Origin of the sequence: Psychrobacter sp. AOP7-A1-24, assembly GCF_052376235.1 — a bacterium.
Classification (GTDB): Bacteria; Pseudomonadota; Gammaproteobacteria; order Pseudomonadales; family Moraxellaceae; genus Psychrobacter.
This window is the reverse complement of record NZ_JBQSVM010000019.1, coordinates 1-57,671: the sequence shown is the minus strand read 5'-3', so window position 1 is coordinate 57,671 and position 57,671 is coordinate 1. Positions and strand designations below refer to the sequence as shown.

General features: G+C 41.3%; 47 protein-coding genes, 1 tRNA gene and 1 other RNA gene (1 of these 49 running past the window's edge). 34 read left to right on the top strand and 15 right to left on the bottom strand.

Going from position 1 to position 57,671, the window contains the following annotated elements; translation table 11 throughout:
* Nucleotides 1-332: the 3' portion of a hypothetical protein gene (locus ACT3QQ_RS08370; protein WP_444527637.1), read on the top strand. Its footprint begins 301 nt before the window's first position; 332 of the gene's 633 nt are visible here — the last part of the coding sequence; the start codon falls outside the window, past its left edge; its stop codon occupies nucleotides 330-332.
* An 82-nt stretch (nucleotides 333-414) separates the two neighbouring features.
* Here the strand turns inward: ACT3QQ_RS08370 and ACT3QQ_RS08365 are convergent, their stop codons facing one another.
* Both ACT3QQ_RS08365 and ACT3QQ_RS08360 read right to left on the bottom strand, forming a co-directional pair.
* Complete coding sequence (locus ACT3QQ_RS08365) at nucleotides 415-1,164, bottom strand: hypothetical protein (RefSeq protein WP_444527636.1); 750 nt, start codon at nucleotides 1,162-1,164, stop codon at nucleotides 415-417.
* 161 nt (nucleotides 1,165-1,325) lie between these two features.
* On the bottom strand, nucleotides 1,326-1,793 hold the full coding sequence (locus ACT3QQ_RS08360; protein ID WP_444521050.1) for an Lrp/AsnC family transcriptional regulator: 468 nt from the start codon (nucleotides 1,791-1,793) through the stop codon (nucleotides 1,326-1,328).
* 245 nt (nucleotides 1,794-2,038) lie between these two features.
* Here ACT3QQ_RS08360 and rarD point away from each other — a divergent pair, with 245 nt between their 5' ends.
* Nucleotides 2,039-3,061: an EamA family transporter RarD gene (gene rarD, locus ACT3QQ_RS08355; RefSeq protein ID WP_444527635.1), complete on the top strand. Its 1,023-nt coding sequence runs from the start codon at nucleotides 2,039-2,041 to the stop codon at nucleotides 3,059-3,061.
* A gap of 163 nt (nucleotides 3,062-3,224) precedes the next feature.
* On the opposite strand, the gene smpB is transcribed toward rarD, so the two are convergent.
* Nucleotides 3,225-3,701 (bottom strand): SsrA-binding protein SmpB, encoded by a 477-nt coding sequence (gene smpB, locus ACT3QQ_RS08350; RefSeq protein ID WP_444521052.1) that lies wholly within the window; start codon nucleotides 3,699-3,701, stop codon nucleotides 3,225-3,227.
* A gap of 250 nt (nucleotides 3,702-3,951) precedes the next feature.
* Here smpB and coaD point away from each other — a divergent pair, with 250 nt between their 5' ends.
* The 19 genes from coaD to ACT3QQ_RS08255 all read left to right on the top strand — a co-directional run bounded on the left by coaD (nucleotide 3,952) and on the right by ACT3QQ_RS08255 (nucleotide 23,685).
* On the top strand, nucleotides 3,952-4,470 hold the full coding sequence (gene coaD / locus ACT3QQ_RS08345; RefSeq protein WP_444521053.1) for a pantetheine-phosphate adenylyltransferase: 519 nt from the start codon (nucleotides 3,952-3,954) through the stop codon (nucleotides 4,468-4,470).
* A gap of 111 nt (nucleotides 4,471-4,581) precedes the next feature.
* Nucleotides 4,582-4,830: a YfhL family 4Fe-4S dicluster ferredoxin gene (locus ACT3QQ_RS08340; RefSeq protein ID WP_021814308.1), complete on the top strand. Its 249-nt coding sequence runs from the start codon at nucleotides 4,582-4,584 to the stop codon at nucleotides 4,828-4,830.
* A gap of 55 nt (nucleotides 4,831-4,885) precedes the next feature.
* Nucleotides 4,886-6,211 (top strand): adenosylmethionine--8-amino-7-oxononanoate transaminase, encoded by a 1,326-nt coding sequence (gene bioA, locus ACT3QQ_RS08335; RefSeq protein ID WP_444527634.1) that lies wholly within the window; start codon nucleotides 4,886-4,888, stop codon nucleotides 6,209-6,211.
* On the top strand, nucleotides 6,208-6,924 hold the full coding sequence (gene bioD, locus ACT3QQ_RS08330; protein ID WP_444527633.1) for a dethiobiotin synthase: 717 nt from the start codon (nucleotides 6,208-6,210) through the stop codon (nucleotides 6,922-6,924). The genes bioA and bioD overlap by 4 nt, the downstream gene beginning before the upstream one ends.
* 75 nt (nucleotides 6,925-6,999) lie before the next feature.
* Nucleotides 7,000-7,366, top strand: an RNA gene (gene rnpB / locus ACT3QQ_RS08325) — RNase P RNA component class A.
* 121 nt (nucleotides 7,367-7,487) lie between these two features.
* A tRNA-Met gene (locus tag ACT3QQ_RS08320) sits at nucleotides 7,488-7,564 on the top strand.
* A gap of 204 nt (nucleotides 7,565-7,768) precedes the next feature.
* Nucleotides 7,769-8,581 carry an ABC transporter permease gene (locus ACT3QQ_RS08315; protein ID WP_444527632.1) on the top strand — a complete coding sequence of 271 codons (813 nt, stop codon included), beginning with the start codon at nucleotides 7,769-7,771 and terminating at the stop codon, nucleotides 8,579-8,581.
* 78 nt (nucleotides 8,582-8,659) lie between these two features.
* Entirely contained in the window at nucleotides 8,660-9,298 is a 639-nt protein-coding gene (locus ACT3QQ_RS08310) for an ABC transporter ATP-binding protein (RefSeq protein ID WP_444527631.1), read from the top strand.
* A complete protein-coding gene (locus tag ACT3QQ_RS08305) occupies nucleotides 9,267-10,382 on the top strand; it encodes a capsule biosynthesis protein (protein WP_444521059.1) in 1,116 nt (371 codons plus the stop codon). Before ACT3QQ_RS08310 ends, ACT3QQ_RS08305 begins: the two co-directional genes overlap by 32 nt.
* Before the next feature lie 54 nt (nucleotides 10,383-10,436).
* On the top strand, nucleotides 10,437-12,182 hold the full coding sequence (locus ACT3QQ_RS08300; RefSeq protein WP_444527630.1) for a polysaccharide biosynthesis/export family protein: 1,746 nt from the start codon (nucleotides 10,437-10,439) through the stop codon (nucleotides 12,180-12,182).
* A 75-nt stretch (nucleotides 12,183-12,257) separates the two neighbouring features.
* Nucleotides 12,258-14,729, top strand: a complete 2,472-nt coding sequence (locus ACT3QQ_RS08295) for a capsular polysaccharide biosynthesis protein (protein ID WP_444527629.1) — start codon at nucleotides 12,258-12,260, stop codon at nucleotides 14,727-14,729.
* Between the two features lie 145 nt (nucleotides 14,730-14,874).
* A complete protein-coding gene (locus ACT3QQ_RS08290) occupies nucleotides 14,875-16,101 on the top strand; it encodes a capsule biosynthesis protein (RefSeq protein WP_444523643.1) in 1,227 nt (408 codons plus the stop codon).
* 391 nt (nucleotides 16,102-16,492) lie between these two features.
* Entirely contained in the window at nucleotides 16,493-18,292 is a 1,800-nt protein-coding gene (gene lepA, locus ACT3QQ_RS08285; RefSeq protein WP_444521063.1) for a translation elongation factor 4, read from the top strand.
* Between the two features lie 98 nt (nucleotides 18,293-18,390).
* The gene (lepB, locus tag ACT3QQ_RS08280; RefSeq protein ID WP_444527628.1) at nucleotides 18,391-19,293 is read left to right on the top strand and encodes a signal peptidase I; all 903 of its coding nucleotides are present in this window, start codon (nucleotides 18,391-18,393) and stop codon (nucleotides 19,291-19,293) included.
* A 123-nt stretch (nucleotides 19,294-19,416) separates the two neighbouring features.
* The gene (locus tag ACT3QQ_RS08275) at nucleotides 19,417-19,809 is read left to right on the top strand and encodes a DUF4845 domain-containing protein (protein ID WP_444521065.1); all 393 of its coding nucleotides are present in this window, start codon (nucleotides 19,417-19,419) and stop codon (nucleotides 19,807-19,809) included.
* A 102-nt stretch (nucleotides 19,810-19,911) separates the two neighbouring features.
* Nucleotides 19,912-20,709, top strand: a complete 798-nt coding sequence (gene rnc / locus ACT3QQ_RS08270) for a ribonuclease III (protein ID WP_444527627.1) — start codon at nucleotides 19,912-19,914, stop codon at nucleotides 20,707-20,709.
* 329 nt (nucleotides 20,710-21,038) lie between these two features.
* Nucleotides 21,039-22,004: a GTPase Era gene (gene era, locus ACT3QQ_RS08265; RefSeq protein WP_444527641.1), complete on the top strand. Its 966-nt coding sequence runs from the start codon at nucleotides 21,039-21,041 to the stop codon at nucleotides 22,002-22,004.
* A gap of 63 nt (nucleotides 22,005-22,067) precedes the next feature.
* Nucleotides 22,068-22,844, top strand: coding sequence for a DNA repair protein RecO (gene recO, locus ACT3QQ_RS08260; protein ID WP_444527626.1), 777 nt, complete (start codon nucleotides 22,068-22,070; stop codon nucleotides 22,842-22,844).
* A 67-nt stretch (nucleotides 22,845-22,911) separates the two neighbouring features.
* On the top strand, nucleotides 22,912-23,685 hold the full coding sequence (locus ACT3QQ_RS08255; RefSeq protein WP_444527625.1) for a pyridoxine 5'-phosphate synthase: 774 nt from the start codon (nucleotides 22,912-22,914) through the stop codon (nucleotides 23,683-23,685).
* A gap of 20 nt (nucleotides 23,686-23,705) precedes the next feature.
* Here the strand turns inward: ACT3QQ_RS08255 and ACT3QQ_RS08250 are convergent, their stop codons facing one another.
* Nucleotides 23,706-24,434, bottom strand: coding sequence for a GspH/FimT family pseudopilin (locus ACT3QQ_RS08250; RefSeq protein WP_444527624.1), 729 nt, complete (start codon nucleotides 24,432-24,434; stop codon nucleotides 23,706-23,708).
* A 583-nt stretch (nucleotides 24,435-25,017) separates the two neighbouring features.
* Here ACT3QQ_RS08250 and ACT3QQ_RS08245 point away from each other — a divergent pair.
* The gene (locus ACT3QQ_RS08245) at nucleotides 25,018-26,292 is read left to right on the top strand and encodes an OmpA family protein (RefSeq protein WP_444527623.1); all 1,275 of its coding nucleotides are present in this window, start codon (nucleotides 25,018-25,020) and stop codon (nucleotides 26,290-26,292) included.
* A 348-nt stretch (nucleotides 26,293-26,640) separates the two neighbouring features.
* A complete protein-coding gene (gene typA / locus ACT3QQ_RS08240) occupies nucleotides 26,641-28,491 on the top strand; it encodes a translational GTPase TypA (RefSeq protein WP_444527622.1) in 1,851 nt (616 codons plus the stop codon).
* Between the two features lie 118 nt (nucleotides 28,492-28,609).
* Here the strand turns inward: typA and ACT3QQ_RS08235 are convergent, their stop codons facing one another.
* From ACT3QQ_RS08235 to cysM, 6 genes are all read right to left on the bottom strand, one after another.
* A complete protein-coding gene (locus ACT3QQ_RS08235) occupies nucleotides 28,610-29,050 on the bottom strand; it encodes a hypothetical protein (protein WP_444527621.1) in 441 nt (146 codons plus the stop codon).
* Between the two features lie 287 nt (nucleotides 29,051-29,337).
* Nucleotides 29,338-30,279: a bifunctional DNA-formamidopyrimidine glycosylase/DNA-(apurinic or apyrimidinic site) lyase gene (gene mutM / locus ACT3QQ_RS08230; RefSeq protein ID WP_444527620.1), complete on the bottom strand. Its 942-nt coding sequence runs from the start codon at nucleotides 30,277-30,279 to the stop codon at nucleotides 29,338-29,340.
* 55 nt (nucleotides 30,280-30,334) lie between these two features.
* A complete protein-coding gene (locus ACT3QQ_RS08225) occupies nucleotides 30,335-32,872 on the bottom strand; it encodes a RelA/SpoT family protein (protein WP_444527619.1) in 2,538 nt (845 codons plus the stop codon).
* Between the two features lie 403 nt (nucleotides 32,873-33,275).
* Nucleotides 33,276-34,847 (bottom strand): 23S rRNA (uracil(1939)-C(5))-methyltransferase RlmD, encoded by a 1,572-nt coding sequence (rlmD, locus tag ACT3QQ_RS08220; RefSeq protein ID WP_444527618.1) that lies wholly within the window; start codon nucleotides 34,845-34,847, stop codon nucleotides 33,276-33,278.
* A gap of 61 nt (nucleotides 34,848-34,908) precedes the next feature.
* Nucleotides 34,909-35,733: a 3'-5' exonuclease gene (locus tag ACT3QQ_RS08215; protein ID WP_444527617.1), complete on the bottom strand. Its 825-nt coding sequence runs from the start codon at nucleotides 35,731-35,733 to the stop codon at nucleotides 34,909-34,911.
* A gap of 146 nt (nucleotides 35,734-35,879) precedes the next feature.
* Entirely contained in the window at nucleotides 35,880-36,833 is a 954-nt protein-coding gene (gene cysM, locus ACT3QQ_RS08210; RefSeq protein WP_444527640.1) for a cysteine synthase CysM, read from the bottom strand.
* A gap of 607 nt (nucleotides 36,834-37,440) precedes the next feature.
* Here cysM and ACT3QQ_RS08205 point away from each other — a divergent pair.
* From ACT3QQ_RS08205 to tsf, 10 genes are all read left to right on the top strand, one after another.
* A complete protein-coding gene (locus tag ACT3QQ_RS08205; protein ID WP_444527616.1) occupies nucleotides 37,441-41,061 on the top strand; it encodes an ATP-binding protein in 3,621 nt (1,206 codons plus the stop codon).
* A 223-nt stretch (nucleotides 41,062-41,284) separates the two neighbouring features.
* Nucleotides 41,285-42,097, top strand: a complete 813-nt coding sequence (locus ACT3QQ_RS08200) for a crotonase/enoyl-CoA hydratase family protein (protein WP_444527615.1) — start codon at nucleotides 41,285-41,287, stop codon at nucleotides 42,095-42,097.
* 346 nt (nucleotides 42,098-42,443) lie between these two features.
* Nucleotides 42,444-43,703, top strand: a complete 1,260-nt coding sequence (locus ACT3QQ_RS08195; RefSeq protein WP_444527614.1) for a multidrug effflux MFS transporter — start codon at nucleotides 42,444-42,446, stop codon at nucleotides 43,701-43,703.
* Between the two features lie 353 nt (nucleotides 43,704-44,056).
* Nucleotides 44,057-44,926: a transporter substrate-binding domain-containing protein gene (locus ACT3QQ_RS08190; protein WP_444527613.1), complete on the top strand. Its 870-nt coding sequence runs from the start codon at nucleotides 44,057-44,059 to the stop codon at nucleotides 44,924-44,926.
* A gap of 12 nt (nucleotides 44,927-44,938) precedes the next feature.
* Nucleotides 44,939-47,119 (top strand): ATP-binding protein, encoded by a 2,181-nt coding sequence (locus ACT3QQ_RS08185; RefSeq protein ID WP_444527612.1) that lies wholly within the window; start codon nucleotides 44,939-44,941, stop codon nucleotides 47,117-47,119.
* 61 nt (nucleotides 47,120-47,180) lie between these two features.
* The gene (locus ACT3QQ_RS08180; protein WP_444527611.1) at nucleotides 47,181-47,543 is read left to right on the top strand and encodes a response regulator; all 363 of its coding nucleotides are present in this window, start codon (nucleotides 47,181-47,183) and stop codon (nucleotides 47,541-47,543) included.
* Between the two features lie 30 nt (nucleotides 47,544-47,573).
* Nucleotides 47,574-48,023, top strand: coding sequence for a chemotaxis protein CheX (locus ACT3QQ_RS08175; protein ID WP_201607363.1), 450 nt, complete (start codon nucleotides 47,574-47,576; stop codon nucleotides 48,021-48,023).
* 35 nt (nucleotides 48,024-48,058) lie between these two features.
* A complete protein-coding gene (locus tag ACT3QQ_RS08170) occupies nucleotides 48,059-48,508 on the top strand; it encodes a chemotaxis protein CheX (RefSeq protein ID WP_444527610.1) in 450 nt (149 codons plus the stop codon).
* 410 nt (nucleotides 48,509-48,918) lie between these two features.
* Entirely contained in the window at nucleotides 48,919-49,707 is a 789-nt protein-coding gene (rpsB, locus tag ACT3QQ_RS08165) for a 30S ribosomal protein S2 (protein WP_444527609.1), read from the top strand.
* Nucleotides 49,708-50,067: 360 nt separating this feature from the next.
* Nucleotides 50,068-50,949 carry a translation elongation factor Ts gene (gene tsf, locus ACT3QQ_RS08160; RefSeq protein ID WP_444521087.1) on the top strand — a complete coding sequence of 294 codons (882 nt, stop codon included), beginning with the start codon at nucleotides 50,068-50,070 and terminating at the stop codon, nucleotides 50,947-50,949.
* Between the two features lie 156 nt (nucleotides 50,950-51,105).
* On the opposite strand, the gene ACT3QQ_RS08155 is transcribed toward tsf, so the two are convergent.
* The 4 genes from ACT3QQ_RS08155 to hflX all read right to left on the bottom strand — a co-directional run bounded on the left by ACT3QQ_RS08155 (nucleotide 51,106) and on the right by hflX (nucleotide 55,334).
* Nucleotides 51,106-51,816 (bottom strand): lytic transglycosylase domain-containing protein, encoded by a 711-nt coding sequence (locus ACT3QQ_RS08155; protein ID WP_444527608.1) that lies wholly within the window; start codon nucleotides 51,814-51,816, stop codon nucleotides 51,106-51,108.
* Between the two features lie 574 nt (nucleotides 51,817-52,390).
* Entirely contained in the window at nucleotides 52,391-53,080 is a 690-nt protein-coding gene (locus ACT3QQ_RS08150; RefSeq protein ID WP_444527607.1) for an LrgB family protein, read from the bottom strand.
* A 16-nt stretch (nucleotides 53,081-53,096) separates the two neighbouring features.
* Nucleotides 53,097-53,531 carry a CidA/LrgA family protein gene (locus ACT3QQ_RS08145; RefSeq protein WP_444527606.1) on the bottom strand — a complete coding sequence of 145 codons (435 nt, stop codon included), beginning with the start codon at nucleotides 53,529-53,531 and terminating at the stop codon, nucleotides 53,097-53,099.
* Between the two features lie 375 nt (nucleotides 53,532-53,906).
* Nucleotides 53,907-55,334: a ribosome rescue GTPase HflX gene (hflX, locus tag ACT3QQ_RS08140; RefSeq protein ID WP_444527605.1), complete on the bottom strand. Its 1,428-nt coding sequence runs from the start codon at nucleotides 55,332-55,334 to the stop codon at nucleotides 53,907-53,909.
* Between the two features lie 306 nt (nucleotides 55,335-55,640).
* Between hflX and ACT3QQ_RS08135 the strand changes: the two genes are divergently transcribed.
* Entirely contained in the window at nucleotides 55,641-56,441 is an 801-nt protein-coding gene (locus ACT3QQ_RS08135; RefSeq protein WP_444527604.1) for a lysophospholipid acyltransferase family protein, read from the top strand.
* A gap of 158 nt (nucleotides 56,442-56,599) precedes the next feature.
* On the opposite strand, the gene ACT3QQ_RS08130 is transcribed toward ACT3QQ_RS08135, so the two are convergent.
* Complete coding sequence (locus ACT3QQ_RS08130; protein WP_444527639.1) at nucleotides 56,600-57,640, bottom strand: aldo/keto reductase; 1,041 nt, start codon at nucleotides 57,638-57,640, stop codon at nucleotides 56,600-56,602.
* Nucleotides 57,641-57,671 lie beyond the last annotated feature (31 nt).

Sequence of the window (57,671 nt, the reverse complement as noted above, 5' to 3'; positions counted from 1 at the left end):
TTTCTGAGCTGGTTTTGACATTCTATACCGTTATAGAAGCGCTGCGCAGTCAGTTATCAGAAATAGAAAGTCGCAACCTATTTCTGACGATGCACCAAACTGTTTCGCAGGAACGCACCTTCAAAGGGCATCACCTCAATATCAGGCAGTTTTTGGAAGGCAATCGCCCATTTGTACCAGACAACGAGCATCTATTAAATAACTTGATGCAACTAGCCTATGTTTGTTTGTGCGATGTTGCCGGCCCTGTCGAAGCAGATGAGATGATGTTTCAAGCGGCAGAAACAGCGAAACAAAGCTACCCGAAAAAACTGGTCGAAAAGTTATTTTAAGATATTAAATGGGCACGTTACGGTTGAGTACGGAAGACTTTTCGGTAACGTGTCCTTTATAAAGTGCCTCAAAGCATACTATCTAGTCTAATAGTTGAAGCGGGAAAGTAACGACGTCAAAAGCAAGTGCAAAGGGTAGCAGTACTAGCTTTTGCGCGCCATTTGGACCGCTGCGAGTGACGACATCTTGCTGAGTTTCTGTGTAGAAGCTCACCGTATATGGTTTGGTCAAAGCGCGATAGCTTGACTGTATTAAACCTAAATTACTAACTTGCGGATAGATAGCGCCTCTGACAGGAACGCTAAAACAAAAGCGCTGAGCATTGATACGTTGGTCGCTTTCTGAGGTGCATTCTTTACCGTTGTTTTGTAAAAAGAACTGATAGTCTGAGCGCTTAAATTCGTCTTTTAATTTGGCATAAGACAATTTCATCTTACCTTGAAAATACCCATTGTTACTGGGTACATGAAAGCTCATGTCATTATCCACTTGTATATTTTTTTGAGACAGATTACTTAGTAAGTTCACCATCTCTGTCCCACCTTGAGTGAGGACATAACTATTCTTTTCACCCACGATAACCATCGACGCGTTTGGCATTTTTGGTAACACCTGTGCAGGACGACCAAAGGCAACAATCTGATCTTCAGACAATATCTGCTTTGTCGTGTTTGTAGTGACGTGCCCGTTATCATCTAATAGTGAGCTAGTAGCACAGCCTGAGCTGGCTAGTACTGTAGCAAACAAAGCGCCTGCCATTACCCTTTTTGGGTTTGATTGTTTGAGTGGTACTCGAGTATTTTTGTTAGCAGCGCTTGCGTGGTCAGTCATGGTTGGGCTTCCTTGTCTAAAAAATGGACTTACAAAAGAGTGATTAGATTTTAATTTTCAACGAAAATTGAGGGATATCGTACGGGGTTTAGAGGCAACTTAGCTACTCATTATCAATTGCCATATGATAGGTAAATTTAGCTGAGACTGATAAATTATAATTAATCTAGGGTGATTTTGGTTCCACTCTTAGTGAAGTTCATCACAAACTGACTTTTGAAGTTGCGTACATTATTTTCGTAAGTCAGTAGGCTACGAGTGAACTGATGATAGTCGCTCATATTTTTTGCATTGACCATCAGCATAAAATCAAAATCGCCTGATACTTCATAGCAACTCATGATTCGTGATTGCGCATCCATCAAGCGCTCAAATCGATGCTGCATTGAGGTATTAGAGCGCTCCATTTCTATCATCACGACTGCCGTCAGACCATAGCCCACTTTGTCAGGATTGACGATAGCTACTTGTTTGGTAATCACATCACTATCTATCAGCGCTTGTATTCGCCGCTGCGCCGTCGCAATGGATACATGTACTCGCTCTGCAACAGTTTTAAGCGGTAACGTCGCATCATCCTGTAGCAAGTTCAGAATAGCTTTATCAGTATTATCTAACGTATGGCTCATATCGGGACGTCCTCAATAGTATTAGATTTTTTAGTATATTTCATAAATATTATCAAAAATAATTTCAATATAAGAAAATAATCATTTATATAATATTTAATTGATAATTTTATTCATAAATATACTTATATAGAGATAATATACCAAAGCACTCTAGTAAAATAGATTATACCAATCAGAGCCACTTACAAAATAAGAGCTAACAATTGGTTTTCTACCATCTATTAATATTTACGGTGCTCATCATGTCTATCTCAATGCTATCCAATGCATTCGCTAATACGTTAGCAACGACTGCTTCACGTTTGCCATTACCTGCGGTTTGGACGGCAGGTAACGCACAACAACGTACACTGATATTAGGGGTGTCTTTTGCTATATTATCCAATGTACTGTTTGGCATACTTTATGCGTATAGCAGTTTTTTAGCACCGTTGTCAGGGACGCAAGTATTTATCTGGCGTATGCTTGCGATGTGGGCAGCGTTGGTAGGATACTTAATGGTAAGTGGACGTCTGGGATTGCATATTGATAAATTAAGAGTGCTAAAAGGCGCTAAGCAATGGGCGTGGCTGCTATTACCTACACCAGTATTTCTTAGCCAGTTTTGGTTATTTATGTGGGCGCCAGTTAATGGGCAAGGTGTGCAAACCGCAATGGGATACTTCTTATTCCCGTTAATGATGGTGGTGTTTGGCTGTGTATTTTTTGGCGAAAAACTAAGCCGTTTGCAATGGTTAGCAGTAGCCTTTGCCGCCTTGGGAGTGGGTAGCGAAATCGTCCGTACGCAAAGCGTCTCTTGGGCAACGCTATGGGTATGCGGCACTTATCCTGTTTATTATATTTTACGTCGCTTGCAGGGTATCGGAGCGGTGACTGGGTTGTTGGTTGATTTAACAATATTTGTGCCTTTTGCTCTGGCTTACTTGTTCTTCTTTGCCCCTAGTAGTTTGGTGTTGGTGAGCGGCTCTGGTTTCTTTATCATGATGCTTATAGGGCTAGGTATACTCAGTGTGCTAGCGATGAAGACCAATATTGACGCCAGTCAAATGCTACCAGTCAATGTCTACGGTATGATGAGCTATTTGGAGCCAGCATTGTTATTTATTTTGGCAGTGACCGTACTAGGTAATCCGTTTGAGTCAGCGATGATTTATAGCTATGGTTTGATTTGGTTAGGGATTGCGTGTTTGATTGCTCATGGTGTTAGGCAGTTACGTCAAGCTAGTAGAAAGACAAGACTGTCTTTAGAAGAGCAAGCAGTATAATAGAGTAGATGGTTGAGTTTTATAAAGCACTCCTGTCTTATAAAGTCTGTTTTTATCAACTAGCGTTCAAAATGATTATTTATAAAATGCTATAGACATCAAAAAAAGGACGGCTCAATATATACTGAGCCGTCCTTTTCTATTTAGACTAACTGAATACTAATTAATCTAAATGCTGTTTGAAACCGCGCTGCTTATCACGTTCCCAGTCACGATCCTTTAGCGTTTTGCGTTTGTCATGCTGCTTCTTACCCAGTGCTAGGCCAATTTGGCATTTCACCAGTGAGTTTTTCCAGTAGCAAGATAGCGGCACACAAGCATAACCTTTCTGATTGATTGCTCCAGATAACTTCTCGATTTCACGACGATTAAGTAGCAATTTACGAGTGCGAATACTGTCTGGACTAACGTGCGTTGAGCTCGATATCAATGGTTGAATATGAGCACCAAACAAGAAGGCTTCGTTATTGCGGAATATGACGTACGCTTCGGTAATGGTCATTTTTCCTGCGCGAATGGCTTTTACTTCCCAACCTTGTAGTGCCAGTCCTGCCTCAAAGGTTTCTTCTATAAAATACTCATGACGCGCCTTTTTATTGGCACAAATCTGATTATCTGGCTTTTTTGATTTTTTTGACATAATTTCTCCATAAAGATGACCTAAAACGCAGGCTCCTTATTTAATCAGTCCCACTAATTCCTCATCCTAATCCAATAAATAGTATGGTTTTTTATTTCTACTATAAGAGGATGAGTCGAACTGCCTATTGTATCAAAGCCTCTAGTGAAAAGGTAAATCAGCTGTTAGGACAAATGTAGCAGATAAGTATTAAGTTTGAGCAAAATTTGCTAGCATACAGCCTACTATTACCGATTATATTAGTCATGCTATGAGTCACTCTATTTCTCCCAATTCCTCAAAATTACATACCAAAATCCTATACCCTGGTACCTTTGATCCTATTACCAATGGTCATGTGGATTTGGTTACACGCGCCACCAAACTATTTGATGAGGTAGTCATTGCCGTTGCCTCAGGACACCATAAAAAGCCCTTGTTCAGTTTTGAAGAGCGAGTGGCTTTGGTCGAAACCGTGTTTGCAGATTTACCGCAAGTATCTGTGATTGGTTTTGAAGGGCTGCTTGTGGATTTTATGCGTGAAAAAAATGCCACGGCAGTTTTGCGTGGATTGCGTGCGATGTCAGATTTTGAGTACGAGTTTCAGCTAGCTAATATGAATCGTGAGCTTGATGAAAACTTTGAGGCGGTATTTTTGACCCCATCTCAAAATTACTCATTTATCTCATCTACCATGATTCGCGAAATTGCCAAGCTCGGCGGTGACGTTAATAAATTCGTTCCACCCTGTGTCTTGCAAGCTTTTGACGAGAAGTTAAATATCAAATAAAAGGTGCTGTATCAAAGATACTGAATAAAAAATATCTTACTAGCACTTGCTAAAACAGTCAAAAGCAGCCAGATATATATATAATACGAGCAAAAATATAAGGAACAGTTCATGGCACTATTAATCACTGATGAGTGCATCAACTGTGATGTGTGCGAGCCTGCTTGCCCCAATGAAGCCATCTCAGAAGGGGATGATATCTATGTCATCGACCCTGACTTATGTACAGAATGCGTCGGACATTTTGACGAGCCACAATGCGTTGTAATTTGTCCAGTTGACTGTATTCCTCATGATCCCAATCATGTCGAGACTGAAAGCGACTTACTATCTAAATACAAGCGTATTACGGGTCAATAAAATATTGATAAGCGATTGATGGTATTTAGGTTCACAACGTTTTAGGGACAATACGATGACCACGGAAACCATGAGCACCAAACCCATTCAAGTAGCAAGCGAGTTCGATCAGCAACATCTTTGGCACCCTTACGCTAGCCTACCTCCCACTTATTCCAATATTGTTATTGATCGTGCTGAATGTATTTATATCATTACCGAAGATGGCACGCGCCTGATAGATGGTATGTCATCGTGGTGGGCGAGCGTTCATGGTTATAATCATCCCAAATTGAATGAAGCACTTACCAAGCAATTGGGTAAAATGGCGCATGTCATGTTTGGTGGACTGACTCATCAGCCGGCGATAGATTTGGGTAAAAAATTACTCGATATTGTACCTGCCGGACTTGATGCGATTTTTTATGCAGATAGTGGCAGTATTGCCGTGGAAGTGGCACTAAAAATGGCGCTGCAATATCAAGTGGCTGCCAAGCGCCCATCTAAGCAGCAGTTTGCGTCAACCCATTCAGGGTATTACGGTGATACGTGGCATGCCATGAGTGTCTGCGACCCTGTCAATGGTATGCACAGCCTATATGGTAAGCAGTTACCGATGCAGCATTTTGTTCCTGCGCCGCCGATTGGCTTTGAGCGCGCATTGACAGTAGATGAGCGTGAATCATTAGCTCAGTTTTTTGTAGAATATGGCGCGCAGCTGGCGGGCTTCATTATTGAGCCAATTATTCAGGGCGCAGGCGGAATGCGTTTTTATAGTCCTGAATATCTACAATTGCTTCGTCAACTGTGCGATAAGTATGATGTCCTATTGATTGCGGATGAAATCGCCACTGGGTTTGGTCGTAGTGGTAAGCTGTTTGCGTGTGAGCATGCAGCTATCTGTCCTGATATCATGACTATCGGCAAAGCGTTGACGGGTGGCTATATGACTTTTTCCGCAACGTTATGTACCCGAAAAATTGCTGATACCATCCATAATAGTGATTATCCAGCCCTGATGCATGGCCCAACCTTTATGGGCAATCCATTGGCTTGTGCAGTTGCGTGTGCCTCGATTGATTTAATTGTGTCTTATGATATCGAAGCGCGCACTGCAAATATGCAATGCATTATGGAGCAGCAGCTAGCACCAGCCGCGTTATTAGAAGGTGTTGTCGAGGTACGTTGTTTGGGTGCAGTTGCTGTGATTGAGTTGCATGAAGCAGTTGATATGCCCATTTTTCAGTCTTTATTGATTGATAATGGTATTTGGGTCAGACCATTTGGAAAGCTGGTGTATATCATGCCACCCTATGTGATTACTGATGACGAGCTGACTACCTTATGCCAATCGCTGCTAAAAGTTGTGCGAACATATTTAGACAGCCGAGGTCAATCATGAGTGTTTTATTTGTCTCTGGTATCGATACCGATATTGGCAAAACTTATGCTACTGGGTTGCTTGCTAAAGCGCTTATGCATCAAGGTGTAAAAGTTATTACTCAAAAGCTAGTACAAACGGGCGTATCGATCAATCCAGCTAATGGTGAGATGAATATCGCTGATGACATTGTTACTCATCGTCAATTGATGGACATTCCTTTACAGCCATGTGACCTTGATTTTACGACTTGTGCTCATCGTTATAAGAAGCCAGCGTCTCCTCATCTGGCTACTAAGTTATCAGGAGAAACACTTGATCCTGATATTATCACTAGTGCCACCAAGCGATTACAAGCTGAGTATGACTTAGTACTACTAGAAGGTGCGGGTGGCTTGCTTGTACCCATTACAGAGAACTTACTCACGTTAGATTATATTGCCGAGCAAAGCTATCCTATTGTCTTGGTCACCTCTGGTCGATTGGGCAGTATCAATCACACTTTGCTGAGTTTAGAAGCCATAAAATCGCGTGGATTAATGGTACATAGCGTAATTTATAACCATATTCACGATGATGCTGATCAAACGGATACTGAGATCGCAAATAGCACTATTAAATTTCTAAGAAAGTATTTAGACAATTATTATCCCGAAGCGCATTGGTTACAGATTCCGTGTCTAAAAGGTAATCTGGTTGGCAATGTTGAAATACTGCCAGAAAATTTCGTTTAACCCACTTGTTATTGTCCTCAAAAATAAATTCAAAAGACCCCCGCATACTGTCATAAGTTTGCTATACTAGCGCGCTTGGTAGACTAGGCGATCGCCGCTGCACACTGGCAACAGATGCGCAGGGGAGGAAAGTCCGGGCTACATAGGGCAGCGTGCCAGCTAACGGCTGGGCAGGGTAACTTGACGACCAGTGCAGCAGAGAGTAGACCGCCTTTAGTATCTTAGGGTATTATCGGTAAGGGTGAAAGGGTGCGGTAAGAGCGCACCGCGTGAATGGCAACATCTCACGGCATGGTAAACTCCACGCGTAGCAAGACCAAATAGGCATCGGCATGGCGCGGCCCGCGTTCGATGCGGGTAGGTTGCTTGAGCGTATTAGCGATGATACGCCTAGAGGAATGATCGTCCACGACAGAACCCGGCTTATCGGTTTACCAAACCTTTTTTATTGTTTGTTGTAGTAATCGTTGCAATTAATCTGTATTAAAATCATTTTTTTGCAAAAAATGCCTATTAGGGGTTGACGGCAGTCAGCAGCTTGGGCATAATGTGCAGCCTCAAATGGCGATGTAGCTCAGCTGGTTAGAGCGCATGACTCATAATCGTGAGGTCAAGAGTTCAAGTCTCTTCATCGCCACCATATTTAGCAGTACTAAAAAAACCAATCTATCAAGATTGGTTTTTTTTTGCCTGAAATAAAGTGTTGTATAGCATTTTGCAAATCAATTATTTACAGATTTCTTGCTAAATCATAGGTTTATCCGTCCATATACAGATTAATTCTTGTAACTTATGTCGCGCTTACTTATCATAGGGGCTGTTTTCGGTAAAGTCCTGTAACGCCATGTCTGTTCAACTACCCCCTTATCGTCCCATTAAGCATCGAAGTGGCCTAAAAGTCATGGGTGCAGCATTTCATGCCTTGCTAATGCGTGAACTACAGACGCGCTTTGGTGGTTATCGTTTGGGCTATCTTTGGGCACCCCTTGAAGTACTTCTCCAAGTACTAATTTTCCTATTGATATTTGGCGTAATTATTGAGCGTGCTTTGCCAGGAATGGCTTATCCTTTGTTTCTAGTTGTCGGAATGGTTCCTTTTCGAATGTTTCAAAAGATAGGAACCAGAGCGTTAGGTGCTGTTGATGCGAACAAAGGTCTACTGATGTATCGCTCGATAAAACATATCGATGTGATTATTGCGCGTTCATTCTTAGAACTGATTATTTATTTCTTTACGTCCATATTATTACTGTTAGGCTTAGCTTTTTTTGATATTCCTGCCAGTCTAGAAAACCTGCACGTCGTCTTATTTTGTTGGATCACATTCTTCATATTTAGCTTCGGTGTTGCTCTAATCATGATGGTTGTTGGATATTATGGAGGGGAAATCAGTAAGGTCATCACCATACTGTTTACTATATTGTATTTTACTTCTGGTATTATCTATCCCATTCATGTTATTCCCGAACCGTATTTCAGCTATCTGCTATACAACCCTTTTATTCATAATATTGAACTTATGAGGCATGCTTTTGCGCCAAATTATCCAGCCTATCATATTGATATTTGGTATTTTTTAGAGTGGATGTTTGTGGTCAATTTTTTAGGATTGCTACTTTATAAGTATGCTGAGCGTGATATGATTCGATCTCGTTAATGTCATGTGGCGAGTTATGGGTCCAAAGATAGAAAAGGTGAACCAGTGATCGAAATTAAGAATGTTTCAAAGTCATTTATGACGAAAAATGGTCGCCATTATTTGTTTAAAGACTTAAGTTTAACTATTGGTGATAAAAAAAGTGTAGGTTTATTAGGCCGTAATGGTGCTGGTAAATCGACATTGCTACGTATTATTTGTGGACTTGATCAGCCCGACCAGGGGGAGATTATTACCGATTCTACTATCTCATGGCCAGTTGGTGTGGCAGGTGGATTTCAGGGTAGCTTAACAGGGCGTCAAAATGTTCGTTTTGTCTGCCGATTATATTCAAGTGGCCCTTATATCGATGAAAAAATTCGTTTTGTCGAAGAGTTTGCTGATATTGGTAATTATTTTGACATGCCCGTCAAGAGCTATTCATCAGGAATGAGAGCTCGACTAACGTTTGGGCTAAGCTTGGCCTTTGACTTTGACTACTACATGCTAGATGAAGCTGGGGCTGTAGGTGATGCAGCGTTTCGGAAGCGTAGTGAAGAGATACTGGCCGCTCGACGAGCACAAGCTGGATTTTTAATAGTGTCGCACAATATTGGTGATATCAAACGAAACTGTGATATTGGTATTGTATTAATGGATCAAACCGCACACGTGTTTGACGATACAACAGAAGCGATTGAGGTTTATGAAAAGCATATCCACAAAGCAAAAAAGTAAGATAATTAACTTCTCGCTGTTTATCGGCTTGGTGATCCTTCCTTGGATACTCGTTATCTTTTATGTGATGACCCTTGCTCATCCACGCTTCGTTTCGACTGCAGACGTAGTGGTCAAACAGGTCAGTGATTCTAGTGCAGCCACTGGTGGTGGGATATCGGCCCTGCTGGGCGTAAATAGCACTAGTAAAGAAGACGCGACCTATTTGACGGAATACATCTTGTCGAATGACATGGTTAAGCGCCTAGACAATAAGTTCAAATTTCGTGAATCATATTATGTGGATGGATCAGATCCTATCTATGAGATTGATCCAAATGCTTCGCAAGAGGATTTGCTTGAGTACTTCAAAAAAAGGGTTCATATTGATCTCGACGAGCAGAGCTATGTGCTTTCGGTATCAACAGAAGGCTTTGACTCAAAATATGCTTTTGAGCTGAACAAAGCTATCTTAGGTGAATCTGAACAGTTTGTGAACCGCATTTCACAAGAAGTGGCTCGCGATCAATTAGCGTTTGCAGAGACTCAGCTAGACGAGTCAGAAGAGCGCTTAAATGACGCCAAAGAGCAGCTATTAAACTATCAGAATGAAAATGAAATCTATGATCCACAAGCCAATGCGCAAATCGTTAATCAGTTAATTGGTAGCTTACAAGCGCAATTGAGTTCGTTGCGTACCGAAGAGCGTCAGTTACTCAGCTATCTAAATCCAGATGCACCGCAAGTCGTTTCATTAAGAAGTCAGATAAAGGCGGTTGGAGAGCAAATCACTCAAGAACAGACTAAATTGACCTCGCCGAATACAACCAAGTTAAACCGACAAGCGGTACAGTTTGAAACCATTAAAGCCGATGTGGATTTTGCTACCGAGTTATACAAATTGTCGTTGTCGTCGCTTGAAAAGTCACGTCTAGAAGCTTTCAAGAAGATGAAAAACTTGATTGTGATTTCAACGCCTTATGAAGCCGAAGATGCAACCTATCCTCGTCAAGCTTATCTCATTTGGACATCGCTTGCGCTACTTTTGATGCTTTATGGGTTTGTACGTCTCGTGATGGCAGTGGTTCGTGATCACCGTAGCTAGTCTTGAAAACCAGATATCAGTAATGATCGATAGATCAGTAAAGGAATATAACTCATGAATACGAAACCACGTTCTATCGTGATGATGATTAGTTTGGCGATGATTGCAACAAGTCTACCAGCTATGGCCGCAGACAGTGCTGCTAATCAGATAGCTGGATCTAGTTTTGGTACTAGTAACAACACTAGTAGTGCTTCAACACAAGCGTTCTCCGGCAATGTACCTGCTCAGGCAACTGCTCAAGAAGCCGTCAATGCTGCCAGTTTGCCAAGTCAATCAGTAATCAATACTACTCGTCCTTACCAAGACGTTGATACACAAGACATGATGTTTGGCGAACAGTTATTTCGCGGTGCATTCTCGACAACGTCAGGATCTACCTTTAATGATAGCTACGTAATTAATCCAGGTGATAACGTTCAGGTGAGAATGTGGGGCGCTTATCAATATGCCGCGACGATGACTGTTGACCCACAGGGCAATATTTTCTTACCAAATGTCGGTCCAGTGCGTATTTCTGGTGTGCAAAACGGTAACTTACAAAATGTGGTCAAAAGCGCGGTCAATCGTATTTATCGTTCAAATGTTGGCGTTTATGCTTCATTAGAGCAAGCACAGCCAGTCAAAGTATTTGTCACAGGTTTTGTTAAGCAGCCGGGTTATTATGGTGGTCTAGCAGCAGACTCGGTATTGTCTTATTTGGATAGAGCAGGCGGTGTTGATCCTTCTCGCGGCAGTTATATTGATATTCAAATCAAACGCAATGGCCAAATGCTGCAACAAGTCAACTTATATGATTTTCTACTAGCAGGTAAACTGCAATCTTTCTCTTTTCGTGATGGTGATGTCATCACCGTGGCACCGCAGAAAAAATCGTTTGTTGTTAGTGGAGAAGTTCAAAATGAGTATACCTTCGAGTTTGATGTGAATGATCTGACTATTGGTGATGTATTGCAAGTGTCTAATCCAGCGGCCAATGCCACTAACGTCAGTATTACTCGCAGTGCAGGGCGTGCACAAACGGCAGAATACTATTCATTAAGTGAAGCTCAAAACGTTCCTGTTTATAATGGCGACCAAATGGTCGTAACGTCGGATCGTTACGCAGGTACAATCGCTGTGCAGGTAAAAGGTGCGCATACTGGTAATGGCGCAATGGTCGTACCATACGGTGCGCGTCTAAAAGATATCGTGCCACAATTGCAGCCAAGTCCACTAGCAAAACTGACTCACTTAACGATCTACCGTGAATCTGTTGCTGAGCAACAAAAACGTATGATTAATGAGTCGCTCGATCGTTTAGAAGAACTGACTTTAGCAACACAGTCGACGACTCGTGAGGAAGCAGCATTACGTCAAGATGATGCAGCATTGGTCAAACAGTTCGTTGCCAAAGCTCGTAATGTAGAAACCGATGGTCAAATTGTTGTTGTACCAAACTCATGGCAGGACATTATTCTGCAACAAGGCGATATCATTGAGATACCGGCTCAAACGTCAGTCATTACAGTCAATGGTCAAGTACGAGCACAAGGGGCACTTACCTTCAATCCTGACTATACCGTTGGGGACTACGTAGCCAACTCTGGTGGTTTCTCTGACAACGCTGATACGAAAGATATTTTAGTGGTTCATCAGAACGGTGCTAGTCAAGTGGTCAATACGGCGTATCGTATCCAGCAAGGTGATGAGATTATGGTATTACCGAAAGTTAAAACTAAGCGTGTAGAGATTGCTCGTGGTCTATCGCAGATCGTTTATCAGTTAGCCATTGCTGCCAAGGTTGTCTTAGATCTATAACGGCTAAATAATCATGACGTAACGATGATTATTGAATGAATTTCACTAAAATTAACAAGAAAAGGTATTAAAGATATGGCAAAAGAAGTAGCGAATGAAGTCAAGGTATCTACTATGTCTACCTCTGATCATGCGCTACTTTTGCCATCGTCAAAGTATCAATCACCAAAGACATTGGCAGTGATTGGTAAAGGTATGTGTCGCAATAACTTGCTACTCTCGCAAGTGCTACAAGCTGACATTCAGCGCTGGTATCCTTGGTCAGGTTTGCAAAAAGGCCTGATAAATTGCAAGAAAAAACCACAACCTGATGCATTTATTGGGTGGGGGCACAAGAAAAGCTTCCAACGAGCTGATAAAGCTGCAACCCGTCAGGACGTGAATACCTTAAGTATTGAAGATGGATTTTTGCGTTCATTGGATTCAGGTATTAGTAGTCGCCATGGCTTAAGCGTGGTTGTCGATGACATTGGCATTTACTTTGATATGACGCGCCACTCGCGCCTTGAGCAGTTAATTGTTGAGCGTACCAAGAGTACTAGTAGCGATCGTGCAGCAGACAAGACACGTGCTCGTCATTTGATGGCGCGTATATGCGAGAAAAAACTTAGTAAATATAATTCCATAATCGATTGTCCGTCGTTGGATAAGTTGATTGCTGAAGAAAATATTAACGGGAAAAAAAACGCTTCAAAATCACATGTCTTATTGATTGACCAAGTAGCTGGCGACGCCTCTGTTAAAGGTGCTGGTGCAAATAAACGTCAGTTTAAAAAGATGTTGAAGTCTGCATGCCGCAATCATCCTAACGCGTATATTTGGATAAAAGCTCATCCTGCATCAAAATCAGGATATTTATCCAACTTAAAACTACCTAAAAACGTTAGGTTGTTGACTCAATCCCTAAATCCCGTTGAGCTGCTTAAACAAGTAAGTGATGTCTATACCGTCAGCTCACATATGGGCTTTGAAGCATTGATGTTAGGCAAAAGAGTGCATTGCTTCGGGGTCAGTTGGTATAGTGGATGGGGATTAACTGATGACACTAATGCACCTAAAAACCTACTTAAATCAGTTCAAAAACGTCGTTTAGTATCAGCTGAGATATTCATAAACAGTAGGAACTCATCGAACTCAGCACTGTTTCCTGCAACGTCGCATAAGACACTTCAAACGACACTGGAAGTATTATTTTATAGTGCCTATATTGATTATAGTCGTTATGTAGATCCGGCAACGAAACAAGCTTGTGACATAGATATAGCCATTGAGTGGTTGGTGACCAATCGGCGTTGGCAAGGGCGCCTTGAAGGTGATTTGACGGTATATGAGTTTAGCCGTTGGAAGCTACCGTTTGTAAGAGCTTTCACCGATTTACCACGTACGATATTATTTATTAAACCAAAACCGCGTCTAAAAAACCTGTTACATCCAGACCATTTCCGTGTCAATTTTCAACAGCCTTTATTAGTATGGGGTTTGGCCAAACGTCAGCAAGTACAGAGTAAGCTTGCTGAGCAAAGCTTGGATACACCAGCTATTTATTGTATGGAAGATGGCTTTATCCGATCAAACGGTCTAGGCGCTACTTTACTGGTACCACTGTCTGTTGTGATAGACAAACAAGGTATTTATTACGATGCGACCCAGCCTTCAGATTTAGAAATATTGCTGCAAAATTGTCCACCACTGAGTTCTGAACAGCGTCTTCGCGTAAACACACTGCGGAATAAACTGCTTACTCAGCGTGTAAGTAAATACAATGTTGGGATCGGTATAGATATTGCTAGCATCCAAAATAATTCGTGGATGCAGGATGCCAAAATATCTGGGAGACGCCGCGTTCTTATTATCGGTCAGGTAGAGGATGATTTATCAGTACAATACTGCGGCTCCACAATAAAGACAAATAGTGATTTGATTGAACGTGTACGACAAGATAACCCAGATGCCTATTTGATTTATAAACCACATCCTGATGTTGAGGCAGGACTGCGAGCGGGTAAAGTATCAGAAGCCCATCTACGTCAGGTTGAAGCGGTTGCCTATGATACGGCGATGCCCGATTGTTTAGAATGGGTGGATGAGGTTCATACGATCAGCTCACTGACTGGTTTTGAAGCATTGCTACGTGGACTGGACGTTACCTGTTATGGACTGCCATTTTATGCAGGTTGGGGGTTGACCACAGATATTGATGAAAAGTTACTACCTAAAGCCAACTATCTAAAAAGGCGAGAACGAGACATACCTTTGTCTCTTGAACAGTTAATATATGGCGCCCTTATATGTTACCCGTTGTATCGTCTACCTGATGGCTATGGATTAGCACAAGTAGAGCAAGTGATCGATTATTTATACCCTCCAAGAGATTTACATTTGCTTGAGAGAAATGATAAATCAGAGCCCGAAACAACTCATACTTTAAATAATTCAGTGAAGACTTTGACCTCATCTTTACCCACTAAAGTTAAAAGATATGTAACCATACGCTTTATGCAACAGCGTAACCGATTGCAACAGCAACTACGTAAAATATCTCACTAATTTATCAGAAGAGCACCATATAATTGTATTGCGACAAATAGGTGCATTTTCGGTATAATCATTTTTACGTTACGTATCTTCGCATGACTGCACGACCTTTCTCATTTTTATCTCTTACTTTTTCATTTAATGGTAGTCCAGTACTATGGCAGCTTCGATGTCTCACTTGCTTACTCATCGTCATGTCTTGCTACTACAAGGGAAAATGGGTGGGTTTTTTAATCGCTTTTCGTCATTCTTGCAAACACAAGACATTAAAGTGAGCAAAATCAATTTCAATGCGGGCGATGCCTTTTTTTATCATCACGATAATACTTACGAATATACCAATACATTAGCGCAATTTTCTTCTTGGTTGCAGGTATTTATCCAAGAGCATGATATTGATGCGATTGTATGCTTTGGTGATTGTCGACCACATCATACCCAAGCGGCATGTATTAGTGAAAGGTTGGGTGTTTCATTCTTTGTCTTTGAAGAAGGGTATTTGCGTCCTGATTATATTACCTTACAAGAACATGGGATTAACGGTTATTCACGTCTAAACACTGCCGAGATTAAAGCACTTAAGAAAGCCAATGATCAGCCTTTGTACACGCACAATCGATTTTATCGCTTAAGTATCGCCGCCATCGCCTATTACATTATTACTTGGGTTTATAAAAATCGCTATCCCCATTATTCGCACTATCGAGGTATGACTGCTTGGCAAGAAGCGATTGCCTGGTTGAAGGCACCGTGGCGGAAAATTCGAGGATATCTACCAGATAAACACTTGCAGAAGAGGCTGACCAAGCAAGAAAGTAATAACTACTTCTTGATCAGCTTGCAAGTGCATAACGACTCACAGATTACGCATCATAGTGATTATCGTGATGTGGTACAGTTCATTGATGAGTCTATCGCAAGCTTTGCAAAGTTCGCTAAACAAAAACAGTTACTCGTGTTTAAGCATCATCCACTAGATCGGGGTCATAGAGACTATCGGGAGCTGGTAGCTAGCCTAGCTGAACGTTATCAAGTGTCTCATCGTGTTTTCTATGGTTGTGATATGCACCTGCCAACATTGATGAAGTACAGTATTGGTATGGTGACGATTAATAGTACGACAGGCTTGCAGTCGGTCTATCATAAGAAACCGACTAAGGTGATGGGTCGCGCAATTTATGATATTCCTAAGCTAACAGATCAAAAGCCGCTTGATGAATTTTGGCAGCAGCCTAAGGGCCCGGACAACGAGTTTTATTTAAGGTTCCGTGAATATCTAATAGAGCAGACTCAGATAAATGGCGCTTTTTATGGTAAATCGCCGTGGATGTATAAATATCTTTACCAAACTGGTAGCGAAACAACAGATGTAAATATCTCTTGAACCCATTAAACATAGCTGCTTGTTTTCTTTTCTCTATAGAGGTTCATAGTAGCTACTTTATGGTAATTAAAATGGTCTCTACAGAAACAAGTTAGGTACAACGAGCGTGCTACTTCTTGCTTTTACTTTTTTAGCTTACTATTTCATCTGCAAGTCACATCTCTTCTAACAAAATCGCCTTACTTTGCAGTGGAAAACTGCTAGAATACTCTTTTATGTCTTTGCATAAGAGCTAATGTGCTTGGCTATGGATTTCAGACAGCAGTAATAGCCGAATTGGCTGGTTATAGCTGTTAACTTTCAACAAAGTACAAGTACATTATCTATTGCATCTGACAGTATTTATTTTTAAGTTTTATTATTCTATCACCTTTAATTTAGTAGGCGCTTTGTGACTGCATTAGCCAATATTCGTAACTTTTCAATCATTGCCCACATTGATCATGGTAAGTCGACGCTTGCCGATCGTTTTATTCAAATGTGCGGTGCCTTGCAAGATCGCGAGATGCAGGCGCAGGTGCTCGACTCAATGGATATTGAGCGTGAGCGTGGTATCACTATCAAAGCACAGTCAGTAACACTGTTCTATGACCACCCAAACGGTGAGCGTTATCAGCTTAATTTCATTGATACGCCTGGCCACGTTGATTTTTCTTACGAAGTATCACGTTCTTTAGCAGCATGCGAAGGCGCGCTATTGGTTGTTGACGCTGCTCAAGGTGTGGAAGCACAGTCAGTAGCAAACTGTTATACGGCAGTAGATGAAGGCCTAGAAGTAATGGCCGTACTTAATAAAATTGACTTACCACAAGTAGAACCAGAGCGTGTTATTCAAGAAATTGAAGATATCATTGGTATTGATGCCGTTGACGCACCGCGTGTATCAGCTAAGTCTGGCCTAGGTGTCGATAAGCTGCTAGAGGCTTTGGTCGAGTTTATTCCAGCACCAACTGGTGAACGTGACGCACCGTTGCAAGCTTTAATTATTGACTCATGGTTTGATAGCTATCTGGGCGTGGTTTCATTGGTGCGTGTACGTCAAGGGACGGTAAGAAAGGGCGATAAAATTTATATTAAATCGACCAAAGAAGCACACCCAGTAAGCTCTATCGGTGTATTTACACCCAAGCCTGTCGATACAGGTATTTTAGAAGCTGGTGAAGTGGGCTTTATTATTGCTGGTATTAAAGACATTGCTGGCGCACCAGTGGGCGATACCATTACTCATTCTAAAACGCCTGATGTTGATCGTATTCCAGGTTTTAAACAGATCACTCCTCAAGTTTATTCAGGTATGTTCCCTGTTGATGCCAATGATTTTGAAAAATTCCGTGAAGCTTTGCAAAAGCTGCAAATCAATGATGCTTCGCTGTTTTTTGAGCCAGATACGTCAGATGCGCTTGGTTTCGGTTTTCGTTGTGGCTTCTTAGGTATGCTGCATATGGAGATTATTCAAGAGCGTTTAGAGCGCGAATATGATCTGGATTTGATTACTACGGCACCCTCAGTTATCTATGAAATTGAGAAAAAGAATGGCGATGTGATCTATGTAGATAACCCATCACATCTACCTGAGCCAAACAATATTGAAGAGTTCCGTGAGCCAATTGCCCGTTGTCAAATCCTAGTACCGCAAGAGTACCTAGGTAATGTAATGACAATGTGTATTGAGCGTCGCGGCGTTCAAGTTGATATGCGCTTTATGGGTCGACAAGTACAGCTGATATTTGATATCCCAATGGGCGAGGTGGTCATGGATTTCTTTGATCGCCTGAAGTCAGTTTCACGAGGTTTTGCATCGCTTGACTATAACTTCGAGCGTTATCAAGCTGATAAATTAGTAAGAGTCGATGTACTAATCAATGGTGACAAAGTTGATGCCTTAGCGATGATTGTGCACGAAACCCAAGCACGTTATCGTGGTAATGCACTGGTCACGAAGATGAAAGAATTGATTCCACGTCAGATGTTTGATGTTGCCATCCAAGCGGCTATCGGTAGTCAAATTATTGGTCGTAGTACGGTAAAAGCCATGCGTAAAGATGTACTAGCGAAATGCTATGGTGGCGATGTATCACGTAAGAAAAAACTACTGTCTAAGCAAAAAGCAGGTAAAAAGCGCATGAAGCAAGTAGGTAATGTGGAAATCCCACAGGAAGCCTTCTTAGCCGTGTTGCAAGTTGATAGCTAATTATTGGACTCTAAGATAGTCATTGTAGATAACAGTCAAATGTAGTGAGTCTTATCATAAAGATGTTAGATAAGCCGCTCGTTAATAGGCAATTTGGTATGGATTTTGATTTCAATTTAATTTTAGTGCCGTTAACTATAGTCCTAGGAATTGTTTGGCTGTTAGACAAGCTAGCGCTTAAACAGCGCAAGACTCGTGGTCGAGGTCAAGAAGGCTTACTAGTTCGCTGGGCTTATGACTTTTTCCCTGTGCTAGCAGTGGTATTAATAGTACGCTCATTTTTGATTGAGCCATTTAATATCCCATCATCCTCTATGGTGCCGACGTTATATACGGGCGACTTTATTGCCGTCAATAAGTATGCTTACGGCGTGCGTCTGCCGCTAACTTATAATAAGGTGCTAGATACTGGTGAGCCTGAGCATGGTGATGTGGCAGTGTTTCGCTATCCTGAAAACCCGAGCATTTATTATATTAAACGCGTTATTGGATTGCCTGGCGATTCAGTAAGTTATAGTCAAGGCACGTTGTCTATCAATGATGTGCCTGTTGAGACTAAATCTGTAGATTTTGCGGCAAATGCTGAATTGACTTCACAGCTATATCTACCAGGACAGGTTGGTCCAGGTCAAGTACTGACAGAAGAAAGTGCTTCTGCAATGGGTCAGCAGGAAGAAGACGCAGCACAATATTTTGAAGAAATACAAGGTGACAACAAGCACTTCGTACGTTACCTAGACGGTATGAACAGCTCGCAATACGCCCCATTTTTGCAGCAACAGTCACCAGAGGTGGTCGAATCAGAGGGTACGGAATGGCGTATTAACGTGCCAGAAGGTCAGTATTTTGTGATGGGTGACAATCGTGATCGTAGCGCTGATGGTAGGTTTTGGGGTTTTGTTCCTGATGAAAACCTAGCGGGTAAAGCAGTCTATATCTGGATGCATAAACCACCTGGCTTAAACCTACCGACCTTTGAACGTAATGGTGCTATCAATTAAGATTATTCATCAGTTGATTCATCAATAATGGTTTTATGCTAATATCGTTGCTACCTAATAAATAGCTATTTGTTATTTAGATACTTACTCAAAATAGTCATTTATCTTTAGAAGGATATCGTAATGCAGCAATTATCTGGTTTGGCTATGCAACGCGGCGCCAGTGTGACAAATATTGTTCTCATTATTATGCTTTTGGGTATTGCGACTAAATTGATAGTAGCTATCGTACCGGCTCAAATTGGTGACTATCAACTGACCAAAGTATTAAGTGCACAGCTAAAAGAAGCTAATAATAACAACGAGACAGCTAAGCAATTTGTTGAACGTGTCAATAAACAGTTGTCTATTAATGCTGACTATGATACCAAAGCAGAAGATGTGTTTACTTTTACGGATAAAAAAACAGGCCGTTTGGCTATTTATAAAGAATATGCAGTAACTAACAACTTTTTTAGCAATGTCGATATTGTTAACCGTTTCGAAGGTAACATCGAAATGGCAACAGCAGAGTAAGCTATAATAGTACGACGTATCGCTTTCATTATTTCATAAAATATATTAAACAATATTATTAAATCAAATCTGTCAAGCAGAAGGGATAACCATAAACCACGCATGAAACCAACTTCGCACCATTCCCAAGCGGTTCCTACTTCCCGAAAAAATAGTACGTCTATTGATACGCCTGTGGTTAGCTCAGAGTTTATTCAGCGGTTAGCTGTATTAACGCGTAAGTTAGGCTATGAGTTCAATAACTTAGGCCTTCCTAAACTTGCATTAACGCATCGCTCGTTCGATAGCAAAAAGAACTATGAGCGTCTAGAGTTTTTAGGTGACGCACTTTTAGGGATGATTGTGGGTGAAGCGTTATATCATCGCTATCCTAGCCAAAATGAAGGTCGATTAACGCGTATGCGTGCGACATTGGTACGCCAAGAGTCATTGGTTATTATTGCCCAAAACCTAGAGCTGTCTAATCATCTGATATTAGGAGTAGGCGAGCGTAAAGGTGGCGGTCGTAATCGCGCCTCTATACTGGCGGATGCTGTAGAGTCTCTGATCGGTGCTATCTATTTGGATAGTCAAGATATGGACATTACTCGTAATTGTGTTCTTTCTTGGTATGGTGATTTGATTGATAATGTCAATGACCAAAAAGCGCTGAAAGATGCGAAAAGTCGGTTGCAAGAGTGGCTACAATCTAAACAGTTTGACTTACCCAACTACGAGCTTATGGAAACGCGTGGTAACGCACCGCATCAAATTTTCGTCGTGCGCTGCCATGTTAATATTAATAACTGTCCTGACATTACTGAATCTGGTGAAAGCCGCCGTATCGCTGAACAAAAAGCAGCGGAGCTTATGATCAACCAACTACATAAACTGCCAGGATCAGCCAAAAAACGTGTATAGCTGATATCTATACAATATATTTTTAGATACATAGTATCAGTTTAAATAGGCTTACATCTTGGCAAACACGTATTAAAACTACCTCACAAATTATTTACTTTAAAACTTTAAATGTTTCTAGCTCATTTCTAATGAATGCTAAATAAATTTAGTATGCAAGACTGTTCGGCTAGTCACAAACCCTATAGGATTAACTTATGAGCAATCATACTGATTTGCCATCAAACAATGAAGATAGCACTCAAAACTTGGGTGAAAATACAGATATGGACTCAAGCCAAAATACTATCAAAGCCACTGATGCAGCAGATGTCGCATTGGATAATGATATGGCAATTGAAGAGTTTTTTGCCCCAAGTAGCAATACTCGTATGGCTGATGACTTTAGAGCAGGCTACGTTGCTATTGTTGGACGTCCAAATGTGGGCAAGTCAACTTTGATGAATCACTTATTAGGTCAAAAACTCTCTATCACTTCACGTAAACCACAAACTACCCGTCATCGTATTCATGGCATTTTGTCAAACCATGAAATGCAAGCTGTGTTTGTCGATACACCAGGTATTCATCATAACGAAGTACGTGCTATTAACGAACGTATGAACAAAGCGGCAGTATCAGCATTAGTAGATGTTGACTTAGTATTGTTTGTCGTTGACTCAGATCAATGGCGCGACGATGACCTATTAACCTTGCAAAAGCTTGGCGAGACCGATTTAACAGTCGTATTGGTTATCAATAAATCAGATACCTTAAAAGATAAAGGCAGCGTGCTACCGCTTATCGAAACTTTCAACGATAGTTTCGATTTTGCTGATATCGTTCCCGTATCTGCACTCAAAAATCAAAACTTAGATCGTCTGCAAGAAGTGATTGCCTCACATTTACCAGTTGCTGCACCTATTTATGATACAGAGCAAATCACTGATCGCTCTGAGCGATTTTTAGCCAGTGAAATCATTCGCGAAAAAATCATGCGTAGTGCGGGTGATGAGGTGCCATATGATTTAACGGTACAGATTGATGAGTTTAAAGACGAACCGGCACATACTGATCCAAAAACAGGGCGTCCACGCAAAGCTTGTACTTTCATCGATGCAACTATCTATGTTGAACGTGGCGGTCAAAAAGCCATCGTTATCGGTGACAAGGGCCAGCGTATCAAACAAGTTGGTATGGATGCTCGTAAAGATATGGAGCAGTTGTTTGGTAAAAAAATTATGTTAACACTATGGGTCAAAGTGAAACGTGGTTGGTCTGATGACGAGCGTGCATTGACCAGTTTGGGCTATTGATAGCGGTTAAGAACGAACGCTTCAAAAGCACTGTCTGCCTTTACTATATTTAGGTAATAAAAAATGCGTAATGAAGCGCTCGTCGGGTATTTATTGCATCAGCGTCCTTATCAGGAAAAACGCGCTTTGTATTATCTTTTTTCTCAACAACATGGCGTGATACATGGTGTTGGGAAAAAAGGCGCTCCACTGTTTATGCCGTTACAGCTTTTTGCTACTGGCAAACGCGATCTAAAAACATTTAGTCAAATCAATATTGCTTCGCAAGATATGGCTCAAACTGACCGTGTTCAAAAAGACAGTACACCTACTATATTGGAAGCAGCGCCTTACGCTAATATCAGCGGTCAACATCAGTATGCCGCACTATATATAAACGAGATATTGTGGCGGCTGTTACCTACTGAAGATCCAATGCCAGTATTGTGGCAGCATTATCAAATCAGTCTACAACAACTCAAGCAACCTCTGAGTAATAATGAGCTTCGTCTCTGTCTACGTCAGTTTGAGCAGCATCTATTTACCGAGTTAGGATTCACCTTAACGTTAATACATGACAGCGTTGAAGACCCCATCGAGTCTGACTGTATTTACTGTTTTTTACCGGATGTAGGCCTGCTCCCTGTACTAGTACATAATGAAGAGTCCGAGCATTTAGCCAGTGATTCTGGACAGACTATTTTTAAGGGCGTAGACATTATAGAAATGGCACGCTTAGGTATTACTGAGCAGACTCTGAATCATTGGTCAAAACTGCATCGACATCTTATTGACCATTTACTTGATTATCAGCCCCTACAAAGCCGTCTATTATGGCAGCAGCAGCAGCGTTATCAATAATTTCAGTCTCAACTGTTATCTTAATATTAACTATATAAGCTAGGCTTAATTGCCCAAAGGATTTTTTATGAGTATCTCTGTATCTACCTCATCTGAAAACAATTCAAAAAAACCTTTGTTAGGCGTGAATATTGACCACGTGGCAACATTGCGTCAAGCGCGCGGTGTGAGTTATCCAAGTCCATTAGCTGCTGCATTATTGTGCGAAAAGGCAGGGGCAGATGGTATAACTATACATTTACGTGAAGATCGTCGTCATATACAAGATGCAGATGTTTATGAAATAGCAGAGCAGTTGTCGACGAGAATGAATCTAGAGATGGCTGCAACTGATGAAATGCTTGCAATTGCCTGCGAAATTAAACCTTTTTGGGTATGTTTAGTACCTGAAAAGCGTGCAGAGTTGACGACAGAAGGCGGCCTTGATGTTGCAGGACAAACTACGTCTTTAAAAGAATATGTTCATAAATTGCAAGCGTCTAATATTAAAGTCTCTTTATTTATCGATCCAGATGACAAGCAGATTGCAGCTGCCGTTGAGTGTAATGCGGACGCGATAGAGTTGCATACTGGCGCTTATGCCGAAGCAGGCTTGGCAAATGATACTGATGTAAAGTCGGCTGAACTCAAAAGAATAGAACGTGCAGTAACTACAGCACAGAGACTAGATGATAAATTGCTTATTAACGCAGGTCATGGTTTAACGCGTGACAATGTTAATGCCATTGCAAAGATTGACGGTATATATGAGTTAAATATCGGTCATGCACTTATTGCAGATGCCGTATTTGTAGGACTAGAGAGCGCAGTGATAATGATGAAAGAGGCCATGTATAAATAGGTTTACGTGTATGGCACCTATTAACTATTACATTTCGTAGGGTGGTCTGCGTTAAGCTTATGTTTGACGATACCTGATTGGTTAAAAGAGATTTGGTACATCGACTTATTATAAGAAGAGGTAGGGCAGTATTTTATATGGCCGAAGTGTCCTCGCGGTCTGCCACTATCACCCCAAAATTTAGTATAGTGACGCCTACCGCCAACCCTTAACTTCACTGTACTATATCTTAGGTTTAAGAATTGCTGAGTTAATAAAATGTCTACTTGAGAATCAAAATGCTTATTGTTATTTTTATCTACAAATAGCAGAAGCGTTTTATCACTATTCCTATGACATTGCTGTGCATCATTCGATAAACAAACTAAGACATCCTGCCGACTTATATAACTTTCGGCCTTTGCTAAGGATAAAGTGTTCTCTAGTTGATGCTTGACACGTTGTGCCTCCATTCGTGCTAAGTGCGTTAAGATGCTTGGCGCTGCAATAGCTGCGATAATTCCCAATACCATTGTCGTCACAGTTAGCTCAACGAGAGTAAAGCCGTTTGATTGATTAGCATTTAAAATATTATTGTTTTTAAGGGTTGATTTTCTATAACTGACTAACTTCAATAGTTTATTGAATAACCTAGATACAATATCTAAAAACTTATCAATTCCATACCCGCCTTTTCTGCAAATAGGTAAACAAAGGGTAAAAATGACTATTCTCTCATAATGGGCCAGTACCTTATTAAATAAGTTCATAATGCGCTACATCCTATAGCCGTTTATCATTCAAATAAAAAACAACGTCTCACACATCCTTGTGTTGGTTATTCTTTGAGCACACCAATTGTTCAGATTCTTTAAATTTTCTCTGACTTAATTGTATATAAGACAGATGCAATTGCTAATCACTTGATTTTCAGAAGAATATTGGTTTTTTACAATATATATGTAATATATAGCAACTGTCAAAAAATGTTTCAATTAGTGAAAGAATGACATTAGCAATAGAGAAAAAATTCTAATTGTAATAAAATGCTTCAAGAAAGCAGCTATCAATAGACTGTCCATCTATCACAAACTGACATACAAAAGATAAAAAGCGTAAGGTGTGTTAGTTCTGGGTAACTTAGAATGTTTATTGTGTTTTAGTTACAACATTATCGTGTAATAATGTGTAGCTGGTTAACGAAAAAAGTTGTAAACTGAATTAATAATCGCTAAGCTACTCCTTAATTGGTTTTGCTTTGTAACTTAAAATGCGTAAGAGATGATTATCTTAGTACGTCTTGAAATCGGTTTTGCTTGATGCATCACTAAAATTATCCTTTGGAGGAAGTCCATGAAATTGAATAAAATAGCTCTAGCTCTTGTTGCTGTAGCGGCTGCACCAATGGCAGCTAATGCCGGTGTTACTATCAGCCCATTGTTACTTGGTTATCATATGACTGAAGAGTTCAGTGATACTTCTGATAAGCAGCGTGAAGTTCTTACTACTGGTAAGAATTTGCAAAACAACACAGACCGTGTTGGTAACGACAACGGTGGCGTAGCCAAAGAAAGCAGCCTATACACTGGTGCAGCTTTAGGTATCGAACTTACTCCTTCTACTCAATTCCAAGTAGAGTACGGTGTATCTGATGCAAACGGTGAAGCTTCTGAAGATTCAGCTAAATCTGGTGCTAACCGCTTTGATATCGAACAAGAAATGATTTCTGGTAACTTCTTGATCGGTACTGAAGAATTTACTGGTTACACTGACAGCGCACTTAAGCCATACGTACTAGTAGGTGCTGGTCAATCCAAAATCAAAGTAGAAAACCAAGAAACCTATACTAATTCTGATAACGAAATAGTTGCTGCTGGTACTGAAGTATCAAACTCTAAAGACACTATCGGTAACCTAGGTCTAGGTGCTATGTATCGCATCAATGACGCACTAAGCCTACGTGGTGAAGCTCGTGCGATTCATAACTTTGACAACAACTGGTGGGAAGGCATGGCTTTGGCCGGCCTAGAAGTAGTATTGGGTGGCCATCTAGCACCTACAGTAGCAGTACCACCTATGCAAGAGCCAGTAGTTGACAATACTCCAGTAGTTGTTGTTGAAGCTGATCTTGATTCTGACGGTGATGGCGTACCTGATAGCATCGATGCATGCCCAGGCACTCCAATGAACGTTGTAGTTGATGAGCGCGGTTGCCCAGTACCAGTAGATATTACTGATGAACTGAAAATGGAACTACGTGTATTCTTTGATAACGATAAATCAGCTATCAAAAACCAGTATAAGCCAGAAATCGCTAAAGTAGCAGAGAAGATGCGTGAGTATCCTAACTCTACAGCTCGCGTAGAAGGTCATGCTTCTAAGACTGGTCCTTCAGCACGTTATAACCAACGTCTATCTGAAGCTCGTGCCGTTGCTGTCAAATCTATGCTAACTAACGAATTCGGTATCGCTCCAAACCGTCTATCAACTGTTGGTTACGGTTATGACCAACCAATCGCTGACAACAACACTGAAGAAGGTCGTGCTATGAACCGTCGTGTTTATGCCATCATCACTGGTGACAAAACAATGACTGTTGAACAAACTAAAGATATGGTTGTTCAGTAAGCATTAGCCAAATAACTGTATAGCTAAATATATAGTTACAAAAAAAGCCACCCAATGGGTGGCTTTTTTTTATTTATGTAATGAGAAAAGTGAGTTATTACATAAATTTATGAATCAATAATGTTATACTAGCCACCCAAACATCCTGTAAGTTAACAGTTTGTACATTAGCATAGCTATCTGTATGATGAATTCGTCAGTATAGATATTTGATTGTATTGAAATTTTTATTTGATAGCATTATTTTTTGCGTCATCTTAGATTCAATATCTATCTGATTGATGATAAAAATTTATTCAGCAGCGCTTACTGCTACTGCATTTTTTTAAGACGAAACGAGCATTTTATATGGCGAACGATATCAAACACCTGCGTAACATTGCGATTATTGCCCACGTTGACCACGGTAAGACAACTTTGGTTGATAAGTTATTACATCAGTCTGGTACTTTTGGCGACCGTGCAAACATTGCTGAGCGTGCAATGGACTCAGGTGATATTGAGCAAGAACGTGGTATTACCATTTTGGCTAAAAACACTGCTATCCGCTGGACGGATCAGTCTTCAGATACTGAATACCGTATCAACATTGTTGACACTCCAGGTCACGCCGATTTTGGCGGTGAAGTTGAGCGTGTAATGTCTATGGTTGACTGCGTACTTTTGGTTGTTGACGCTGTTGATGGACCAATGCCTCAGACTCGTTTTGTGACACAAAAAGCATTTGAACAGGGTCTAAAGCCGATCGTTGTTATCAACAAAATTGACCGTCCTGGCTCACGTCCTGACTGGGTAATGGATCAAATTTTTGATTTGTTTGATAATCTTGGTGCAAACGATGAGCAGCTTGATTTCCCAGTTGTTTATGCGTCAGCATTGAATGGTATTGCAGGTTTAGACGCAGATGATTTGGCTGATGATATGACGCCATTGTTCAAAACTATTGTTGATGTTGTGCAGCCTCCACAGGTGGATGCTGACGCACCGTTCCGTATGCAAATTTCAAGCCTTGACTATAATAGCTTCCTTGGTGTTATTGGTGTTGGCCGTATTCAACGTGGTAAAGTTAAACTTAACACGCCTGTAACCATTATTGATAAGCATGGTAAGACCCGTAACGGTCGTATCCTAAAAATCATGGGTTATCATGGTCTTGATCGTATCGATGTAGAAGATGCACAAGCAGGTGATATTGTTTGTATCACAGGTATTGATGCGTTAAATATTTCAGATACTATCTGTGATCCTAACAATGTTGAAGCGCTACCACCACTAACGGTTGATCAGCCAACTGTTTCGATGAATTTCCAAGTAAACAATTCACCGTTCGCTGGTCGTGATGGCAAGTTTGTAACCTCGCGTAATATTCGTGAGCGTCTTGAGCGTGAGTTGATTCATAATGTAGCATTGCGTGTAGAAGACACAGAGTCTCCTGATAAATTCAAAGTATCAGGTCGTGGTGAGCTTCATCTATCAGTACTTATCGAAAACATGCGCCGCGAAGGTTTCGAGATGGGCGTATCAGGCCCAGAAGTTATCGTAAAAGAAGTTGATGGTAAACTACAAGAGCCGTATGAAAATGTTGTCTTCGATATTGAAGAAGAGCATCAAGGTTCTATCATGGAGCAAGTTGGTCTACGCAAAGGCGAAATGACTAACATGGAACTTGATGGTAAAGGTCGTATGCGCATTGAAGCAACGATCCCAGCCCGCGGTTTGATCGGTTTCCGCTCTGAGTTTTTAACATTGACTTCAGGTAGTGGTATCATGACGTCAAGCTTCTCACATTACGGTCCACAGAAGATCGGTGATGTTGGTGGTCGCTCTAATGGCGTATTGGTTTCTATGGCAAACGGCACTTGCTTAGGTTTTGCACTATTCAACCTACAGAAACGTGGTAAGTTATTTGCTGAGCCACAGCTTGAAGTTTATGAAGGTATGATTATTGGTCTTAACTCTCGTAACGATGATATGACGGTTAACCCAACAACTGGTAAGCAGCTTACCAACGTACGTGCCAGTGGTACTGATGAAGCTTTGACACTGACGCCAGCAGTGAAATTTACTCTTGAGCAAGCGCTTGAATTCATTCAAGATGATGAGCTAGTCGAAGTAACACCAAAAGCAGTACGTATTCGTAAACGCTACTTAACTGAAAGTGAGCGTAAGCGTCACGGCCGCGGTAAAAAAGGTGCTTAACGTTTTAGTGTCACTAAAATGAAGCAACAAAAAAGGCTAACGTAAAGTTAGCCTTTTTTATGTCTGCTCATAAACTGATATTTATTAACTTGTTGAGAAAACGGTCAAAAATAATAGTTTATGGCGTGACCACCACATAATCATTAGTGTTGATTAAAATTTCCGATGGTTGATCAACAACGATACGTACCACATTCTTATCAATAACTTGGGATTTATAATAGTTATCTTCTGCAACGGTACAGCCTAAACAGCGTCCCATAGCATCCCATGGTTCAACAAACAACTTTTGTTGGGCTTGGTCTGCATTGCGACCAATCAGCGAGAAAGGTAGACTTACAATATAAGCTGCTGTGCCAACCACAGCATTTGCGAGTTGCAGTGGCTTACCGACAACTGTATCGACTACCATCGTTTCGTATGAAGGTCCGAAATCAGTCTCATCAATTTCTATGGCTGCAAAAGTAGGCTGGATAGTAGCAGCTACCAATCCTAGGGTTGCCATTACAGTAAAAAACCTTTGCTTAACTGTGTGTTGAGTTTTTGCTTTGACGGTCATAACGATATCCTGAAACTCATAATAATATAATTAGTGGCTGCTGCTACCTTCACACAGGAATCTTGCGGCAACGATAAGTATGCTGAATATTACAGAAAAATAAACAATATGCACTATTTATGTAAGCGCTAGCACTATTAAAGCAAGATGTACGCTAATAAGCAACAAAAATGAGAATAATATGATTATAGTTTTGAATGTATGTAAGCTATTTAAAGCCGACTGTTCGAAATTGATATTAGCTTCATTTAGATTAGATTATAAGTAAAATGATATCAGCTACTAACTTACTTTACTGGCTGACAGTTTGGACAATAAACACTGGCTCTACCAGTAAGCTTGATGTTTTCTAGCGTCGAGCTGCAGTGCAGACAGCTTTCTCCTTGTCTACCATACACATTTAAAGTTTGCTGGAAATAACCAGTCTGTCCGCTTGCTACTGTAAAATCTCGTAGCGTTGACCCACCCAGCTTTATCGCTTTCTTCAAAATGTCTTTAATATAATCAACTAAGAAAACAATCTGATGGTATGAAAGTTGATTGGCAGGAGTGGCAGGGTGGATGCCGGATAAGTACAAGCTTTCAGTCGCATAGATATTGCCGACACCAACTACGACTTCTTGTTCCATAATGACAGACTTGATAGCTCGGATGATAGGCTTCTGCCTTTTATTTTTTTTAGTGTTGCCTGACAATATCCCATTGCTATCTTGACTGGGCAAATCTATACGCTGGATTAAATTGTACAAATAGTCTGCGGTAAAATCTTTTGAAAGTGGTTCAGGACCTAGATGGTCTAGTAGTTTATGACCGTAATCCTCATACCATAGTACTGAACCAAAACGTCTTGGATCGTAGTAGTGTAATTGAGATTTTGTACCATCAGCATCATTAAAAACAATAACTAAATGATCATGTTTACGCTTATCAGTATCGTCGCTATGCTGCTGTAAGCTACCTGACATTCCTAAGTGAACAAGAAGCTGACGTGGTTCAACCAAATCAGCTGAAACTGTAGAGTTATTCTGGGCTACTGCTGGCAAAAAATTAAGAATCAAATATTTTGCTCGGCGTTCGACACGATCCAATGTGTGGTTAATCAAATAGTCTAAGTTATCAGGCATCATCCATCGCAGCTTTGGTTGAAATACCTTAACATCAACTACCTGTTGCCCCAATAATGGGTCAAGACTGGCTTTAGTGGTTTCTACTTCAGGTAATTCAGGCATAGTATTTTTTGACAACTTTATTATGGAACAAACAACTACTGGCTTAAGATTTTATTTACACGACTGCACGGCGCGCATGCAAAATGCCATGCTGCTGTTCTAACTTTGCGAGCAACTTAGATAGATGTGCCAAGCCTGAGACTTCAATATGGAACTTTAGAAAAGCAATATTGTCGTCATTACTTAACGTTTGAACTTGGCGAATATTGACATTTTCTTTATCAATTATCTGTGTCAAATCACGTAGCAAACCGCGTCGGTCATATGCTTCGACATGAATATCTACGGGCTGATAACGACCAGTTTGGACTTGCCAAGCGGCTTCTATCTTACGCTCAGGATCACGCCCGACCAGACGTAGATACTCTGGGCAGCCGCGATTATGAACACTGACGCCACGAGATAAAGTGATGTATCCAGCAATTGGTTCACCGTGTACAGGATGACAACAACCTGCTAAATTAATTTCGATATTATCTAAACCGTCGATATGTATTTTGTACGCATCGAGCTTCCCTGCATCTCTATTGTCTACATGAGGTGCAAAATTTTCTGGTGGTATCTCAGGTTCTAGATGTAGCTGACGGGAAATATGACTGGTCAGCTGATTGAGACCAATATCACCTGTCACTAAACCCACGATAATATCATCGGTCGTATTGACATGAAAATGCTGAATGTAGTCGTTCAGATCAATACTGTTAGGATGGACAGATAGGCGCTCAAGCTCTTTGCTAAGCATTTGGCGACCTATTTCAATATTTTTATCACGGTCTTGCTTATTGAACCATTGACGCAGTTTTGAACGAGCACGATTGGTATGAATATAACCTAACGAAGCCACTAACCAATCACGATTGGGCTCGCGCGATGCTTTGGTAATAATCTCAACTTGCTCACCTGTTTTTAGCTGATAGGTCAGTGGAACATAGCGTTGATTGACGCGAGCTGCTTGTGCACGGTTACCAACTTGAGTATGTACATAGTAGGCAAAATCGAGAACAGTTGCGCCTTTCGGCAGTTCGATAATATCACCATCACGACTAAAGATATAAATACGCTCGAGCTCATCAAAATCAACGAGTTGCTCCTCTTCATCGAGCTCCGTATCATCAAGTTCGTCATCTGTTAAGGAGGGTGAGCGTAGCTGATTACGTGTTTCATTATTAATAGACAATAATTGGCGTAATGAGCTGATTCTTTGATTCAGGTAATTGTCTTTTTTGTTCTTTAAGCCTTCTTTGTAATTAACGTGTGCACACATACCAAGCTCGGCCTCAAAGTGCATCTCATGAGTACGAATCTGAACTTCAAGTGATTTATTTTCAGCGATTACAGCAGTATGTAGAGAGCGATAGCCATTGGATTTAGGGTTAGTAATGTAATCATCAAACTGTTCAGGAATATAACGCCATAAACCATGTACTAGGCCTAAGACGTGATAGCAGTCAGAAGGGCTATTAACCAAAATGCGCAAAGCACGAATGTCATAAAGCTGATCGAAAGATAAACCTTTAAGTTTCATTTTCCGATAAATAGAGTATATATGTTTGACGCGTCCAGATACCTCGCCTTCGATACTGGCGTCTGTTAGTGACTCATTTAATTTGTCTTGTACACGCTGAATATAGGATTCACGTTCGCTACGTTTCTCTGACAGTAGCTTTGCAATTTCTTTGTAGCGGTCAGGTGCAAGATAGCGAAAAGCTAAGTCTTCAAGCTCCCATTTCAGCTGTGCTATGCCCAGTCGATGTGCTAATGGCGCATAAATAGTCATGACTTCACGTGCGACACGCGTTTGACGTTCTTGACTAGAAAAAGTCAATTCACGCATGGCAAAAGTACGTTCAGCCAGTTTTATAAGTACTACGCGCACATCATTAGTCACAGAGATGAGCATGCTATAAATATTTGATAGCTGATCACGTTGATTATTGACGAAGTGATCTTCTAAGCGTTTATTACTCTCGATAATCTCTGAAAGCTTACCCATCGCAAGAGTATCTTTAATAAGCGTTAAAATATCTGGACCAAAGTTTTTTTCAACATCAGCGAGACTAATAATTGATTTGCGTGCACTACGATATAGCATCGCAGCGACTAGCGCATCTTCATCTTGATAGAGATAGGTCAAAATATCAGTCATACCAATACCTGTGACATAAGCGCCTGAACGCTCAGATTCACTGGTATTCATATGACTGCGGATGAACTCGCAAGCTGCACTTAGGTTGGGTACTGATTCTTGTCCAATACGCTGGGCCACATTATCTAACCAAGTAGGTACGTCGATATTGGCTTGGTCTAAGTCGACTGCCTCAGGCTCTTCGTTTGATAAAGCATTGGTATCGTTTAAATACACGTCTTCAGTTTGAGGATCATGCAAGTGATAAGTGTGTGCAGCTGAGCGATCAAAAGTAGTATGTAGCTTATGGGTTGCCAGCTGGTATTTGATATCGAGAGGAATTTGGGCATAGCTGTTCGCTGACTGGTGAGAGCGTTGACTCGCCACCAGTTGCGCCGCAAGTGTTGCACTATCGGCCTGCGTGGTTTGTCCATCCACCAGCGGTAATCCTTCACGAATTTTTACCACAACCGACTCCTCTTAGCTAGTTTGAATTGATTATAACCTCATCTACTATGCACACTTTAGATTAACGATCGATAAAGTGTCAGCTATAAACCGACACAACTGCTAAAAATATTATTTTCAGCAGCCATAAAATGCGCGTAAAATATACAAAGCTATGAGTGCAAATACTTACTATGTAGCGATTGGAAACATCATCATAAACATAGAAAGATTGTTTGCTATTATCTCATTTTAAAGTGACAAATCAAGCTAGCCTATGTACGGTTGTGGTCAGTTACACTAAATAATGGCTATTTGTTAGCACAAAATTATCAGAGCTTTGTGTCATCTTAAGTAATTGTAATAACGCTTAATTATCTCTTTAATTAGGTTCAACTATTAATCGTTTTTGAAGACTAAAAGGTTAAACCGCTACTTTTTCGAAACGAGCGATAGATTCAACATGACCTGTATGGCAGAACATATCCATGACGCCAGCATGAGTCAATCGATAACCTTGTTCTAGCAGTGCTTTTGTATCACGAGCAAGGGTCGCTGGATTACAAGAGACATAGACAATGCGCTCAGCATTAAATTTTGGCAAATACTGCATAATCTCCCAAGCACCAGAACGTGGTGGATCAATCAATAACGCATCAAAGCCTTGATTGGCCCATGGCTTGTCAGTACAGTCCTGCGTCAAATCTTGGCTATAAAATTCAGTATTGCTAATACCATTGCGACGAGCATTGTCAGCCGCGCGTTCGGTCATGGCTTCACTGCCTTCGACACCGACTACTGAGCCGGTTTCGCCAACGAGGCGTGCTAGGGGCAAACTAAAGTTCCCTAAACCACTGAATAGATCCAGTACGCGTTCGCCTGCTTTTAAGTCTAATAAATCACAAGCAAGCTTGGTCATCTGGCGGTTGACCGATAGATTGACTTGAGTAAAGTCAGTAGGGATAAACTCAAAAGTCAAATCATACTCTGGCAATTGATAATACAAGCGCCCAAACTGCTCGCTTAAATCATCAGTGTCTGTCAAAGCGATACGTTGGATACTATCAACGCCTTTAGACTGTAAATAAAGCTGCCAATTACGCGCCGCAAAAAACACTTTTAGCTTGTCTATATCAGCGTCTGATAATGGTTCTAAATTACGTACGATGAGCGCAACTGGCTGATTGCCGTCGGGTAGCTCTGGCAGTTGCTCACCCATTGCAAGCTCAAGCTGAGCAATTTTGTCACGGCTTTCTAAAGTGCTAATAAGCGTTTTTAGATTTTCAATCTCGAACCCAATACGTGGATCTAGGATATGACATTCATTTAGCTCTGCTAAGAAGTTGCTTGAACGCTCACGGAAGCCGACAAGCGCTGTTTCTTTTTTGACAACATAGCGCACGCCCAAACGCGCTTTGGTACGATAACCAAGACGATCACCAACCACAGGAGCAAGCCAGTTATCAGGCGCCGCATTGGCTTGATGCATTAGCATTTCAGCCAGTACAGACTGTTTAAAGTTTATTTGTCCATCTGGCTGCCAGTGCTGCAAGTTACAACCGCCGCAAGTACCGAAGTGCGGGCAGGGTGGTACAGCGCGTTCAGGGTTTGGATTGGCGGTGATACTAATGGCATCGCCTTCTTCGAAGCTAGCACGGCTGTTAGTTATTTTTACTAGAGCGCTTTCACCTGGTAGGGCAAAGCTGACAAAGATTTTTTTGCCGTGCTTGTCTTCGGCATGACCTTCAGCAACATCAAAACCATTACCATACACAGCAACACCGCGACCATCATGTGATAAGCCATCAACATTAAATGGAAGTGGCTCTGCATCTTTTAGACGACGACGTGTCTTTGAAGATGGTTTAGATTTTTTCTTACTAGGCGGAATGACAATCGTTTGGGTATCTTTTGTTTGAGCTTTATCCGTTTGAGTATTACTGTTTTGCGCTGCCATGTCAGATGCTGTAGATGTTTTTGAATCGGTGGGTTGCATAAACCTGCCTTAATAATAAATAACTAGAAGAGGGAAATAAAAACGACTAATAATGCGATCTTTATAATTCTGGTGCCGATGACCAGTCAGCGATAAATTCTTGATGCCTTGGGCTACCGTCAGTCTGGGTATATTTTGCCAGATAGTCATAGCTCTGCTGCTGCCAACCATCAAAATCCTGTGAAGATAATTGCCCTGTTAGACGCAACCAGCGCAAATAAATAAGCCAAGTGTTCATAACATCAGACTCACAGTATATAGATAGGGTCTGCCAGTCACCTGTATTGACAAGCGAACCGACCATGCTACCATCCACGTCAGTTTTACCAGACAATCCATACAAACTTGCGACGATATCCATGGCTTCGCGGCGGCTAGCACCGTACTGACTAAACCGATCCATCAGATCCAGATGGCGTGTATGGAAGCGATTTACATAGTTATCGAAGCGCATATTTTTGATACGCTCGCCTTCTTCGAACAGCCATGGTGCTGACAAATCATACTGCATAGCACGATATATCAGTACAGGTATGTCAAAGCCTGAGCCATTCCAACTAATAAGTTGTGGTAGTGTCTCAAGGTCATTAAACGCTCTAAAGAATTTGGCTAGGATTTCTTTTTCACTAAATTTATCCGCAGTCAAAGAGAACAGCGATAAATTACCATCCTTGATGTATAACGCTGAGATACAGACGATACGTTGCAGTGGTAGGCGCATAAAATCATGCCCAGCCTCTTGCGTACGTATGGCTGTCAGCGCACTTAACGCATCTGCATCATTGAGATCAGCCAATTGCGGATAGATACGACGTGCTGCATCGACATCGGCGACAGTCTCGATATCAAAAACCAATATAGGATTGGATGGTAGCGCTTGTGACATAGATAATCCTGACTATTTACGAGCTTATGGTTAATCCATTATAAAAGAATAACAACATTAATCTTGCTTGAAGTATTACGTTTAGATCTGAACAGTGATGCTTTGCATTTTTTGAATTAACAATACTAAACGGCGTTTTTTATACATCAATTAATGTCTGCGCCGTTATCCGTATTGCTGTCGTCAACATTATATAAACCCGTTGATAAATAACGATCTCCGCGATCACAAACAATAAAGGCTATAACAGCATTAGGATTTTCTTTCGCGACTTGAGTCGCTGCCCATGCAGCTGCACCTGAAGATACCCCAGCAAAAATACCTTCAGTTTTTGCTAGTTTACGCATATAAATCTCAGCAATACGCTGATCGATATCCATCATTCCATCAATCAAATCTGCGTCAAAAATGCCTGGCATATAAGCAGCAGGCCAACGGCGAATACCAGCAATAGAGGCTTCTTCGTCAGGCTGTAGACCAATAATTTTGACATCTGGATTTTGCTCTTTTAGATAGCGTGACACACCTGTAATCGTACCTGTTGTGCCCATTGAGCTAATAAAATGCGTAATTTTACCTTCAGTTTGTGCCCATAGCTCAGGGCCTGTAGTCAGGTAATGTGCTTGGCTGTTATCAGGATTATTAAACTGGTCCAATATGACTCCTTTGCCATCTGCTTGCATCTGCATGGCCAAATCACGCGCGGCTTCTATACCTTCGTCTACTTCAATCAGCGTTGCACCATAAGCAATCATGGCGTCTTTACGCTCTTGGGTAGAGTTGGTTGGCATCAGCAACGTTATTGGATAGCCACGCATCGCAGCGACCATGGCCAAGGCAATACCAGTATTACCACTAGTGGCTTCAATCAACATATCGCCAGGCTTGATATCACCGCGCTGTTCTGCTTGATAAATCATATTAAAAGCAGGACGATCTTTTACAGAACCTGCTGGGTTATTACCTTCAAGCTTAGCTAATACTGTGGCGCCATTGGCGATATGCTCTTGCTCAGGCAGACGTTGAAGTTCCACCAATGGCGTTTGACCGACACAATCAGCGAGGGTAGAGATTTGAGTAATAAAATTAGCATTTGACATGGCCGTAGTGGACATAAAGTATCCTTTCCTGTTTTTTAAATATGCTTTTAATGGATTGTTTTTGACTGAAGCGCTGTTCTTATTGTTTGATCATAGCTTTAGACAGTCGCTTTGCATATAGCATTCAGGTGATAAGCGAGCTAAAAACGAAAGGCAGTAGATTGCGCTCTCATATGTTATGACTATGAGCGATATATTGTGGTAAATAAAAAGTGGCTTTATTATATCATTTTGTTTTCAGCTGCGCTTATCGCATCAAGGATTAATAGTCACTATATCAGGTCAATATCAATGTTACGTTAAGGGTTGCAACAGCAGGACTGTTCGCTCAAAGCCATCTTTTATTTGACACAGAGTAATTGGCACTCTGTTTGTCACGTTGTTTATCATACGGAATGCTTGACCAGAACTGACAGAATCCTGTTAAGATAATCTTGAGCTGTATACTAGCTGTTTCGTCAAAACTGATAACCTTATTGATACTAAGTGATTTTATTAATAGTAGCGCCTTGCCCAGATACTTTAATACGACACGCTGCACGTACTATGAAAACTAACATTATCATGAAAATTCACGGCAAAAACTTTAGTAGAGAGTAGACCTAGCATGGCATATAAAAAACGTTTCGATACCAGTAGTGCTTATGGTCAACTGGTCATACTTGTGTTTTTGCCCATCTGTGTGTTGGCTGCGGTCGGCGGTATTTTGGTTTTTTATGAAACCATGCGTGCCAGTAATTCAGAGCAAGAAGTTTTAGCTGAGGCTGTACTAATTCGCTACACGCCTGTCATAGCTGAACTGATTCCTGAATTGTTAGAGCAAGAGCGTAAGCAGGTCACTAGTGAAATTTATATAGGCGATGCGCCTCAGACTGTCATAACGAAGCTTGAGGATATCCAGGATAAACTGGGTCGCATGCAGTCTGAGCAGCATGTACAGCGCATTGCTATCATTGACGAAAATAATCAGGTGCTAACCGCAGTTGGCTACGGACTAGAGGAATCGTGGCCATCCATTGATACCAAAGAAAGCTTCTTATCACAAAAGCAAACCTCTATTGGTACTGCATATGGCAGTGTTTTGGGAGAGTTTGAAGGACAGACGTTGTGGTTACTCGTCGATATGGATAATGAACCGCTCTATATTGCACGCTACCGTATTGCGATGGCCTTGGTAATTACTGGTTTATTTACTATTTTGATTCTACTACTGAGCTTAAATATCTATTCGAAACGTTGGATCGCCCCAATTTATGAGCTTCGTTTGCAACTACAGCGTACCCATGTTGATAATTTATACCAACCTGTACCAGTGGAGTCAGATGGTGAGTTGAATTTATTGCAGCAGGATTTAGTCAGAACTTTGCGACGCTTGCATAGAAGCTTTCAAGAGCTTAAGGATCATGCAGAGCAAACCGAGGATGATTTACGTCTGGCATTTGATGAGATGGAAATGCAAAACATCTCTATTCGTAATGCACGTGATGCTGCTATTTCAACCAGCCAAGCAAAGTCTGCATTTTTAGCTAATATCAGTCATGAACTGCGCACACCATTGAATAGTATCGATGGCTTTATTAATTTGCTGGCACGTCACGGTGAGCTCAATCCTGAGCAAGACTTATATGTACAGACCATACGTAAATCTTCAGCACATTTGCTTGCTTTGGTAAATGATGTCCTAGACTTTTCTAAGATCGAGGCAGGTAAGCTGGTACTAGATCGCCATGAGTTTGACCTTTATGACACTATTTATGATGTGGTCGATATGCTATCTCCTGTTTCTGCAGAGAAAGGTTTACGCATGGCGGTACTGTTTTACAATGATGTACCGATGCGTATCAACGGTGACGCACTACGTCTTAAGCAAGTGTTGACCAATATTGTTGGTAATGCCATTAAGTTCACAGATAGTGGTGATGTGGTGGTGCGAGTAAGCTTAGACGACCACCGTGATAATTATCTGATGATCAGTGTGCAAGATAGCGGAAAGGGCATTTCTATTGCAGATCAGAAAATGCTGTTCCAAAGTTTTAGCCAAGGTGATCCATCTATCACGCGTCAGTATGGGGGCACAGGATTAGGTCTGGTCATCTCTAAGCAGCTAACGCGTTTGATGGGCGGTGACATTGGGTTTCATGATAATGCGCAAGAAAATATTGCCAATCAAGGCGCAACGTTTTGGTTTCGTATGCCAGCCCATGTCGATGTGTTAGAGGCAGCGACAGGACAGACAATTGAGTTGCCAGTATTAGCGCCACTGGCAAGCGAGACTGATGAATTTAATGTGTTGGTTTGGATCAATCATACCGCTTCGATACAGGTACTCAAGGCCAGTTTACAGTATTTGCCGATTAAGCTGACTCAAGCCAATTCATTACCAGGTGTACTGGAATCATTAAAAGAGCATGGGAACTATTGGGACTGGGTCATCGTTGATGATGACACGCAAGACGATATGATGGCGCTCCTCAAGCAAATTCGTCTGCATTATCAAGGTAAGCTTGCCGTATTTGGTTATCAAGTGGCGGCCGATCAAGCGCTTCTTAACCGCTATCATGCCAACATACTGTATGAGCCGTTAGACAAAAGACAACTGTATGCGATGCTTGATACCCAAAGCCGCAGTATGCCGCAGACCATGCAGGAGCCACGTTGGAAAGGAGTTACTGTACTGGCAGTTGATGACCATCTGCCCAATCTACTAGTGCTAGATGCTCTGTTGAGCGAGCTTGGTATTCAGGTAGTTACTGCAAGCAGTGGGTTTGATGCTATCGAGATTGTCAGTAAACAACAAACCAAGAACGTCAAAACTGCGAAGAGTGATAAGCAGAGCCTATCGAGTAAAACGCAACTCTCTAAAGCGGAAACACGTGATGAGATAAATAAGAAAACAAATAGCGCGTTCTATCATGAGGACACGAGCACTGACGACAAGGCAGCTACCCAAGACAAAGATAATATTGACTTGATATTTATGGACATTCAAATGCCGCGTATGTCAGGTCATGAGGCAGCTAAGCAAATTCGAAGTATTGAAAATGCGGATAGCCGTATTCCTATTATTGCTCTGACAGCTCACGGGTTGGCAGATGAACGAGACAAACTTATAGCCAGTGGTATCAACGACTATGTTGGCAAGCCTATTAGCCAACCTCAATTATTGCAAGTGCTACAGAAATGGCTGGGTCGTAAAAGTGCCACACCACAACTAACAGCATTGTCTGATACAGATTTCCAGAATTTTGGTCAACAGCATTCTGATCTACAGGGTACTAATTTAGAAGATGCTCATGTACAGAACACTGACTCATCAGAAGCTGAACTCACTGCTATTGATTCGCTACGTGGTTACTCAATCAATGACAATGACTTATCGAACGATTTGCTCTCTAACAGTGTAGACGGTCAAAAGACTCAAAATAGTTCAGATGTATTTGCAGGTACTTCAACAGCTACCTATCCAATAATCAGAGAAGAAAGGGGCGACTACAATAAGGCTTCTTTGGGTGGTGAGCCAAAAATTACCCGACCACTATCCTTGAAAAAAATCCGTGATGATTATTTGCGCGACAGTCAGCCTCGTGAAGGCTATAGACGAGATACCACACGCGATATTCAGCCACGCTATGAGAGCTTACGCCTACAGAAACAAGGTCAATCGCCATTATTACAAACACCGACGGAGTCTGTCGATAACTTTCAAGACCCAAGCATTCAAGACAGAAGCTCTCAAGATAGGACCGTTAACGCTAATTCGACTCTACAGGGGCAAATCAATAATGATCTTGGTCACAATAATATCAGCAAAAGCGATACCTCAAACATTTTAGATTGGCAAGATGCGCTCACTCGTTCAGCGAACAAACCTGAGTTGGCGGCCAAGCTTATTATCATGATGATCGATACTATCAATGATGAAAAGCAAGCCCTCATTCAGGCATGGGAAGCTCATGACCGCAACATGCTGGCACAAATTGCCCATCGCATATTGGGTGGTAGTCGATATACAGGTGTACCGCAATTGCGTCAAGCTAGCCAAGACTTAGAGGATAAGTGCCTGCTGAATGTACAGCATACAACGCCTGTACAGTTTGCAATGATTGAGCCTTATTACGAGGCATTATTAACGGCACTAGATAATCTACAAAAGGTAGATTTATCTTCTTATCCGCAGCTCAATTACCATCGCTTGAGCGAAAATGATATGACGTGGAAGATGATATAAAATGAGGGTAAGGTAAAATAGACAAAATCATTCAGGTTCAGCGAGCGACAGGTAATCTCGTGAAATTCGCTTATTGCTAATAGCTAGACAACTTGCATCTGCTGTATATAAAACTGACCATAGTATCGTGGCAGTCAGTTATTACTACGGTACAACAAAGACAAGCCTGCTAATATTGTGAATATCAATATCACATTTATTTTATTCATTAATAAGGATTGTTATGAACGCGGTTGCAAGTTATCAGTATGAGACCTTACAAGTTAGTATCACAGACAACATACTGACGGTTACCTTAAATCGTCCACATAAAAAAAATGCCATGAGTTTTCAGGTAATTAATGAGCTGATTAAGCTAGCAGGTCGTATTAGCAAAGACAGAACCATACGCGCAGTCATTCTAAATGGGGCAGAGGAGACGTTTTGTGCAGGTATTGATTTAGGAGATTTAAATCATCCAAAAAATACGGCATTTGCGCTTTGGGAGTTGATTAAGCCATGGCAAAGTGCGTTCCAGCGGGTGTGCCTGGTATGGCGTGATCTGCCAGTACCCGTCATAGCGGTATTGGAAGGGTATTGTATCGGCGCTGGACTACAGTTGGCGTTGGCTTGTGATGTACGTATCAGCCACCCTGACTGTCAGCTATCTATTATGGAAGCTAAGTGGGGTTTAGTACCAGATATGGGGCTGACACAATCAGCGTTTGGGGTACTACGAGAGGACACTCTTAAAGAGCTTGCTATGAGCGCTCGTATCATTGATGCTAATAAAGGCAAAGAATTGGGTTTGATTAGCCACTGTAGTGAATCACCTCTTAAACAAGCCCAAAAACTGGCTACTGAATTTGCAGAGCGCTCTCCCGATGCGGTGCTGGCAAGCAAACGCGTGATAAATGCGATGTATGATCAGCCTGCTAAGACCCTATATAAAGAAAAGGCATGGCAGCTTAAAATGATGCTTGGTCGCAATCGTAAACTTGCTCTCAGAAAAGCAAAGCAAGCCAGTACCTTATTTGGTAAACGTCAATTCCGCTAAATTTTTTTACTAGTAACTTTGTTAGTGCTGTCCTGATTTGAATGAAGGAAAATTACTACCTAAAAATACCAGACATGTTTTGATAATTTTTATTATCGAGTTTTAATTGTGAGCGGTTGTTTCGCCAATATCCTATAGCCATTGAAATGCAAGCAGATAGCACGATATAGCATTGTCTGCTTGCACCGATGTGGGTAAAGATGCACTATTGTTGTTAAAGGTTGCTATATTGATTACTGGATAAGCCAGTAAAATGACTAAAGCTTGCCTAACAACATCTAAAAGCAATTAAACGTCGAAAAATAAAATATTAAAAATAATAGCCACTATATAAAACGGTTTAAATATGTCTGCTTCAAAACCTTCCCTTCCAAATAAACCTATCACTTCTGAGCGAGTGCGCTCTGCCGATTTGCCTGTCGCATGGATTATGATGCTTGGGCTAATGGTTGCGGTAGGACCGTTATCGATTGATATGTATCTACCAGCACTGCCATCAATGGCAGATGATTTTGGTGTTTCAACAGCCTTTATGGCCAACTCTGTTCCCGCATACTTTTTAGGCTTGGTATTTGGGCAGCTATTTTACGGACCCTTTAGTGACCGTGTCGGCCGTGTCAAACCTTTGTATATAGGTATGACGCTATATGTTATCGCTTCCATCCTTTGTGCAACTACAGATAATGAGTACGTACTATTTGCAGGCCGTACCTTACAGGCATTGGGCGCATGCGTTGGCGCAGTAGTTACTCGTGCCGCAATTCGAGATCGCCTTACTGCGAGACAAACGGCAAAAGCTTTTTCCATCATGATTTTAGTGATGGGTTTAGCACCTATATTGGCACCATCGCTTGGCGCGCTATTCTTACAGTTTTTTGATTGGCACTCTACCTTCTGGTTTTTAGCCGCATTTGGCGTTCTAAACTTACTGCTTACTAAGTTTTTCTTCTTTGAGACTTTGACTGAAGAAAACCGTAATTTACGTCCTGCAAGGGAAGTGCTCAGTCAATATTGGGATTTACTAAAAGACCCAACCTTTAACTATCCAGCAATTGGCGGTGGCTTATTGATGGGCGCGATGTTTGTCTATATTAGCTCTGCTTCTGAACTGATTATGGATACTTACGGCGTTTCAGCGACACATTTTGGTTGGCTATTTGGAATGAATGCAGCGGGCTTTGTAGGTTTGACTCAGCTGAACCAATGGCTTACTAATCGCTTTCGTATATTAAGCATTCTACGATTTGGGGCGATGATGCAGGTCATTTCTGCAGGTGTGCTATTTGTGATTGGCCTAACTCTAGGTACTGATGCTTGGCTACCACTGGTATTGGCTTGTATTTTCTTTTGTATCGCAGGACTGGGTTTGACCCAGCCTAATGCTTCTGCAATTGCGCTCGCTTTTCAAAAACGCCGTGCTGGTATGGCAAGCGCATTGCAAGGCTCGCTGATGTTCTCAGTTGGTATCTTTGGCGGCTTATTATTGAACCTGTTTCCAGTTAACCCAGTTCTCAAGGTCGGTATCGCCATGTTTTCACTAATGAGCATAGGTTCTTTCTTAATTTGGCAGATAGATCGTAATCTAAATTTAGACGATGCAGAGTAAAATCATCTTTGTTCTAAGTTAATTTTATTTTAAAAAGCACTCATACGTTCCCAACCTATGAGTGCTTTTTTATACGTGTTGAATATTTATTTCATCAAGAAATAAGCCTCATAAACGCTTTAAATAGCAAGGTTATAGAACATTAGTGAACATAAGTTATTTTAAATTATATGCTTATTTTTAAATATATAATCAATTCTAAATAATGACCCAACATAATTATTGCAATCATAAAATTAGACAAGTACTATCTATCGTAACTTTCTGTAAGCAAATATGTATACATATTACTTAACCTTGCTAGATTGTCATTCACTAAGATGTAAAACAACGTTAAGTTTCAAGGATAGATTATGATGCGGTTATATCGAGCGCTACCTATTTTGTTGAGTGTTGGCCTATTTGGCTGTGGCAACTCTGCTACTCAAGAAAGTGTAAGCGCACCAGTAAAAGAAAATACAGATAGTTTTGTAAGTAAACTACCTGATACAGCGCCAACACTGAAGGTTGCCATGACTGGTGATTTGCCACCTTTCTCATTCCAAGATGATTATGGAAATATGCAAGGCACTGATGTTGATTCAATTCGTGCTATCGGTGAAGAGCAGGGATTCAAAGTCGAGTTTTATAAGGAAACTTGGCAAGACATGTTCGATAGCGTCGAATCAGGAAAGCGAGATCTAGCGATTTCTGGTATTTCTTATAAAGACGATCGTGCAGTGAGATATGGTCTATCAACACCCTATTTTTTCAACCCAGCTACTATCATGTATTTGGAAGGTAAGTTCGATATAAAAGGTCTGAGCGATATAAAAGGGCTAAAAACAGGAACGTTAGAAGGTTCTAAAGAAGAAGACACGCTAAAAGAAATGGGCAGTTCAGTTGAGCTAGTTTCAAGACCTACTACATTTTTGGCGTATCAGGATTTGGTTCAAGGCAATACAGATGTCTTTTTGTATGATATGCCAGTCTTACAATATATCGCTAAAGGCTATCCTGAGCATAAGGTAAAGATTGTACCTTATGAAGCAGCAGATGCGCCTTCAGCACAGCAAGTGGTGCTAATGGCAAAAGAAAATACTCAGCTTATCAACACGGTCAACGAAGGTATTGCCAAACTAAAAGAAAGAGGGATATTTGAAGAAATTGAGGCGCGTTGGTTAGGTGAAGCTGAACCGACTGAAAAGAGCGTCTCTGATACTAATACTAAGCAGTTGAACTAAGGAATTCTGAAGATGGCAACCGTACCTAATGTTGACAATAAGCGCTATCAAGGTCTGATCATTTCAATTGCACTGTTTTTATCTCTAATCGGTGCTTTGCTGGCGTTTACGTTTTATACCTCAAATTTATTAGAAAGAAATACCGCTTTAATTGACCAAACCAACCAAGTTGCGAACAGTGCACAGGCAGTAATTAAAGATCTTTTCGATTTAGACAGCAGTTATGGTGAAGATACTAACTCTCCACATATACAACGAGTACTAAGCCGTTTAGAGCAAAATACTGCGCTAATTACTAGCTCTATTGCTGCCATTGAGCAAGGTAGTACGATCACGGATGCAGAAGGTAATAGCTATGACTTGCCAAAAATTGACAGTCAAGCACAAACTAATATTGCTGCGGCTAATGAGCAATGGGAAGCGTTAGAACCTAAGATTCAAACATATCTAAAAGATGCTGATAATGTAATGGTGATGTCTGCCGATGATTTGACCCAAGCGGTAGAACAGGCGAAGACATCAAGTTTGTTTATTAATGACTCCTTAGATAATCTGACAAAAGACGTTTTTGATAGTGCACAACGACAAGCGACCACCATTCGTCTTATCCAGGTACTTGGTGTTGCCGCTATCTTTACCTACTTCTTGATCTTCGTATTTTTCTTTGTACGTCGTTTGCGTGAGACAGATGCTGAAGCATTTGCTGCTCGTCAGGAAACGCAAGAGATTATGCAAACAGTAAATACGGGCCTTTTCCTACTTGATAAAGACTTAAATATTGGTCAACAACATTCTCGAGCGCTTAACAATATCATCGGATCTGATAGCTTGGCAGGGGAGAATTTTACCAATGTCTTGCGTGGTCGTATCTCTGATAAAGACCTTAAGACCACACAGCAGTTCATTGAGCAGCTTTATAATCCTCGTGTTAAAGAAAAACTGGTGGATTCACTTAACCCGTTACACAAGGTAATGCTACACAATGTGTCTGAAGACAAGAGTCTTGATAACCGTTTCTTGGATTTTAAATTCTCGCGCGTTTATGACAATAAAGATATTGCTCGTATCTTGGTCAACGTTAACGATGTGTCAGATGCAGTCTACTTAGAACAGCGCCTAGAAAAAGAGCGTTCGCAAAACGATATGCAGATTGAGATGTTGACAACTATCTTGAATGTAAATCCAAAAATTATTAATGAGTTTATTAATAATACCCAAGCGCATATCGAGAGAATGAACAATATCTTGAAAAACCCTGGTAGCTCGCAATACGAGCTTGAAGGTAAATTAAAAGCGATTTATCGTGAAATGCATAGCTTAAAAGGCGAAGCATCGGCATTGAAACTGCATAGTTTTACGAAGATTGCTTCTGATGCGGAAGACCAGTTACATGCGTTGCAAAACCAAGGTCAGTTGTCTGGTAATGACTTCTTACCATTAGCGGTGCATTTGGATGACTTACTCAGCTTGTCGAATACGATTGCGACATTGGGTGAGCGTATCAACCGCTCAGCACCATCAGCAGCTAAAACGTCAACCGTACAGGCGCCAGTCGCTACGCAAGATCCAGTAGCAGACCATGCAGCTAGTAATGTTAACTTTGATGGTGGGTTGGATATCGATTTAGATAGTGAGACAGATAATGATTTATTGTCTTTCTACAATGACTTTGCAAAAGAAATTGCTGCTAGGCAAGGTAAGCAAGTACAGCTAAAAAGTACGACGCTAACCCAAACGAGCATTCCAACACATCTTGCAAAGCCAATCAAAGAAATCAGTATTCAGTTGCTGCGTAATGCGGTAGTACATGGTATCGAGTCACCAAGTGTCCGTCATTCTACTGGCAAAACTGATGTTGGAATCATTGATTTGGAGGTGCAAGACAACGGTTCAAACTTTATGCTGGTTGTACAAGACGATGGACAAGGTATCAACTATAACAGCATCCGTAATAAACTGATTCAAGAAGGTCGTTTTGGTACGGAAGAAGCCAACCGACTTAGCAAAGGTGACTTGCTCAAGCAGTTGTTCTCTTCTGGATTCTCTACCAAAGATCACGCAGATGAAGACGGTGGTCGCGGTGTTGGACTTGATATTATCAAAGCTAAAGTAAAAGAGCATGATGGCAAGCTTAACGTAAATAGTGAGCTGGGTCAGATGACACGGTTTGTCATTACTTTGCCTAAAGCTTAATCAAAATAGTAATTATATTGTCAGGGACGACAAGCACTTCATTAAAGGTAGTAGATAAATTATGCATAAGTTAATGATTGTTGATGATTCAAATATTATTAGAAACCGTATTCAGCGCGCATACGATTCAGGAAAATTCATGTTGGTTGCGACAGCGCCCAGCGGTGTTCAAGCCATTGAAAAGTTTAATGTCCATCGTCCGGATGTGATTACCATGGACTTAACTATGCCACAAATGGATGGACTAGAATGCATCGAAAAAATCATCGAGATCGATCCTGAAGTACGCATTCTGGTGGTATCAGCGTTATCGGACAAAGCCACAGGCATCGAAGCATTGTCGCTAGGTGCCAGCGGATTTTTGTGTAAGCCTTTTTCTGAAGAGGAGCTTGTAGAGTCTTTGTATGAGCTGATGCAAGACTAATACCATTCATCGACTAAAGCAGACGTCATTATGAAAGAGCAAAAGCTACAGATTTTTTTAAGTATTATTAGTAACTATTTTGACCAGTTTGGTGGAGAAGAGCTGATTGCTGATACCCCTTACTTGCTAGAAAATAAACAGCCAAAAGTCCATGATTATACGGGTGTGATTGGTATATCTGGTGGGCAAAAAGGTGTGGTATATTTTTCGGCGACGCGTGAATTGCTGTCTTCGATATTAGACAGCATGGGCGAAACTGATAAAAGTGAAGAGAACTATGTAGATCTAGCTGGGGAAGTGGCCAATACAATCGCAGGCAATGCACGAAAAGAGTTTGGCTCAGAGTTCCATATCTCTGTACCATTTGTATTCAAAGGTGCGCCGCAAAGTATTGTATTGCCGAACGATGAGCGTTCTTTTATTATTCCCATCACCTGGCATTCTCAAGTAGGCGAGATTGTGGTTTGTTTGCAGGACTAATACTGCTACGTAATACAGATGGATATTAATATATTATGGTTAAAGTAGAAAAATTGGGTGTGTTTTTGAGCTCGATCAATGCGTTTTTTGCGCAAATCGATGGCTCGGAAGTGTCAATTAATACCCCTTATTTGAACAATAATAAAAGCGCAGTTGGCTTTGATTATAGCGGTGTCATTAAGATATCGGGCCCTTTAGAAGGCTGCGTCTATGTCAGTGCATCAAGCGTGATGTTACGAGAGATTATCAAAGTGATGGGTGAGCCTGACTCATCAATCACAATGATGAAAGATTTGCTAGGTGAAATGGCCAACACAATCTCAGGTAACGCTCGTACAGAGTTTGGTTCAGAGTTTATTATTTCTCCGCCGCATATTGTTGAGAGTGCGCCAAGCGTTTCTTATTTGCCTAAAGATCGTCAAAGCTATATCACACCATTTACGTGGCGTGGTTATAAAGCAGTCATTGGTATTTGTATTGCATAATATATGCATAAAGCGGTGCCTATACAATTAAATGAATGATTAAAAAGCGATGCAACTGTGTCGCTTTTTTTATTTTGTTAGCGCTCTATTTTGTTTTCATATTATGAATAAGCTGCTAACAAACTGGTGGAGTTTCAAAGGCGTTATGTGATAAAATACAGCGCAGTTATTTTTATAATTCACTTTATAGTTTAGATTTGGGCATTTGCCTTAATCTAGCGATAGCTTATTTTTTAAACTAACCAATGACACACACATCATGGCAAAAAATTGCTGGGTGTTTGGCGACTTGATTAATTTGTGATCCGTTAGTGCTTTACTAATGAAAACTAACCGGTAGCAGATGCGTGTCGCTAAATAGGCTGTTTTTGTGATGTGGAGGCATAACCCAACCAATAGGATATATTCTCATGGCTACAAAGAATCCAACCAAAATTGAAATGCGCGACTTACTACAAGCTGGCGCTCACTTTGGTCACCAAACACGTTTTTGGAACCCAAAAATGGGTCCATACATCTTTGGCGCACGTAACAAAATCCATATCATCAACTTAGAGCATACTGTAAAAGCGTTCAACGACGCGTTGACTTACGTAAACGGCCTAGCTGCTAAGAAAAACAAAGTATTATTTGTTGGTACTAAACGTGCTGCAAGCGGTATCGTACGTGAGCAAGCAGCTCGCGCTGGCATGCCATACGTTGACCATCGCTGGTTAGGTGGTATGTTGACTAACTGGAAAACACTACGCCAGTCAATCAACCGTTTAAAAGAGCTAGAAAAGCAAGCAGAAGATGGTACTTTCGCTAAGCTAACTAAGCGTGAAGCGTTAGAGCGTACTCGCGATATGGAAAAACTTGAGCGTTCACTAGGCGGTATCAAAGATATGGGCGGCCTACCTGACGCAATCTTCGTTGTAGACGTAGATCACGAAGCTATCGCTATTAAAGAAGCTAAAAACCTAGGTATCCCAGTTATCGGTATCGTTGATACTAACTCTAGCCCAGACAACGTTGACTACATCATCCCAGCTAACGATGATGCTATCCGTGCTGTGACTTTGTACGTAACTTCTATGGCTGATGCTATCATCGCTGGTAAAGAATACGCACAAACTCAAGCTGGTGGTAAAGCTGAGCAAGCACCTGCTGCAACTGAAGAAGCGCCAGCTACAGAAGAAGCTGCTACTCCAGCAGAGTAAGTAACTAAATCAAAAAGTTTAACTTTGTAAGGATGTCTTGATAATACGTTTATCAGTATTCATATAGTAAGTTGAACAGCGTATAAGCTCATAATAGGCATGATGTAGTTTTACTCGTCATGCCTTGTTATTGAATAAGGCATTATTAATAGCGCTATTTGTATAAGTGAGTAGCCATCGGGCGAGTATTATCGTTCCTATTGGTTATATCGCTGTATTGTAGAGATGTTATTTGTTTGACATCATCTATGGCTATATTAGTAATCGTTCAAAACGAGCTTTCTGCTAGATTTTAAGTAATACCAAGATATCGAATAGAAATACAGCACTCCTATACATAACTATATTAAGGTGACTCTTATGACAGAAGTAAAAGTATCTGCCAAAATGGTAAAAGAATTGCGTGACCGTACTGGTCTTGGCATGATGGAATGTAAAAAAGCGTTAGAAGAATCAAACGGTGATGTTGAAGTTGCCATTGATAACCTACGTAAATCTGGTCAAGCTAAAGCCGCTAAAAAAGCGGGTAACATCGCAGCTGACGGTGCTATCATCATCGCTCAAGGCGAAGGCAAGGCATTCTTGTTAGAAGTTAACTGCCAAACTGACTTCGTTGCAAAAGATGACAGCTTCACTGCATTTGCAGAAAAAGTTGCTAACCTTGCACTAGAAAACAACGTAACTGACGTTGCTGCTATCTCTGCATTGCCTTATGGCGATGGTCAAACTGTAGAAGAAGCACGTGTATCACTAGTACAAAAAATTGGTGAAAACATCCAGGTTCGCCGTGTTGAAACACTTGAAGGTGCTAACATCGCTGCATACCGTCATGGTCTGCGTATCGGTGTAGTTGTATCTTATGAAGGTGGCGATGCTGACACTGGTAAAAACCTTGCTATGCACATTGCAGCGTTCAACCCTGTTGCTGTGGATGACGAAGACGTAGCTGCTGACGTACTAGCACGCGAAAAAGACATTATTGAAGCAAAAGCAAAAGAGTCTGGTAAGCCTGACAATATCGTTGAAAAAATGATTGAAGGTGGCCTACGTAAGTACCTAGATGAAGTTACTTTACTGCGTCAGCCTTACGTTATGGACAACGACAAGAAAGTTGGTGACGTACTGAAAGCTGAAGGCGTAAAAGTACTTGGTTTCAAACGTCTAGAAGTTGGTGAAGGCATTGAGAAGAAGCAAGAAGATTTCGCTGCTGAAGTTGCTGCAACTCAGGCTGCTAACAAGTAAGTATCAAATAGTATTGTATTAAGCTGTGAGTACTTAATTGTGTCTCACAGTTTGGCTTTATCACTCGTGATATATCATGATATAAAGCGTCCAAACATAAAAAAGCCCACTAATGAATTAGTGGGCTTTTTTATGTTTGGCTGTTAGCTAATTGGCTTAGCGTAGAGCAGCATAGGCTGAGTTAGCATAGCTAGCACTATTACCGTTGCTGCTGGTACCGTAACTGATATTTTGTAAACCGCTACCCACATTGGTGCTGCCGGTTTGATTGTTGGCATTAATACTCGAACCAAAAAGCCCTGTATCGTTCTTATACAAGCTATGGTAACGGCTCATAACTCTTTGGACATAGTTACGTGTTTCTTTGAATGGAGGGATGCCACCATATTTATCGACATTGCCTTCACCCGCATTGTAGCCTGCAACAGCATATTCAACATTGTTATCAAAGCGGCGCATCAGCCACGCAATATATTTGGCTGATCCCTCGATATTATCTGCAGGGTTCCAAGGGTTACTTACTTTGAATCGGCGAGCAGTGGCAGGCATCAACTGCATAAGACCTTGTGCACCTACTGGTGAGCGTGCATTTGGATTAAAAGCTGATTCAGTATGCATCATTGCTTTCATCAAGGCAGGGTCAACGCCGTTACGCTCAGCAGACGCACGAATATAACTGTCATAAGAGTTACGATTGCCGCTGTTGCTAGTGGCACTACTACCATAGCTATCGTTGCTTGCGTCAAACATCTTAGAGCTTTTGTAATGGGTGACTTTGACTGTTTTAGTAAACTTATTGAAATTACCACTAGACACACTACGATTAGTAAGTAGTATTTGACCGTCGTTGCTTTTTTTGATGTACATACTATCTGCGTGAGCTGTGACAGAAAAGCTCGAAAGAGCAATTGCACTTAGTAAAAGGGGAGATAAGTAGCGTGTCATCATAGTAGTAACATTTATCATAGAGGTATCACTTTTCATCGAATAATAGCAAATTTTTTTGCCTATATATACGTTGATTTAGGCGCTTAAGCGGTTACTGAGTTTACAGAATTATTTAGTCCATTGTGAGGGCAGCAGCTTAGCAATTATCACATTCAATAAGAAATCATTTGCAAAAGACGCAAAAAATAATAGTCGCTTACTATAACATATAATGAATTTTTAACGTATTACATTGGAAAAATAAGTTGTAAAATCAAACTTTTATCATTAAGTGAATCAGTATGCAATGTTTTCTGAATCACGCAACCTAATGTTTTTAGTAGGTTCTTCGTGCTTGCGAACTTAGATAAATAAAGTGTCTCAACTCTTTAAGAAGCCATAATGACATTTAAATAATCGAGATAATATTCAAGCTGAAATTAATAATAGATAACTATATTAATCTTTCAATTCTCAAAAATAGAAAATAATCTAGGTATGGTTTCAGTTATAACTAAATACCGATAGTGCTGATAAAGATAGGTACCCAAACAGCGGTAACTAATCCATTTACGGCGAGTCCAAATGCAGCATAACGCCCCGCTGTATGACTGATCTGCCATGCTTCTACTGTACCAAATGCATGCGCCGCTAAACCCAATGCTAGACCTTTGGCGCGGTCATCGTCGACACTACGGAACAAAAAGCGAGCGACCGTACCGCCTATCAAACCTGAGACGATGATAATTAGGTTAGCCATTGCCAATGGTGCTTTGATCAAATCTGCGACACTCAAGCCAATCGGCGTAGTCACAGAACGAGTAGCGAAAGCCAATAGGGTCTCATGACTGAGCGAAAATAAATAAGCCAGAGACATAGGTAATAACGCGCCAACGACACTCGCAATAGCGACGATTAAAGTGAGTTTTTTAACGGGTAAACCTTTGAAGTTCATCGCCGCCAATGGTACAGCCAAGAGTACCGTCACGTACCCTAACAGATGGTCAAATACAGGTTTTGCCGCGCTATAATAGTTGTTGTAATCCCACTGCAGTATAAATAAGAAAACAAGCACTAGGACCAGTGCGGTAATGACCATCGGTAACCATGATAATTTACGCGCCAATACACGTGCAATCACATGCGCTGCCAAGGTTAATAGTATTGCAGCTAGGGTCGCCATAAATACGCTGTCAAAAGTCATAATATCTCTCCGCAGCTCACGGCTGTCCCTTTTGCTCATTGGTAGTCGTCGTGTCGGTGTTTGCAGTGTGATTGAGCCAGCGATTGGCTAATAATGCTAGTCCCCACAGTGGTATGAGCGTACTAACGATCATCGTTATCATCACACCCAATAGCTCATCTCCTAGAGCAAATAACAATAAGCCTGCACCAGCAGAAACTGGTAAAAATGCAAAACCGCTATCGACTAGTAAAGTGTTACTGGCTTGCGTAAGCCAGCTTGGCAACCCCTTAAGTAGTCGCCACGTCATCAAGATAATAAACATCGCAACTAAGCCAACGATGTTGGCTGCTTTTTCGATGCCTGCCATTTGACAGAGAATAACGGCCATTTCTCGGACAACGATAACCATGGTCAACGTTAGAATTAACGCAAGCCATAGTGGAAGATGGGAGGAGTGAGCAGACTTCATAAGCAATTCTGGCCAAGTAAGATATAAACGGGTGGCGTACAAAACAAAGTACGTGATCGCATCAATAATTCAACAGATGAAATGATGCTATAAATACTCATGGTATTGGTTTTCACTTTCAAATTATTAACGTTATCTATCAATATTTGTTGAATGTACAACAAGCGATTATATAGAGAGTGAGGCAACTAATAAAGCCTATGCGCTGTGACTCGTCATATCCAAAAAAAATAGACGATATCAATGGATATCGTCTATTCTATTTTAACTTACTATATAAGGATTTGTACGTTAATAGTAGGAGTCAAATGCTCATCAAACTATTGCCGCAAAGAGCTATTTTTAGTAATAATTCTTACTTTCTAAAAATAACTATTACTTTGCTGAATCAGCTGTTTCTGAGTTCAAGGCATCAAATTCGTCAAACGCTTTTTCTTCAGCCTCTGTCATGGTTGGCTCTTCAACGTCATCAACTTTTTCAAACTCTTCGAGTACCGGCATCAGTAGTGTTGCTTGTGCAAGCGGCAATACATCGATGGGTTTCAAGTTAGCTTGACCCAGTAGCTGCCTTAAGCGATCACTTGGCAAACGAACCGTCAGACATTCGCGACCTGTATCGTCGTAGCTTTCTTCTTCAATAACACCCAATTCATATAAAGTGTTTTTGAATTGTCCAGCATCATACGGCAAGGTCAAATCAAACGTTGTCAGTTTACCTGTTAGCAGTTGCTGTACGGCAAGCGTTAGCTCTTCCATGCCTAAATTCTGTCTAGAAGAGACATAAACGCGGTTTGGCTGACCTTCGCTAGCATAGCCGATATGTGCAGGCTCATCAGTCAAATCAATTTTGTTGTAGACATTGAGCACGGGTACGTCGTTATCGATCTCTGCCAACACTTCTTTGACCGCCTGAATCTGCTCGTGCATGTCTTCACTAGAGGAATCAATGACGTGCAATAACAGGTCTGCCTCTAGTGTTTCTTCTAGTGTTGCATGAAAAGACTCAACCAACTCATGCGGCAGATGACGGACAAAACCAACCGTATCAACTAAGACGACACGACCAACTCCTTGCCAGTCTAGACGACGTAGGGTAGGGTCTAGCGTCGCAAATAGTTTATCGGCAGCGTAGATGTTTTCGTCAACCAAACGATTGAACAAAGTAGACTTACCCGCGTTGGTATAGCCGACCAGTGAGATGGTCGGTACGTCTGATTTTTGACGACGGGCACGGCCTTGCGCACGGGTCTGACGGACTTTTTCTAGTTTGCTCTTTAGCTGATTGACACGAGTCTGTAGTAGACGACGATCGGTCTCAAGTTGGGTTTCACCAGGTCCACGTAAACCAATACCACCTTTTTGACGTTCCAAATGCGTCCAACCACGTACCAGACGTGTTGATAAGTGGTTAAGCTGAGCCAGCTCTACTTGTAGCTTACCTTCGTAGGTACGGGCACGCTGCGCAAAAATATCCAAAATCAAACCAGTACGGTCTAACACGCGGCATTTCACTAGCGCCTCGATATTACGCTCTTGTGACGGCGACAAGCTGTGGTTAAACAATACGATATCGGCATCGTGCTCGCGTACCATTTCTGCAATTTCTTCTGCTTTTCCGCTACCAACGAAAAATTTGGCGTCAGGACGTGAGCGTGAGCCGGTGACCAGTGCCAAACGATCGGCACCTGCTGAATCAGCCAATAGCTCAAATTCACTAAGATCATCAGGATCTTGAATTTGGCGGATGTCTAAATGTACTAAAATGGCGCGTTCGCCACCTTCATGTCTTTCAAAATAATCCAAAGAGTATCACCTATTTAATAAAGTAAATGTCTCGCTATTGCCAGCTCAATAAGCTTTGACGTAGCGTTCATATGATTATCTATATATGGTCTTGTCACTTGATATTAAAGCGTATTAGCACAATTAGCGATGGTTTTATGTTACAGCGTTTGCTGTGGATAATTTTTTATAAATTTGCTTTATTACCTGTTTGTATAAAAGTCAGCACTCACTGAGTGAACAAGCTATCACTGAGTGTGTGAACTTTGCTATACTGGGCTCGTTTTTTGACTATTAAACACCCGTTATTTAATCATGAGGGCGAAGATGAGCCAAGCTAAATCAAGCTTTTCACTCAGACGACAGTTGAGCCGAGGTAGACAAGTTGCTGGTATGACCACGACCATGGTCGGCGGCATACGTGCGGCAAAGCGTATCGGTGCATTTAAGCAGCCACCACGCGAAACCCTACCACGTTATATCCAGACGTTTTGCCGTAAGATGGCAGGCTCTTTTGGGGTAAAAGTAGTAGAGGTGGAACCTGTAGAGCAGTTCCATGGCTTATGGGTATCGAATCACGTGTCATGGATGGATATTCCTGTCGTTGGTACTGTGAGCCCAGCGTTCTTTTTATCCAAGGCTGAGATTGGTGACTGGCCTGTATTTGGCAAACTTGCCCATGCCGCAGGAACGCTTTTCATTGAGCGTGGCTCCGGTGATGCAAGCTCAGTATCGGCGCAGATTGCTGACTTTTTAGCGAAAGGTTTTTCGATTATTTTCTTTCCTGAGGCGACCACAACTAGTGGTAAAAAAGTAAAACGCATTCATGGAACATTGCTACAAGCAGCCATAGATGCTGATGTGCCTATCAGGCCGATCATCATCGCTTATGTCAATAAAGACGGAACGTTGAGTGACGCATTACCATATTATGGTAAGCTGACGATGAAAGAAAGCATGAAAAAAGTGCTCGACAGCAAAAACGTGACCGCTTATGTGTTGCCACTTGCGCCTATAGATCCAGAGGGTCGTAACAAAAGCGAGCTGACCAATTTATTGCAAGCACGTATGAATGAAGGATTGGCTGAGCTACATTCAAGAGTCCTTAGCATACCAGTTGAAGACTGACTACTTAGAGTTGAGCTAGTGTAGCTAATCTTAGCCAGCCAAAAAAAGGGCGCAAATCGAAACGATTTGCGCCCTTTTTTGTGACCGATTTAATAGAGCAGGCATAATCTCATTTATTCAGCTGGCTCTATCAAAATTCAAACTCTATAAAAGACCAACTATGGCGATGGATTAGGTTGCTGCGCGTGTACCGCCTCAATCGCTTCCAAGACATCTGCTGTCAGCTCCACATTGACACTGTCGATGTTTGATTTGAGCTGTTCGGTCGTCGTTGCCCCAATGATGTTACTGGTGACAAAGTGGCGAGAGTTTACAAAAGACAATGACATCTGCGCCATGTCCAAACCTGCATCAGCAGCTATCTTGGCATATTGTTCAGTGGCTGATTTGGCTTGCTCATTCACATAACGACCAAAACGATCATACATAGTCAAACGTGCGCCAGTTGGACGTTTACCATCGAGGTATTTACCAGACAATACACCAAAACCAAGCGGTGAATACGCAAGTAGACCCACGTTTTCACGATGAGCAATCTCAGCCATACCAACTTCGTATAAACGGTTCAATAGGCTATATGGGTTTTGCACAGTAAGTGGTGGAATTAGGCCATTTTTGTCTGCTTCCCATAGATAGCGCATGAGTCCCCAGGCGGTATCATTTGATAAGCCATACGCACGAATACGACCCTTTTTGATTTCATCGTTCAATGCCTGAATCGTTTCTAAAAATGGGGTTAAATCATCTAATGACTGTGTTGCCATGTCTTCTGTGTAGCCGCGCTGGCCAAAAAAGTTTGTTTTACGCTCAGGCCAGTGTAGCTGATAGATATCAATATAATCGGTTTGTAGACGCTCAAGGTTGCCATCAATGGCGCTGCTGATATGCTGCGCGTTAAAACGCGTTTGTCCATCACGCAAAAAATCCATTGGTGATATTTTGCTAGCGAGAATAACTTTGTCGCGCTGTTTGGTCTTGTTAAACCACGTACCCATGAATCGTTCGGTATCGCCTTGTTTGTCTTTATCTGGTGGTGATGGGTACATCTCGGCGGTGTCCCAAAAGTTCACACCTTCACTGAGGGCCATGTCCATTTGCTCATGTGCTTCGGACTCAGTATTTTGCTGTCCCCATGTCATTGTGCCTAAACAGATTTTAGATACTTTTTCATCGAGTTGCGGTAACGTTTGATACTGCATGTAAGTCTCCCTTTTGGCTGTTTTTATTGAT

Coding starts and splice junctions, on each gene's coding strand:
- ACT3QQ_RS08365 (WP_444527636.1), bottom strand. CDS start 1,164: ATGACTGACCACGCAAGCGCTGCTAACAAAAATACTCGAGTACCACTC.
- ACT3QQ_RS08360 (WP_444521050.1), bottom strand. CDS start 1,793: ATGAGCCATACGTTAGATAATACTGATAAAGCTATTCTGAACTTGCTA.
- rarD (WP_444527635.1), top strand. CDS start 2,039: ATGTCTATCTCAATGCTATCCAATGCATTCGCTAATACGTTAGCAACG.
- smpB (WP_444521052.1), bottom strand. CDS start 3,701: ATGTCAAAAAAATCAAAAAAGCCAGATAATCAGATTTGTGCCAATAAA.
- coaD (WP_444521053.1), top strand. CDS start 3,952: ATGAGTCACTCTATTTCTCCCAATTCCTCAAAATTACATACCAAAATC.
- ACT3QQ_RS08340 (WP_021814308.1), top strand. CDS start 4,582: ATGGCACTATTAATCACTGATGAGTGCATCAACTGTGATGTGTGCGAG.
- bioA (WP_444527634.1), top strand. CDS start 4,886: ATGACCACGGAAACCATGAGCACCAAACCCATTCAAGTAGCAAGCGAG.
- bioD (WP_444527633.1), top strand. CDS start 6,208: ATGAGTGTTTTATTTGTCTCTGGTATCGATACCGATATTGGCAAAACT.
- ACT3QQ_RS08315 (WP_444527632.1), top strand. CDS start 7,769: ATGTCTGTTCAACTACCCCCTTATCGTCCCATTAAGCATCGAAGTGGC.
- ACT3QQ_RS08310 (WP_444527631.1), top strand. CDS start 8,660: ATGACGAAAAATGGTCGCCATTATTTGTTTAAAGACTTAAGTTTAACT.
- ACT3QQ_RS08305 (WP_444521059.1), top strand. CDS start 9,267: ATGAAAAGCATATCCACAAAGCAAAAAAGTAAGATAATTAACTTCTCG.
- ACT3QQ_RS08300 (WP_444527630.1), top strand. CDS start 10,437: ATGAATACGAAACCACGTTCTATCGTGATGATGATTAGTTTGGCGATG.
- ACT3QQ_RS08295 (WP_444527629.1), top strand. CDS start 12,258: ATGGCAAAAGAAGTAGCGAATGAAGTCAAGGTATCTACTATGTCTACC.
- ACT3QQ_RS08290 (WP_444523643.1), top strand. CDS start 14,875: ATGGCAGCTTCGATGTCTCACTTGCTTACTCATCGTCATGTCTTGCTA.
- lepB (WP_444527628.1), top strand. CDS start 18,391: ATGGATTTTGATTTCAATTTAATTTTAGTGCCGTTAACTATAGTCCTA.
- ACT3QQ_RS08275 (WP_444521065.1), top strand. CDS start 19,417: ATGCAGCAATTATCTGGTTTGGCTATGCAACGCGGCGCCAGTGTGACA.
- rnc (WP_444527627.1), top strand. CDS start 19,912: ATGAAACCAACTTCGCACCATTCCCAAGCGGTTCCTACTTCCCGAAAA.
- era (WP_444527641.1), top strand. CDS start 21,039: ATGGCAATTGAAGAGTTTTTTGCCCCAAGTAGCAATACTCGTATGGCT.
- recO (WP_444527626.1), top strand. CDS start 22,068: ATGCGTAATGAAGCGCTCGTCGGGTATTTATTGCATCAGCGTCCTTAT.
- ACT3QQ_RS08255 (WP_444527625.1), top strand. CDS start 22,912: ATGAGTATCTCTGTATCTACCTCATCTGAAAACAATTCAAAAAAACCT.
- ACT3QQ_RS08250 (WP_444527624.1), bottom strand. CDS start 24,434: ATGAACTTATTTAATAAGGTACTGGCCCATTATGAGAGAATAGTCATT.
- ACT3QQ_RS08245 (WP_444527623.1), top strand. CDS start 25,018: ATGAAATTGAATAAAATAGCTCTAGCTCTTGTTGCTGTAGCGGCTGCA.
- typA (WP_444527622.1), top strand. CDS start 26,641: ATGGCGAACGATATCAAACACCTGCGTAACATTGCGATTATTGCCCAC.
- ACT3QQ_RS08235 (WP_444527621.1), bottom strand. CDS start 29,050: ATGACCGTCAAAGCAAAAACTCAACACACAGTTAAGCAAAGGTTTTTT.
- mutM (WP_444527620.1), bottom strand. CDS start 30,279: ATGCCTGAATTACCTGAAGTAGAAACCACTAAAGCCAGTCTTGACCCA.
- rlmD (WP_444527618.1), bottom strand. CDS start 34,847: ATGCAACCCACCGATTCAAAAACATCTACAGCATCTGACATGGCAGCG.
- ACT3QQ_RS08215 (WP_444527617.1), bottom strand. CDS start 35,733: ATGTCACAAGCGCTACCATCCAATCCTATATTGGTTTTTGATATCGAG.
- cysM (WP_444527640.1), bottom strand. CDS start 36,833: ATGTCAAATGCTAATTTTATTACTCAAATCTCTACCCTCGCTGATTGT.
- ACT3QQ_RS08205 (WP_444527616.1), top strand. CDS start 37,441: ATGGCATATAAAAAACGTTTCGATACCAGTAGTGCTTATGGTCAACTG.
- ACT3QQ_RS08200 (WP_444527615.1), top strand. CDS start 41,285: ATGAACGCGGTTGCAAGTTATCAGTATGAGACCTTACAAGTTAGTATC.
- ACT3QQ_RS08195 (WP_444527614.1), top strand. CDS start 42,444: ATGTCTGCTTCAAAACCTTCCCTTCCAAATAAACCTATCACTTCTGAG.
- ACT3QQ_RS08190 (WP_444527613.1), top strand. CDS start 44,057: ATGATGCGGTTATATCGAGCGCTACCTATTTTGTTGAGTGTTGGCCTA.
- ACT3QQ_RS08185 (WP_444527612.1), top strand. CDS start 44,939: ATGGCAACCGTACCTAATGTTGACAATAAGCGCTATCAAGGTCTGATC.
- ACT3QQ_RS08180 (WP_444527611.1), top strand. CDS start 47,181: ATGCATAAGTTAATGATTGTTGATGATTCAAATATTATTAGAAACCGT.
- ACT3QQ_RS08175 (WP_201607363.1), top strand. CDS start 47,574: ATGAAAGAGCAAAAGCTACAGATTTTTTTAAGTATTATTAGTAACTAT.
- ACT3QQ_RS08170 (WP_444527610.1), top strand. CDS start 48,059: ATGGTTAAAGTAGAAAAATTGGGTGTGTTTTTGAGCTCGATCAATGCG.
- rpsB (WP_444527609.1), top strand. CDS start 48,919: ATGGCTACAAAGAATCCAACCAAAATTGAAATGCGCGACTTACTACAA.
- tsf (WP_444521087.1), top strand. CDS start 50,068: ATGACAGAAGTAAAAGTATCTGCCAAAATGGTAAAAGAATTGCGTGAC.
- ACT3QQ_RS08155 (WP_444527608.1), bottom strand. CDS start 51,816: ATGTACATCAAAAAAAGCAACGACGGTCAAATACTACTTACTAATCGT.
- ACT3QQ_RS08150 (WP_444527607.1), bottom strand. CDS start 53,080: ATGACTTTTGACAGCGTATTTATGGCGACCCTAGCTGCAATACTATTA.
- ACT3QQ_RS08145 (WP_444527606.1), bottom strand. CDS start 53,531: ATGAAGTCTGCTCACTCCTCCCATCTTCCACTATGGCTTGCGTTAATT.
- ACT3QQ_RS08135 (WP_444527604.1), top strand. CDS start 55,641: ATGAGCCAAGCTAAATCAAGCTTTTCACTCAGACGACAGTTGAGCCGA.
- ACT3QQ_RS08130 (WP_444527639.1), bottom strand. CDS start 57,640: ATGCAGTATCAAACGTTACCGCAACTCGATGAAAAAGTATCTAAAATC.